This window comes from Kitasatospora sp. NPDC059599, assembly GCF_042735125.1.
Classification (GTDB): Bacteria; Actinomycetota; Actinomycetes; order Streptomycetales; family Streptomycetaceae; genus Kitasatospora.
This window is the reverse complement of the sequence record NZ_JBHWCL010000005.1, coordinates 83,237-134,742: the sequence shown is the minus strand read 5'-3', so window position 1 is coordinate 134,742 and position 51,506 is coordinate 83,237. Positions and strand designations below refer to the sequence as shown.

The window sequence follows — 51,506 nt, the reverse complement described above, 5'->3', positions numbered from 1 at the left end:
CGCGTGCAGCTGCCCTCCTGGAGAGTCGCCCTCCTGGAGAGTCGCCCTCTGACGAGCTGCCCTCGCCGAGAACGGTCGGACCGCGGAGCGGGTCCCTACGGGCCTTCGGCCCTGCGGTTCGCCGGGCGCTTCGCGCCCGGCGCCCAACGCTTCGCGTTGGGCGGGACCCGCTCCGCGTGTCCGCACCCGGGCTTCGCCCGGGTGGGCCCGGCGCTTCGCGCTCGGGCCGGCACCACTCCGCTTCGCTCCATGGTGCGGGTGGGCTGATGCTCGTTCACAAGGTTGAACTGGATTTTCGGCTGAACTTACGACGGGCTGACTGGGGGAAGGGCGGGCGCCGGGGGTGCGTGCGGGTCGGCTTCACTCCCACTGGATTGGTCTAGACCGTGGTCCAGGCCATGCTTTCGGCTCCACCCAGCGGACGGGGTGCGCTACCCTGACGGGACGAGCAACGGTCTCTGATGTATCAGTCTTATGGTGTCGTACGATCCCGCCGAAAGTGGGGTCCGGATCCGCCTCTTTCGAGTATTCGGCGGATTCCTTGGCCGTGGACTGATATCCTGCCGGAAAGTCGCTTCTATCGGGCTTGTATTCCGGTTGTCTGGATTCCTTGGCCGGGCTCGTTGAATGTATCAGTAGGGCGCTGTCAGCGTTTCCCGCGTGGTCCCTGGTGTGGGCTCGGGGATGGGTGAGGGAGACACGTTTTCGTGGACGTCGTGAAGCCCGGCCTGATGGCCGCTCAGGCAGCCGCCGGCATCTCGCTGCGCGGGCACCAGGAGGAGGCGTTGGAGGCCATCGTGCGGGGCTTGACGCCCCGTCCGGGACACCCGGCCCCGAACGGCCTGCGGGTGACGGTGCAGATGGCCACCGGGTCCGGGAAGTCGTACGTCGGAGCTGCGGCCGGCCAGAAGCTGGTGCCCCGCGGCGTGGTCCTGGTGGTCGTGCCGACGCTGGATCTGCTGGTGCAGATGATCGGCTCGTGGCAGGCCGCCGGCCGTTCCGGGGACATGCACGCGGTCTGCTCCCTCGTAGATTCCGAGCTGCCGTTCGGCGTAATGGCGACCACCAGCCCGCTGATGATCGGCATGTGGCTGTCCCAGGCGGCCAAGCACCGCCGGCCGACCACCGTCTTCGCCACCTACACCTCGGTCGGGGCCGTCGCCGATGCCTACGAGTACTGGGCCGCGAGCAAGGGCGAGCTGCTGCCCCCGCTCGGGCTGATGGTCTGCGACGAGGCGCATCGCTCCTCCGGCAGTGTCGAGAAGACCTGGACCGTGGTGCACCACCAGACCGCCATCCCGGCGGAGCGCCGGCTCTACATGACGGCGACGCCGCGGATCTGGGCACCGCCCAAGCGCCCCGTGAAGGGCCGCGAGGAGGCCTATCAGCCATTGCCGGAGGAGCTGGCGGTGTCCATGGACGACGTCCGGGTCTACGGGCCGCACGTGTACTCCCTGGGCCTGGCCGAAGCCATCGACCGCAAGCTGCTCGCGCCGTTCGAGATCGTGGTCCTGGAGCTGCGCGACCCGCTCGGCGACCGCCAGGGGGCCGAACGGCAGGGCGTGCCCTGGGGACCGGGCGTCGGCGAGGCCCAGGACGGCAGCGAGGACGACGTGCCAGCCGCGCACATCGCGGCCATCCAGGCCGGACTCGTCAAGACCATGGTCGAGCGCGGCCTGGAGCGCTGCATCACCTTCCACAACCGCACCATCGAGGCCCGCTACTTCGCCGAGACGATGAACCAGACCGTCGAGAAGCTTCACATCGATAACCCCCGGAAGTACCCGGAGGAATTCTGGGTCCAGTGGCTCTCCGGTGAGCACGACGTGGACTTCCGGAAAGAGGTCATCGCCGATTTCGGGAGCAGCGGTGAGAGCGACGGTCTGAGGCACCGGGTCGCCGCTCAATGCAAGGTGCTCGGCGAAGGGGTCGATATCCCAGACACAGATTCTGTTCTCCTGCAGGGCCGGGGAAGCATGGTGGATATCGTCCAGGCCATCGGCCGGGCCCTGCGGATGAAGCCCGGCGAAGGGAAGACGGCGTCGCTGATCGTGCCGGTATTCCTGAAGCCCGGGGAGGAACCCGGGGATATCCTGAAGTCGGATTCCTATGGTCCGCTTGTTCGAATTTTGACCGCTTTTAGGTCTCACGACGCACGTGTGGTGGAGGCACTGGCAGTGCCGCAGAAGTCCGGCAAGCGTACCAAGGGGCGCAGCGCTGAGGCTGCTGTTGGTCCTGGTGAGAGCGGTGTGGGTGCGGGTGGGTCGGGGGCGTTCACGCTGCCGGTGCGGTTCCAGACGCCGGTGGACGAGAACGTGCTCGCGCTGTTCATCGCCTCGCGGGTGCTGGTCGGGGAGACGCAGCTGTGGCGTGAGGGGATTGGTCACGCGCGGCGGTGGTTCGAGGAGACCGGCGGGCTTGACGTTCCTTATTCCGCGATGGTCGGGGAGAACGGAAACTACCCGCTTGGAAAGTGGCTGTCGGACCGGCGGGCTGAGAATGCGAATGGTGAACTGGCGTCATACCGGGTGGAGATGCTGGACGCGCTCGGGATGATCTGGTCGGTGTCGGATGCGCGGTTCGAGGCGGGGTTGGACTGGGCGCGGGTCTGGGCGAAAGGCCACGGCGGCTCTTTGGCGGCGCCGGCACGGGCCTCGGTCAGCGGGTACGCCATCGGCACCTGGCTCTCCGAGCTGCGGGCCGCCGCCCAGATCCCGGCTGGCGAGCAGGGCGCGCTGTCGCCGGAGCGGCGGGCCGCGCTGGAGGAGGTCGACCCTTGGTGGTGCCCGGCCTGGCCGATCACCTGGCAGCGCGCCTACGCCACCGCCCGGCAGTGGTGGCTGGCCTGCGACGGCCGGGTCGACTGGGCGCAGCTGCCGGTGGACACAGTGTTCGAGGGCGAACAGCTCGGCCGGTGGGTGAAGGCAGAGCGGGCCGACTGGCCGGGGCTGGAGGAGGAGCAGCGGGACCTGCTGGCGGCGATCGGGATCGAGGCCGATGCCGAGCTGGTGGCGGCGAAGGCCGCAGCGGAGGCCAAGCCGAAGGTGTCCCGCACGGACCGGTTCGCGCTTGGGATTGCCGCGCTCGCGGCGTTCGTCGAGCGGGAAGGCCACGCCCGGGTCCCGCGCACCCACAAGACCGATGAGGGGCTGTCCCTGGGCACCTGGCTGAACAACCAGAAGGCCCGCCGGGACAAACTGTCGGCCGAGCAGCTCGGGCAGTTGGAGGCCCTTGGGGTCGGCTGGTAGGGATGTCCCGGCTGGGGCCCGCTGGGCCTGGGGGACCGAGAACGGATAAGGGTGGGGAAGGGGCGAGGACGGGGCCCCACAGGCCGGGGAAGGGCCGGAAGAGGACTTCCACCGGCCCGGCCGGCACCCCGTCGAACGGCCCTCAGTGCAGACCCCAGCCTGGCCCCGGCACCACAGGGCGGTGGTGCCGGGACCGGGCGAGGTGCTGTCCGGGCAGTCCGGACGGCACGGTTCAAAAAGCGCGCCCTGGGGCCGGGTCAGCGTTCCTGGCCTGGCTCCTGTCCCGGGAACCGGCGCGTCGGCGAGGACGGCGCCGCCGGGGCCGGACGCGGGCCGCCGCGCGAGGCACGTTCAGCGGCCTCATTGCGCCGTTCTCCTGGCGTCATCGCCTCACGCGCGGCCTGCTCCGCACGCAGGCCGGTGATACGGGGCCGCAGCCGGGCACCGGTCGTCCGGAATCCCTCGGACGCCGCCCCAGCCTGGCGGATACGCCGGTCGTTGTCCGCGATGGCATGCGCCAGCACGGCTTCCCGGGTCCCGCCCAGCTCCTCCCAGCGGGACAAGGCCCGCTCACGGCCGGCGGGATCTCCGGCGAGCGCCTCATGGCGGGACCGGCGGGTGACGGCATCGTCAAGCCGCTGCTGCAGCGTCTCCAGTTCCCCGCCGAGGAAGCGGTGCCGCTGCTCGGCCTGTTCCCGGTCCGCTCCGCGCAAGGCCGGACGTCCCAGACGCCCTGTGGCCGCAAGTGCCTCCTCCAGGCCCCCGAACTCGGTCAGCGCCGTCGCACGGCCGGACTCCAGAGCACGAACCTCCGCAGTAGCCTTGTCCAGAGCAGCGATCGCCTGGACCCGGTCATGCAGTGCGTCCACGCGCTGCTCGACCAGCCCACCAGGGCGCGCTGCTGCCCGCAACGACTCGGCTGTATCGGCCGCGTTCCGGGCCTCCTGCTGAGCGGTCCTGGCAGACAGCAGAGTCTGCTGCAACGCCTGACGCAACTCGGTGTCACCAAGCCTGCCGTGATGCCGTTCACGCCACGACACAACCGGCGGCGCCGAAGCCTCGGCCGACGAATCCGGGACCGAGACGCCGCTCTCCTCGACGGACGAAACGGGTGACGCCTCAGCCTCAGCCGGCGAGACCGGTGCTGTTGCCTCGGCAGAGGAAGCCGGGACCGGCGCCGGCGTCGCCTCGGCCGGCGAAGCCTCGGCGGTGCGCAAAACCGCCCCGGACACACTCCCGGACACGTCCTCAGCCGCGGTCTGGGACACGCGCTCCACGGCAGTCTCGGGCGCGTTCCCGGGTGCCGGACGGGTCGACTGCCAGGCCGCCACAGCGGCCGTCGCGGCGTCGTAGTCCGCACGCTGCACCGCCTCGGCAGGCCGCTCACCAAGGCGCATCGGTATGCCGCGCGTGGAGCGACGGGATGCGGCGGGCTGCGGTTCAAGTCGCCGTTGCGGGGGCTACTCGACCCACGGCCTGCGGGGCTGTGCTCCTCCTGGCCGAGGTGCTCGGTCATCTCTACATGCGGGGCCGTACGCCCCACGTGACCTCCGGCTCGCCCTTGCCGGGACTACCCGGAGGCGTCGGCGCGGTATGTCAGCCGCCTGACGGTCCCGTCCGGCAGCGTCTTCCGCCGGTTGGACGACCGGCTTCTGCGTCCTGTCAGCTGTGGCGTCCGGCTGGCTGGATGACCGAGGCCGGGCCGCGGATCGGCCTGTCATATCGAGGATGTGCACGATCCTCCGCTTACGCTCTGTCGCTGGGGTGTCAGGTGGTCTGGAAGGAGCGTTTGGCGAAGCCGAGGAGGTAGCCGTCGATGGCGGTGGTGACGGGCCGTTCGGGGTCGCCGCCGGCGCCGAGGGTGATGAACAGCGGGGTGTAGTGGTCGGGGGTGGGGTGGGCGTGGGGCATGCCGGGTGCGCGGTCGCGCCAGGCGGCGAGTTCCTCGACGTCGCCGCGGGCGAGGGCGTCGGCGGCCGGGTCTGTAAAAAGAACGGTGTAACTCCCGATCAAGGAAGTAGCACCTAATGACAGACGTGACCGACTCGGTCGAGGCCGTGGAGGCCGTGCGGCCGGTGGAGTTGCAGCCGGCGAGCCAGGCGGCCTGACTGTCGTGGAGGTCGAGGCTTCACCGCCTGCAGCTCAGTCTCTGCATGTCACAGAGGCCGATCGAGGACGACAACTGCCATACACGGCCCGGGTGTGTTCATGACCGCGCCGACCCCACCCGAACGAGTGGAACCCGGGCGCGACACTTAAGTCGCACTACTGAACCACCGATACGTTGAGTTAAGCAGGCCAAGGCCCGCCAAATCGGACGCGACCCGGCGTGGGTGGAGGATCGAGAGGGGATGATCGTGGAATACCGTGATCTCGTCGTCGAAGGCGGCAAGCGCTACGCGAAGTCGGATGCAATGGGGCTTGCAGCATGCCCGGGAGTACCCGCACCCGCACCGAAGCCTTTCGGGCTAAATGGGTCAGATATCCGATGACGACGTCGATGCCACACTCGGTCGATCGCCGCCAGGCGCTGCGTCAGGGCGCCTTCTTCATTGCTGCTGTTGGGGCGCTGTCGCTCTCGGGTGAGGCACGTGCAGACGCGCAGGCCTCACCCATCCAGCAGTGCACACCGCCCACGAAGCTGCCGCTCCAGCCCGAGTTCCCCACCTCGCCGCCCGACGCATTGCCGGAGCCCGTGCGCAGGAACCTCGAGACAGCAATGCGCGCAGCGATCAAAGTGGTGTCGCCGGCACCGCGGTTCCGCGGATTCGGCGCCGTACTGGTCAACGTGGATGATGGTCGGATCGTCGCGGAGGCGAAGGGGGGCGACGGCCCCGGAACGAATCATGCGGAGCTCAATGTGCTCCGGAACTTCGGCCTCTTGCACCCCGATGGGGAGGCTCTGCATAAGACTGTTTTGGTGACGACGGCCGAGCCATGCCCTATGTGCGCGACGTGTGCCATCTTCTCGCGGGTGGCCGGCGTGGCGTACGGAACCTCGCTCGAGTTCCTCATCGGACATCCACCCACCCGCATGCCGATCCGGATCTCGATGCCTCAGGTCGTCGCGACGGGCCCCCTGCCGAACATGCCGGTGGTCGGGGGCGTGCTCCACGAAGAGACGGATCCGCTCTTTATGTGACCTTGCACCGGGCGCGCCCTGACCGACATCGGGGGCTGGCGGTGTCACTGAAGGATCTTCCGGACGGGCCTCCGGCTCGATCGAGAAGCCCGACGCGCCGCCCGCTGCATCGAAGTCGAGGTCCGGAGAGCGTCTTCTTCCCGGATTGGACAAACCTTTATCCGCACCACTTGGTTGACCGTTACGTGCCACTCGTCGTGGCACGTTCGTTGCACGACAGCCAGCCACAGATGAGTGCCTCAGGATCGAGTCCGGACTTGCGCCCCGCACCCCAGCATGGCGGGCATCGGGGCCGTGCCTGACCCCTGCAACGTCTTCCCGTTCTCCGGGCGTCCGAGCGATGGGGATGCAGAAAGGCTTAAAGGCTTTACTTCAGGCATCAGTCATAGTCGAGAATCGAGAGGGGATGATCATGGAATACCGTGATCTCGTCGTCGAGGGCGGCAAGCGCTGCGCGAAGTCGGATGCAATGGGACTTGCGGCATGTTCGGGAGCACCCACACCGCAGTCTTTTGGTCTATTTGGGTCAGATGTCCGATGACGACGTCGCTGCCACACTCGGTCGATCGCCGCCAGGCGCTGCGTCAAGGCGCGCTCTTCATTAGTGCCGTTGGGGCGCTGTCGCTCTCGGGTGAGGCGCGCGCAGACGCGCAGGCCTCACCCATCCAGCAGTGCACACCGCCCACGAAGCTGCCGCTCCAGCCCGAGTTCCCCACCTCGCCGCCCGACGCATTGCCGGAGCCCGTGCGCAGGAACCTCGACACAGCAATGCGCGCAGCGATCGACGTTGCGAAGGGGGCGGCTCATTCATTCGGCTACGGCGCCGTACTTGTCGACGTGGGCAATGGTGAGATCGTCTGGAGGGCGGCGAATACCGGCGGCGCCGACCCGTCGGCACATGCGGAGCTCAATGCGCTCCGGGGGTACAGCATCAACAAAGGCAGCTTTACTGCCGCCTCCACGACCGTCTTGGTGACGACGGCCGAGCCATGCCCTATGTGCGCGACGTGTGCTGTCTTTGCGCGCGTGGCCGGCGTGGCCTACGGGACCTCGCTTGAGTTCCTTATGGCACAACCAGGCAACACGGTGCCAAGGATCTCAATGCCTCAGGTCGTCGCGACGTTGCCGCCAGGGGATCCCAGGACCAGGATGCCGGTGGTCGGGGGCGTGCTCCACGAAGAGACGGATCCGCTCTTCAGCAGGAAGTAGCCTTTCACTGATCGACGCCCTCGCCGGTGTCCGGGTTGGGGCAACCTCAATGCCCGGAATCGACCCGGCACCGCGCGGGAGATATCGTCGCTCCGTTGACTCCTTACGCTGCTGCCCGTGGGCGTATAACGCGTGAGCAGGAGCACTCGGTGCTTCGAAGAGAAGTCGTGCCGGCCGAGGGCATTTGAGGCGCTGGTCGCAGAGCCCGCAAAGCGAGGTGTCGGCACTCCGCTGTACCGACGATGGCTCCGGTCCCGCGGCATCACCCCGCGCATCGCCCGCCGCGGGATCGAGACCTCCGAGCGCCTGGGACGCCACCGCTGGACCGTCGAGCGCACCGTCGCCTGGCTCGCCGGATGCCGGCGTCTCCACCGCCGATACGAACGCAAGGCCGAACACCTCCTCGACCAGCTGCCCGCCTCCGATCAGGATCCGCTGCTGGTCGACATCGTCGCGGCCCTCACCCCGACCGACCCTCTCCGAGCCGAACAACTGGCCCGCCGAATCACCGACGACACCATGCGCAAAAGCGCTCTGGTGAGGATCACGCTCTCAGTCGCCGAGAACGTCCAAGGTCACACCGGTGCGGTTGGAGCCACGTGAAACGACGAGCTGACGAGGGACGGCGCCCGAGGAGGGCCACCGACGGCGCGGGCGGCGGCCGGAGCACGGTGCTGCGGGTGCCGGCCCGTGCCGAACCCGGCCTGCGTCCCACGTGTCGGTGATCCGACGGTAGGCATCGGCAACGGGCCCCGGTCAGTGTCGGGACCACTGCAGTGGACACCACGACTAGGCGGAGCGCAGAGCTGATCCCGGACGGGTGCGTTCCTCGGCGAACCACTGGGCAACGCCTTCCAGCGGTTCCAGCACCGGCCTTCCCGCGAAGGCATCGTTGTACGCCTGACGGCCCTTCGGCGAGGCGTACTTCGGTTCCTCTGGCGGTAGCTGGTCTCCAGGGAGCCACAGGATCGAGACGGGCTGGATGGTGACCGGCAAGGTGATGGGCATGGTCAGCCCGCCGGTGGCACGTACCGTCAACGGCAGGGCGTGGGTTGTACGGTTGCGCAGCGACTGCAGGCCGCGGATCACCTGCCCTGTCGGCTGCTGGCGCGCTGCTGCGTACGCGGTGTCGGCGTTGGCCAACTGCTCGTCCAGGGTGCGGGCCCAGTAGGCGGTCTCCATCACGGGCACGGTGACGGCGTACAGGTTGGTGGTCTCGTCGAGAGTCCTGGCGAGGCGGACGCGGGCCTGGGTGAAGCCGTCGAGGGCTATGCCGACCAGGCCGATGGCGGGGGAGGTCATGCGTTTCACGCTAGGGCTCCCGGCGGATCGCGGGTACAGGTTTTTCCAGCGACGGTCAAAGCGCCCGCTGTCGAACGCAAGCGGCAAGCGCGCCCGAAGCACGGCCAAACGAGTCAAGGCGTCCCTGCGGCACGCCTACGAACGGGCGCTGGTTACGGGTACCGGAGGCACAGGCCGGTACGTGTACGACATGACCACTTGTCGCCGTCCATGGCGCCGCGCCGCGACCGTCCTGTTCGCCCTGTCCGCCGCCCTCGCGCCAGCCGTCGCCTCGCCCGCGCACGCCGCCCTCGCCCCGGCTGCGGCTGCGGCTGCGGCTGCGCACCGCGCGCTGCCCGAGCCGCCGCCGCTCTCCGTCGCCCGTGACGAACTGGCCGACCTGCCGGTCGCCGAGCCCCACTCCATGGAGGGCTACAGCCGCGCGAAGTTCCCGCACTGGGCCACCCAGTACGGCCAGTGCGACACGCGCGTTATCTGCACTCTTGGTCCCGGAGACTCGCAGGAAGCCGGTGGCAGAACAGAAATGTAGCCGAAGGTTGCCGCCTGACTGGGCGTTTCGTCCCTGGTTTCGGGGGTCAGATTCCGCGCCAGGTCGGGGTGGATTCTCCGGTGAGTCGGCGGGTCATGAGGCCGATCATCGCGACGTGGACCATGGCTTCGGAGCGGGCGGGTAGGGCCTCGTAGTCGCGGGCCAGTCGTCGGTGGTTCATCAACCAGCCGAAGGTCCGCTCGACGACCCAGCGACGGGGCTGGACGACGAATCCCCTGATCGCGGGGTCGCGGCGGACGATCTCGACGTCGATGCCCAGGGTGGCGCCGTGTTCGACGACGGCATTCTTGTAGCCCATGTCGGCCCAGGCCTTGCGTACGGTGGGGTGCTCGGCCGTCACCCGGGTCAGGAGCTGACGGCCGGCGGCGTTGTCCTGGACGCTTGCGGCGGTGACCAGCACGACGAGCAGGAGGCCGATCGTGTCGGTGACGATGTTGCGTTTCCTGCCCACGATCCGCTTCCCGACATCGGGGCCCTGGGTCGAGGCGGGGACGTTCGTGGAGGTCTTCACGCTCTGCGAGTCGACGATGCAGGCCGTGGGCTCCGGATCGCGGCCTTCTGTGGCGCGGACCAGGCGTCGTAGAAGGCCGTTGAGCTGTGCGAACACGCCGTCGCGCTGCCATTTGGCGAAGTAGGCGTAGACGGTTTCCCAGGGTGGGTAGTCGTGCGGGAGGTAGCGCCAGGGGATGCCGGTGCGGTCGACGTAGAGGATCGCGTCGAGGAGGTCGCGCAGGTCGTGTTCGGGCGGCCGGCCGAAGGCAAGGGCTCGTGCGGTGCGTGCCTGGCGCCAGGCGGTCAGGGTCGGCTCGATCAGGCCCAGCGGGCGTCGGACAGGTCGCTCGGATACGGTCGACGAACCGTCATGATGACGGCATACTGCGGGATCGTCGTCTTGGCCATGGTCCGCGCATCTGCGCGGACAGATGCCATCGAGGCCGGCCTTTTGGAATGAGACAGGACGGAGTGCGCATCTTCGGCGGGCTTTCGTGGGCAGGTGCCACGCCGGTCACTTCTGCCTCGGGAGTCGCGCCAAGGGCTCCGACCGGACGGCTCGAAAACCCGCATCAACCAGCGCTTTCATGGGTGAAACGCCCAGTGAGACTGCGTTTGAGATCTGCGATGAGCCGGGTTGGGCGTGCATCCGTTCTGTCGTGGTCGGCGCGTAGGGTGCGGCCATGACTGTGCCTGATCTGGTTCTCATTCGGCATGAGCCGGACTACCGAACGTCCACCATCGGGCAGTGGGACGGCGGCCAGTTCTTCGCCCACGTCAGCGGTGTCTTCGCAGGCCGGGACGGCGATGGCCGGGTTCTGCGGCGGTGGTACTCCGTGCTGCACGAGTTCGACGCTGCCGGTCAACACCTGGGCTCCCGTATCAGGTCGGCGGGAACGGTCGCCGACGGGCCGGCGAGGGAACCGATGGTGGAAGCCGCGCAGGGACTCATGGCCGAGTGGCTGGACTCGCTGCCCGGCCGGCGGTTCGCCAACATCGCGATTGCCCCGTTCTGCGTGGAGGTAGACGGCACGCTATTCGGCCTGGTCCGTGAGTGCCACGGGGAGTATCCAGAGGGGGAGGAGCGGGACGACTGGGCCGAGTTCTACCCGAACCGGCTCGGCTTCAACGCACCGTGGGACGGCTCGTACGACACCTGAGAAATGGAGGGCGCCGTCAGCCAGTAACGCGTGAGAGCGGCTGCGGACCTCGGCGGGTTGCCGGGAGACGTCGGGTGAGTCGGCGGACCATGATGCCGATCATCGCCCAGCGGATCATGCTTTCGGAGTGGGCCGGTTTGGTCTCGTAGTCGCGGGCGAGGCGCCGGTGGGCGGTGAGCCACGAGAAGGTGCGCTCGACCGCCCACCGCTTGGGCTGGACCTGGAAGCCGCGCTGGTCAGGGCTCTTCCGGGCGATCTCCAGGTCGCGGCCGAGGATCTGCGCGGTCCACTCGACCAGGCGGCCGGCGAAGCCCTGGTCGGCCCAGACCTTCTCGACGCCGGGGTGATCGAGCCTGGTCCACAGCAGGGGCCGTTTCGCGCCGTCACGGTCCTGGATGCTCGCCGCGACGACGTGGACGGCCAGGAGCAGGCCGAGGGTGTCGGTGACGATGAACCTCTTGCGGCCCTTGACCTTCTTGCCAGCGTCGAAACCCCTGGTCGTGGTGGGGACGGTGTCGGCGGTGCGGACGGACTGCGAGTCGATCAGCCCGGCGCTCGGCTCCGCGTCGGGGCCGTCGGCTTCACGGACCTTGCCGCGCACGGCGTCGTGGATGCGCTCGACGGTGCCGTCGTCGTGCCACCAGGTGAAGTACCAGTACACCGTCGGCCAAAGCGCGAAGTCCTTCGGCAACTGCCGCCAGGCACACCCCGTCCGCACCACGTAGAAGATCGCATCAACGATCCGCCGCCGCGGATGCTTCTCCCGCCGGCCACCCTTCGGACCCACCCGCGCCGGCGGCAGCAACGGCTCCACCAGCACCCACTGCTCATCCGTCAGGTCAGACGGATACCCACCCCCACCACCGCTCACACAGGCCTCAACGACCGCTGCAGCCCCAGGACACGGCAGATCTCAAACACAGTCTCAGCAATTCCTGTCAGATCCAGGGTCCGGCCTGGGGCATTTCAAGGGGAGAACTTTTCTGTGAGCATGGAGACTTCCTGGCAGAAGATCAGGAGCACGCGGAGATCACGCTTCGCCACGGCCAGGTAGAGACACTGGAGATTACTGAAGATTCGGGCTGATCTGCGCCGGTTTCGCGAGGTGGCTCGTCGGCGTTCTATGACCTGCACGCAATCGGACTGTGATCTGGATCACCTGATGGGGTGTCAGAATGGACTCTCCCGACGACAGCTAGCGAGGAGAGCGCATGACTGGATCTTCCGGAGCTTCACCTGATGGACCTGGCACCGGCGGTGCAAAGGGCCAGGGCAGCAACGGCGCTAGGAGGTCTGGCAGCCGGGGTCAGCGACCTGGAGCCCAGCGGCGAAGCGGTACGCGAGCAACCGGCCCGGCACCACGGCCGGAATCCAGCTCCTCTCAAGCGGCTGATGGCGGGCGTATCCGGGTCGGGGCATCGCCCCAGGGGGGGGTTCCAAGCTGACGTTCCAAACCAGCCGGAGACGCGTACGTGGGCGCTGAAGCTCGCTGGCGTGATTGGGTTCGTGGTGATCACGGCTGCTGCCATCAAGGGCCTGCCAGCCATCCTCAACGCGTGGTCTGAGCACAAGCCATCCTCCACTGCGCAGGCCCCGCCGCCAGCCACGACTGGTGGCTCCCCAAGCGTGGCTGGAGCGCCTGACAAGCCGTCTTCCGCTGCGTCCTCGTCTCCGGAGCACGCAAGTTCGCCCCCGCCGCCGGCCGCTGCGTCACCCGCTGGGGTTCAGTCGCCTCCTCGGCCTCAGCCCACGGAGGAACCAGCTCGGCCGATGAAGCTGGCCCCGCCACCGTGCGGGGTGTATTTGAGCCTCCGCATCGATTTTGACTCTGATCGGCTGGTACAGCGTATTGATACGGATTCGCAGACTCTAAACAGTGCTGAGGAAAAGGCCTTCGATGTCATCTACGAGGGCTGTTTCACTGGACATATGACAACGGCCAGCGGACGGGTCGGGGGTGTCCTTCGAAAGGGCTCTCCAGCCACGCTGGAGGCGTGCCGGTCAGCCGCGAACGGCGGTGGCCTTGAAAGCATTAGCTGGGACAGTGGGAGAGCACTAGCAGATCTTGGAATCGAACCCGGCGCTGCGCTGTGTTTCATCACAGACCAGAACCGGGTGGCGTTGGCAAAGATCAACAGCATGACCAAGGTAAACGGCAGTATCCCTGCCGTTGATTTCACTGTGACTAGCTGGCACTGACCTCGGTAGGAGACCTCCCGTGCGTCGGGTCAGAGCTCTGGGCCCTCCCCGTTGTCTCTCCTCCACTTGGGCCACCGCTCGGCGTGGAGGAGCCGGACGGCCCACCAAGGGTCGTCGTCCGTGGGCGGGCCGTGCTTGGCCGCGCGCTTGAGGACGCGTGCGGTGGGCAGGTCGAGCAGGATCGCCCGGCGCTTGGCTCGGCGGCGCTCTGTGTGGCAGGCCGGGCATTCCAGGCGGTCCGGTTCGGCCGGCTCGCGGCGGGAGTCGTGAGCGCCGCCGAGCGGGCCCGCGGCAGGTGTAGCAGGGGTGCATGGCGTCGTTGTGGGCGCGGGCAGCGAGCAGCTGCTCGCGCTGCTCGACGGCGGCCGCTTCCTCGCGGGCCTGCTGCTCGGCCTGGAGGTCGTCTTCTTGCTGTTGCTTGCGAGTGTTGCGGCGCTGGTGGATCAGGTCCAAGAGGGGCTCTCGTGCACGGCCTGGCGTTGTGTCGGGGCAGGGTTGCGCCGGCCGGGCTGCGGGTGGTCGTCCCTGCCCCGGAACCCAGCAAGCTCACTTGATGGGCGGACATGCCCGCTGGCTCGCGGCCTTGGCTACTTGACAGACCTGGCGCCTCTTCCTGAGGCGGGGTATCCCCCCAGCCGGAGCCCCTGCAAAGTAGGGGCTCTACACCGTACGATGCCCTTCCGCGAGCTCGTGGGGGGATGAGTCGTGAGCGACGAGAGCAACAACGAAGGCAGCTTCGAGAAGAAGGTGACGATCTGGCTCGGCATCGCGGCGTCAGTAATCGGAGTTCTGGGATTCTTTGGCATTTCCAGCTGGAACGATCTCCGAAATGCTGTCAATCCAGCCGACATTGCATGCCATCAGGCTCTAGACGCCGTAAACGATGCCAATAAGAGCAAATTGGCGCCAGCAGAACGGCATCAGATCCTCTACCAGCAGCTCTTGAAGGCTGCGGAGGCTACAGAAGATCTCACGCTGCAGAGGCTGATCGAAGCATACGCCGAGAAGGGGGGCCAGGAAGAGCTGGATGGCTGGTGGGAATACTGCAAGAAGGAGGGGGTTCTCTAATTCTTCAAGCCACTTAATTCAAGTGACCAGTCCCCATCGCTCGCATGTTCAGACCTGTTTCATTTCAAGATGTTTCTCAGGTTTTCTCACCCTTGGTTTCTTTCGGCTTTCTCGGGCCAAAAACTGTGCGGAGGAAGGAGGCGTTCTCGGCGATCTGGACGCGCTCGCTGTGGGCCTGGGCGGCTGCGGTGATCTGCTGGGCCGCTTCGGTCTGCGCGGCCTGGTCGGCCTTCTGCTGGCAGAAGCGGCAGAGCTTCTCGCCGTCGGAGGCGTAGCGGGGGTTCTTGTACTTGTCAGCGGTGCGGTGGCAGTGGGGGCAGGCGGTGGCAAGGAGTTCGCGTTCCTTGCGGCGGCGTTCGGCGTCGGCCTGGTCGGCCTGCTGCTGGACGCGCCGGGCGTTCTGGTGCTGGGCGTGCGCCTCGGGTCCGTCGAGGGCGGCGTGGAGGGGCTGGATGGGGCCGTCGCAGCCGGCACGGCGCCAGACGGCTGCGAGGGGGCCGCGTTCGATCAGCATCTCCAGGTTGGTGAACAGGATCGGGATGGCTTCGCTGCGGTCGTAGTAGCCGTCGCCGAGGTGGCGGCCTTGCCAGTGGCGGCGGGTCATCTCGGTGAGGGCGACTACGCGCTGGCGCATGGCGCGCTCGCCGAGGTGGCCGAGGACGATGGCCACGGGTGGGTAGCCGGGGCGGCCGGTGGCGGGGTAGGTGCGGCGCCAGTGCGGCTCGGTCTTCTTCCACTCCAGGTAGCCGATGGTGCCGCGGGAGTGGGGGTTGGGCAGGGGGTGGCGGCGGAGCTGGCGCCGGCCTTGCGGGCGATGCCGCCCATGTCCCGGCCGTTAGGGAACAGCGCGTTCGCCGCGTCGCGGCCGGCAGTGGTCATCCCCCAGATGTCCCGACCGTCCTCGCCGGTGCGGTGCTTGACGGTAAGTCGCTTCTTCTCCAGGTCGTTCAGCGTGGCGCGGGCGAACTTGTTCTCCAGGGCGTTCGGGCGCAGCAGTCGCCAGAGCTGGTGGCCGGTGAGGATCTTCAGGACGGCGATGGCGCGCTGGACGTCGGCGCGGACCTTGTTGTTGGAGCCGTCCGGGTTGGTCTTGGAGGCCTTGCGGACGCGTTTTGCGCGGGGCGGGGACGGCGGCCGGGCCGTCGGGGTGGTCGGGTGTGTCCGGGTCGGGCTGGCGGCTGCTCACGGCGTTCCCTCTGTCTGCGGTGCGGCTGCTGACTGCTGACTGCTGACTGCTCTGCATACCGCACGGCGCCGACAAGTCGATCACGCCCGCCCCGGCCCGCCCGCAGCACCGGCACTCCAGGCCGGCCGCCCGGCCACCGCCCAGCCCGCCGGCCCGGCCGCCCCGCAGCAACCGAAACGCCTGACTGCCCGGCCGCGGCGCGAGCCCCAGGCACCGCCCCTGGGGGCCGGGGCACGGGGGTTGGGCGAAGGGTCGGAGTGGCCCAGAGCGAGACCCCGATGGAGCCGCGCTAGGCGACAGAGGGTAGTCGGCGTTTCCGGGCGGCCTGAACAAAAGGTCTGACCTGCGATGATGCACCGTCAAGGTGGGGGATGACCGGAAGCGGTATCGGAAGCATGCCGAGGGCCCGGGACAACCCAGGACAGGGGATGTGGGGGGGGAGTCTGACCGGCCTTCGAGCGGTCGTCCCGGGAGTGGGCGGCGCTGGTCCGGTAGTACTCCCGGCGGTTGTCACGGCTGGCGCCCGTCTGGTCGCCCGATGCGCGGCGGGACGCGGTGTTGTGTCGGCCGGGTGGGGGACGGTTTCATAGCGGTTCTGCAGGGCGGGCTATGTGGGGGGCGTAGATGCTGGCGAGGGAGTATGGATACCGGGTGTCACCACGGTCGGCGGCCGACATGACTCCCGAGGTGCAGCAGCGCCTGTACCAAGCCGCCGAGCAGCGGGTGGCGGCACTCCGCAAGTCCCCAGGGCGGACGGGCTGGTTTGTCGGCATATGCGGTGCGCTGGGATGGCTGATAGACAACCCACCTGCAGGAATGTTCCCGGCGGGTCTTGCGGTCGGCCTCCTTGCATACGGAATCGCGTGGCTGGGGACCCAGGCCGGTCTCAGGAAACCACAGCCCTGGCGGGAGATATTGGGAGCCCATCCCTGGCAGGTGTGGCCGTGCCGCATGGAACAGGCCCCGGGTGAGACGGGCAAGCGGCTCCTGCTGCTCGCCCCGGATGGCGCTGTGGCGGCGGCTTTCCGGGGTGAGGTACCGGATCAGGTCTGGCGGGGGATGACGGATGGCCGGGGCATCGTATGGATCGCCGGTGATCTCCGTTTTGACGGCTTCGCCGCGCTTCCCGGCGGAGACCCGTGCTGGTACATCCAACCCGTCCCGACGGTGTCTGGGGGCAACGGCGGGTTGTCGGAAGAGATCCAGCAGCAACTGGTGCGTACTGCCATGACCTTTGCCTTCGACCAGTGGATCAATTGATCCGTGACGGGCTAATCCACGAGGGCCTGGGCGAGGTGGCGCGCGGACTCCGGAGCGGCGGCAGGGGTGCGGACGTGGCGCAGCGCGGCGATGGTGTCGACGGCTTGCTCGGCGGGCCGCTGGGGCGGGCTGCGGGGCGTCCGGGCGGGCCGGTGGGTCCGGGACGGCGGCCGGGCCCGTCCAGGGCGGCTGCTGGCGGCCCTGGAGGCGTTGGGGGTGCTGGGGGCCGAGGGCTCGGGCGGCGCCGGGGCCGAGGGCGCGCCGGGCGGACGACGGGTTGCTTACGGGGCGTTCAACGAGTCCGGTCCGGCCCGGTGGCGGGCGGCGGCCCTGGACGACGCGGCCGGCACCGCCGGACGCACCACAACCGACAGCCCCCGGCAGGGCCGAAGCCCTGCCGTCCGGACCGTCACCCAAACCGCACCCACCACACCACCAGCAACCAGGGAGAGGGACAGACAGAGGGGGTTTTCTGAATTTCCGGCACCCCGAAAACCGGCTCTGAACTGCTGAAACGTCGGATCGGCGTGGGAAGGGGCGGGGTACCTGCGGTGGTACCTGCGCGAGCACCTGCGGTGGCATCTGCGGGAGAACCTGCGGTGCTGCCTACGTGGAACCTGGCGCGTCGCGGACGTGGCACCTTTCGGAGTGGCCGAGGAACGGCACAGGGGTGCCTTGACGGCCCGTCGGCGCCGGGATCGACCTCGGGACTGTCCCCCGGCGGGAGGGCTGCTGCGCGGCTTCTGCGGCCTCGCACGGGTGCCGGCGGCTTGCTCAGGGGGTCGCGGCGGCGTCGCCCTGTGATTGGGCACTGACTTCGCGCTGGCGGCGGTGGAAGTAGGCCTGCACCTCGCGGGCGGCTGGCTCCGGGACGTTGTGGAGCAGAGGCTGCTGGAAGCGGGGGTCGGTGAGGTAGGTGCCGCCGTAGATGGCGGCCCAGTGCGGTTGGCCGGCGATGCCGCGTTCGATCCAGCCCGCGGCGAGCTTGTGGATGCAGACGTAGTAGACGTCCGGGTGTCCGGGCCAGCCGGCGAGGGTCCAGCCGGGTCCGAGGTCGTCGGTGAGGTCGATGGTGGTGGTGGCTGGGCCGAAGCGGTCGCGGGGGATCGGCGGTACGGGCACCGGGCGCTGGGTGCGGGCGGGCAAGGGGATGGTGGCCGGCAGGTCAGCCGGAGTTTCGTGGCGGGTCGTCACGAAAGCGGGCCGGTCGGGGTCGGTCAGCGTGACCGGGATCCGTTCGGCGGCCTCGCGGGCCTCCCGGACGGCCAGGGCTGCCGGGGCCAAGGGCCTCGCGGCGGGCGGCGGTGGCCTGGTCGAGGAGGCGCTTGGTGAAGACGGGCACGAGGCGGCGCAGCGTGGTGAGTGCCTGGGGCGGGGTGCGGAAGTGCGTAGCGCGGCGGCCGGATGTGCGGAGCCGTCGTCCGGCGTACGGTCGGAGGGAACACGTCGTGCGCACATTCGCGATGAGAGCGGCCGCTTCCCACCCTGTTGGCGTCGTTGCCGCTAATCGCGGGGTCTCCCTGTCCGGTGGGGTCGGCGTGGATCCCCGTTGGCCATTCGTCCGACAGATCCGCCATATAGCAATCTGTCACAAGTTTAAAGCGCTTGATGGGAAAGTTTCGTGGAAAGAATATGGATGCCGAGATACGTGGTCGACGTCACGAGCAGCAGTGGGTCATCAACGGTCTCATTCCCGCAGCTTCTTGATTTGGCAACCCGGGAGGACGCGTCCGTCCCTGACGTCTGGCTGGCGGGTAAGGACGGGACGCTTTGGCGTTACGGCGGCGGGTCTTTCCCTCCTCGATTTGCAGGCCAAGAGCCTGGCCCCGGCAGTGTCACCGGATTAGCCGTAGCGCTCGACGACGGACTGTGGGTCGTAACGGACCAGAGGGCCCTCTGGCGACGTGGAACGGACGGGAAGTGGAGCAGACTACCGGTCCCGAATGGAATTGAACCGTTGGTGGACGTCACGGTTCATAAGTCGGCCGTATGGATCGTGCGCGACGACGGGGCAATGTGGCGGACGGCTGACGGCCAAACGTTCCAAGAGACGACCAATTTGGTTCCGTTCAAGCGTCTGGCAGGCCGAAATTCAGCTGACTTGTGGGGACTTAGCCTTCATCCAACAAAGAACCTTTTTCATCAGACCTCCGACGGAGTTTGGCGGCCTACCCAAGGCGGCGATGAAAAGTCATGGGTTGATATCTCTGTCAGTGTTGAAGGGACGGTCTGGCCGGTTGAGCGGGATGGAACGGTATGGACCACGACCGACGGAATCGGATTTCTGAAAGTTGTCGGCGACGGGTTCACCCGGATCTCGGCTGCTCGATTTGAGGCACCCTGGGCAGTCAAGGAGGATGGCACTCTGTGGATCTGGCAGCCGAAGCCCACGAGCCCGCCGCCAGCACCACCACCGCCCCCAGGGCCGCCACCGGCCCCGCTACCCCTACCGCCACCAGCCACGGTCCGACCTCACCTGGATGTGTCGAAGAGCGGTTCCGGAGAGAGCAGTGTCTTCCACATAACGGGGTCTGACTTTATTGCCGGTGAGCCGGTAACGATCCGGGGAGCGCGCATCGCCGACGGCGCGATCTTCAATTTCTACTGGCCCACCACAGCGTCCGCTCAAAGGTCGATAGCTGTTGACCTTCCCATTCCGTGTCTTTCCGGTCTCAACATCAGCTTCTCGGCCAACGATGGCCGTCGCGATCCGCACGACATCACTGACCGCTTCTGGAGCAACACAGTCACGACCTCATGTCCCTGATCTCATGACAGCCTGTACCGCGGCCACAGTCACACGGCTACCGGGGGCACCGTGCGAAACCGGAGACGAGACGGTGGCCGAAGCCATGAACGCCGCTGGAGGATAAAACAGAAACGGCCGGGATTTCAGCCCCAGAAGAGGCGCCTTTCCCGGCGCCAGTTCGGGGCTGCGGAGCCTTTCTCCGGTACTGAATCTGCGCTTGTCATAGCAGTCCCAGCATTCGATGGCTCCGCATGCGCCTGCTCCCGGGCCGGACGACGGTGAAGGCGTCGGGCGAGCGCGTCGGGAGGCAGCCGTGGCAGAGGACGTCGGGACCGAAGAGCCTGACGAGGCGCACCGCCGGCCGCCCGGGGTGGACGACGCGACCATCGAGGCGCCGGGGATGCTGACGAAGGCGCTGGAGTACACCGAGCGGGCCCGCGGCCACCTGTACGCGGTGCACCACATGACCGGCGGCGCCGACCGGATGCTCGCCGAGGCGGTGCGGATGCTGCGCCAGGCCGGGCACGAGGAGCAGGCCGGCCTGGTCGAGCGGGAGCTCCTGGGCCGGGACGTCGTCCCGGGTATGTGGACCTACCAGCTGATCGAGGCGTACAACGAGACCTACTACCGGACGTTCACCGCAGTTGAGCAACAGGTCCGCCAAGACCTCGCCGCCGGCCGTCGGCACCTGGCCGAGGCCGAGATGCAGCACGCCGCACGCTCCCGACTCCGCAGACACACCGCCCCGTAGACCCGCGCCTCCCGTCCGAGCGTCCGGAACGGGGCGCAGCCCGGCCGGGTCCCAGGGGAGCAGGGGGTGTTCCGCGGGGCCCGGCCGGTGGGAGGCCAGCAGCGCCGGGGTGGCGCGGCTGCTCTGCTCGGCGGCCCGGTGATGCTGTGGTGGGGCCGCCGTGCCGCGCGGGCCGTCGTCCGCGGCATCCTGCACCTTCTGGACGCCCTGCCGGCGTTCGCCGGCTTCGTCCGCCCCACGTACGGCGCCAGACCTGGGCCGACAGCATCAGCCGCAGCGTCGTCGTGCGGCAGGACCTGATCGACCGGATCGCCGTACCCCGCCAGCAGCAGTAGCTGGCGGCCCGCCGCTGCCGAAGCGGCTCCTCTCGGCCGCAGTGTCAGCGGTGCGGGCCGATCAGCAGCACGGTGACAACCCCGCCGTCCCGGCCTTCCTGGTCCTGGTCGCCGTTGTCGGCCGGAACCACCAGGGCGCCGGAGCGACGCACGGGAGCTGGAACAACCGCTCACCATCGGGGGCGGAGCTGTGCTGCTCGTTCCTAAATTTCCTCCGCTGCGTTCCGAGAATTCGGTGAACTGGTTCAAGAAAATCCCCGGTCGCCCTTTTCGAGCGGCCGGGAATGGCTTTTCCGGCGACACGGAGTCGCCACGGGCGGTCAGCGGCGTGTCGGTCGGGCCCTGCAACCCAGGTTCCACGGTCGGCCGGTGCAGCCGAGTGCGGCGCACCGCCGTGCGGTACCGACCTCGTCGGCGAACAGGACCCGTCTTCGTCCAGACGGTTCGCCCGACCGCACCCGGCCCACGGCGCCGTGCTGCGGCCGACGACGACGGCCCAGTGCTGGACGCTGGCGCGGTCACCGACTGCAGGCGCGTACAAGCGCTGACCATCGACCAGGTACAGGGAGCCGAACTCCACCTCCTGGGCGCGGGGCCGGCCGGACGCAAGCGGCGTCCGGCCGCGAAAGCTACAGCTCAACGTCCATCCAGGCAACGTCGTTGAGCTCGACGTCGAGGCCGCAGGAGGCGGAGGCCGCCGTCCTTGACGTACTCGTCGCGCGAGGCCTCGGCGAGGATCGTCTCCTGCTGCGCCTGGGCGGCCTCACGGCCGCCCGCCGCCGGGCCCGCCCATCCTCCGCGGTGGCGCCGATCCGGCGGCGGCATCGTTGACCCGCGCTCTGGACTGCCTGGTGATGCAGAATCAGCTCTTCAGCACGTGGCTGATCTCGTTCGGATTCTGCAGGGCGAGGCCCACCAGGGAATCGAGCAGGCCGACCCACGGCCGGTCCATCCCCTTGGGGTGGTCCACCGAGATCCGGGCGCCGGCCGCCGTGGACCGGTCCATGGGGTCGTCGGAATCGCCGAGACACTCGTAGGCGGTCTCCACGAGGTAGAGCATCTTGCGTCGCTCCTCACGGTGACGCTCCAGGTCCTCCCCCTTCCGGTTGAGGAGCCCGTCGACCGGAACGGCGGCCGCGCGCTCGAACTCGGCCAGGGTCGGCTCGGCGCACAACCGCTCGACCACCTCCTCGGGCAGCGGCGGGCCGCTGGCCGCCAGCCGCTCAAGCACGCTGATCCCGAGCACCGCGGCTGCGCTGGCGTACCGCCACACGAGCGTTTCCAGCTCGTCTGCGCACTGGAATGCCACCCGGCCCAGTCCGCTGAACGCCTCGACCTCGAACGCGAACCGTGCCTCCTCGGTGCGGCGCTCGGCATTGTCCTCCAGCCTCCGGGCCCGGTCTTCGGCCGCCAGCGCCGTACTGAGCTCGACGTGCAGCGTGCTCACCGCCTCCCACAGCGACGCCAGCGCCTCGTATTCCGCCGCACCGAGCCCCGCCAGAGCCTTCCGCGTCGGGAACTCCACCCCGCCCACCTCCCCTTCTCGCTGAGTCGCCCCCCAACGTAACCAACCCGCCACAGCCCCGCAGCCAAACCCGGCTCTTCGACAGGCCGTGCACGGTCGCTCGCGTGGCGGCTGCGATAACCACAAGAACCGTTGATCCACAGGGCGCCTCCGATCGACGCGAATATCACCAAAACTCGGCTTTCACAACGATTTCAAACCCTGCAACGCGGGTAGCGCATTCTAAATCTTCACAGATATTGAAATCCGCCACTAAATCAGCAGGGGTCCAATCGTAAAATAAACGACAGTTAACGTGGACGGGACGTCCAACGCAGGACCCGAAATGCTCCATAATTCACTTACCAGAATCACCGGCACGTCTGCTTCCATTTCAAGTACCGACACAGAAGGGAGGTCATCAGCCACAGGATGTCGTTGATATTCCAGCAATCAACTACACGCCCAAGGAGTGATCGCCATGACCACCCACAATCACTACGACGCAGACGGAAACTTCGCAGGAAGCTCCCAGCACAAGGGAGACCGGATCGAGAACTTCGATGAGCTCGGGCGACAGGTAAGCACCTCCTGGCTCCTCGAAGGACGCATCGAAACCAACGAGGTCGGCGGCGGCCTCGTCAGCACCGGCTGGGAAGTGAGCGACCAGGAAACCGAGGTGCGCGGGCCGACCGGAGAGTACCTCGGCAAGTCGTGGGACAGCGGCACGCACGCGGACCACTACGACGCCGACGGCGACTACGACGGCTCCAGCTGGTAAAGGAGAACTGAAATGCCTCGACCCCCTCGTATCCCCGGAAGCGGGGGAGGACGCTACCGAAGCATCTTTGGTGGTCCTTTCCGCACCCGCAGTGCCATCTTCGATGACCCCAGGTCGCTCCGAGGAACGGTCCATACCCCGGGTGACCGGTACGGCAGTAGTCCTACCCGGCTCGTGGACGGCATCGGAGCACCCGTCTCCCTACCCAGCCGACGCGGCGGCCCTATTCGCAGGCCGTCGACCCCGCCACTCTTCAAGAACCAGACAAGCCCGCGCGAGCGCGTCGCAAGGAAGATCTCTTTCAAGCTCAGCGAACGCGAGCATTACAACTGGGACACTCTCGGCTCCGAGAAGAAGGAGGAGGCCCGCAGCGCGGCCTTTCGAACCGCTCTGGCCGTTTATGAGGAAGCCGGGCACTACCCCCCTGGCCGCGACGCCACAGCTGCGGAGCAGGAGGCAGACCGGGAGGTGTACAGCCGCGCCTACCGTGCCGCTCGGGACTCGTTCCGAAAGGCCCTGCGCTGAAATCTCACCAACGTGACGTCGGCGGCGGGGCAACAGTCCCCCCGCCGACTCGCGGCAGAGATCGCAACCAAGCCACGTCGCGTCAACCTTGGCTGGCCTGCCAGCCTCAGAACACGGAGGTACAGCTGAACTACTGCGGCCAGGCGCAGGCCGACTGCGGGCACTGCCCCCAGACGGCGGCGCTGGCCGCTGGTCGCTGCCGACGCCGGGCCTCCCGCAGGCGGCCGGACGGCCTGAGGGCCGGCCAGGTCCTCCAGCTGGCCGCAAGCGGAGACCGGGGTGAACTCACTTCAGCGCCGCCCGGAGTGGTTCTACAGCTCGATGTCCATCCAGGCGACGTCATTGAGCTCGACGTCGAGGCCGCGGGCGCGGCGGCCGCCGTCCTTGAAGTACTCGTCGCGTAGGGCCTCGGCGAGGATCGCTTCCTGCTGGACCTGGGTGGCTCCGGCGTCGCGGGCCTCGTACAGCCGCTGGGCGACCGAGCCGGGCATCTTCTGGGTGATCATCCGGGGGCGGGGGTCGTCGGTGGAGCCGCCGGCCGCGCTGTAGCCGAAGGTCGCCTGGATGTGGAGCATGAAGCCACGTTGCTCGGCGTCGCGGCGAACCCGCTTCTTCACCCGCGGCTGCCAGGCCGCCCGTACCGCCCGCTCGACCTTCGCCACGTTGGCCTTCGTCATGGGGATGTCGCCAGCCGGCTCACCTTCGGCGAGGGCGGTCAAGGCGTGGGCCCAGCGCTGAGCGGTGCGCACCGAGACGCCGGCGGCCTGGGCGAGGCGCTTGGTGTCGTTCTTGGCGACCTTCTCCCACAGGAACTTGACCCGGGTGTTCAGGTGGACCGGGATGGGGCGGGTGCGTTCGGCGCGCTCCAGGCCCTCGTCGATCTCCCGGCTCATGGGGCATCAGGTCCTTCCTCGCCCCACCCAGGGCGAACTCAAGAAATAGGGGGCGGCCCGCCGGTCGGCACCGGCGGACTACTCGTCGGCGGAGACGACGCCGCCGGTCTTGATGTGCCGGGCGGGCCGGGTCGGCTCGGCGCCTCGCAGCGCGAAGGCTGCGGTGCGGGTGCGCTCCAGCCAGCTCATGGCCTGGCGCAGCGTGGCGGGGTCGACGTGGCGGGTGAGGTCGCGGACGGGCCGGTGGTCGTCGTCGGTCAGCGGGTGGAGGCCGACGCGGTCGAGGGCGGTGTAGAGGGGCTGGGCGGCGGTGCCGGCGAGGCGGCGGTGGGCGACGTCGGTGATCTGGCGGGCGCGGTCGGCGACGTCCTGGCGGTGGCGCTCACGGCGCAGCGCGTGCTGGAGGACGGTGTCGTGGTCGGGGTCGTAGCGCCCGACACCGGTTTTCGGCGGTGTGGTCGCGTACGCGCTGCCACTTGGCGCGGACGGTGGCTGCGGTGGCGTGGGCGGTCTCGTCTCCGGCGTCGGCGTACCGGTCGGCGGCGCGCTCGTCCTCCAAGCGCCGCGCTCCTCCACCCGATCGCGCGGCCGGCACCAGCCGGACGCGAGAGAAGCCCGCCGCAGGCGCAGCGAGCCCTCAACGCCACCGCCCCACCCAACCAGCCAACCACCACCCACAAAGCCAAGGACAGGAAGGGGAAGGAGAGGGTTGTCGGGGTGGCGAGTTTCGCCTTGATGGCCGCTAACCATGGCCTCTGACCTGGACTGATGGTCGGAATCCGGGCGCCGTGGGCGGGAGGGGTGGGGACCGGTTGGCCCACCGGTTCGTAGTCCCGGGTGGCGCACCGGTTAGCGAACCCGTTATCGGATCGTGAAAGGAGGCGCTGGAGGCCGGCGCGGAGCTGGCCTGTCTCAGCACCGAGGCCACCGTCGCGTTCCAGGCGCTCTCCCACACGTCGGCGGGGGTTGACTCGCCTAGGTCAGCCGGTGACGGTCTCGGCGTGCCGGTGGAGCGCGTCCAGGAGCGCGGTCTGCTGCTGGGTCAACTTGCCGTCGGTGCGGGCCCTGTCCTGCTTGCGCAGCCACGTGCCGGGCCGGAACGCCGGGGCTGCCTCGCGGCCCACCGCGTCTCGCACTCCCGACGTCCGCAGGCTTGCCCGCCCATGGCGGGCAACGGTATCCATGGACCCACGAGGGGGTGGGGGCCATGGGTTCCGCGGACGCGGCTCAGAAGGTCGGCGAGGTCCACAACACGGTCAACGGAGGGATCTTCTTATCCGCGGTCGTCCAGGGCCGTGACATCACCGTGCGGCTGCCGCCGCGGATCACCCCGGCCCTGTCCGGCCTGCCGGCCCCTTCTCCGGCCTTCACCGGCCGCGACGCCCAGGTCGGCGCGCTGCTGGAGGACCTGGCTCCGGGCGGGGGCGATCCGGGTGGGCGAAGGGCGGTGCTCGTCACCTCCGTCTCCGGTCTGGCCGGGATCGGCAAGACCGAACTGGTCGTCCAGACCGCGGTCCGCGCCCTGAAGGAGCCGGGCTGGTTCCCCGGCGGCGTGCTGTTCACGGACCTCTTCGGCTACGACCCCGAACTGCGGCTGTCCCCGGAGCGGGCCCTGGAAGGCCTGCTGCGCGCGCTCGGCATCCCCGGCGAACACGTCCCCGGCGGCCTTCAGGACCGGCAGCGGCTGTACCGCAGCGTGCTGGCCGCCTTCGCCACACAGGGGCAGCGGATCCTGGTCATCCTCGACAACGCCTCCACCATCGAGCAGGCGCGCCCACTCCTTCCGACCGACGGGATCACCGCGGCCCTGGTCACGTCCCGCCACACCCTCGACGGCCTCGACGCCCGCCTGCGGGATCTCGGTGTCCTCGACGAGCGGTCTTCGTTCGACCTCCTCGACGGGGCCCTGCGGCACGCCCGCGACGACGACACCCGGGTCGTCGACGATCCGGACGCGGCCGCCGCCGTCGGCCGGTTGTGCGCGGGCCTGCCGCTGGCGCTGCGCATTGCCTCCGCGATCCTGGCCGCCCGGCCGACCCGCTCGGCGGCCGCCCTGGCCGCCGACCTGAGCGCGGAGCACTCCCGTCTGGACCGACTGCGGCGCCCCGACCGGGCCGTTCGTGCCGCCTTCGAGCTGTCCCACCGGCTGCTCGACAGCCGTCAGGCCGGGATCTTCGGGCTTATGGCGCTCAACCCCGGCCCCGACCTGTCCACCGACGCCGCTGCCCGTCTGGCTGGCATCGACCCCGATACGGCCGACGGTCTGCTGTGCCTGCTGGCTGAGGCCCACCTGATCGAGGAGCAGGTCCCGGCCCGGTGGCGGATGCACGATCTGGTCCGCCTGTACGCGGGCGAGCGGGCTTGCGCCGAACGGAGCGCCGGCGAACGGGAGGCCGCCCGCGAGCGGCTGTTCACCTTCTACCGCGACACCGCCTCCGCGGCGGCCACCCACCTGGAGCCGCCACCTGCCACCGTCTCGCCGCGATTTCCGGGGCGTGCGGAGGCCCTGACCTGGCTGGAGGCCGAACACACCAACCTGGTCGCCTCCTGCGAAAGCGCGGCCGTGCTCGGTGACTCGGAGACCAGTACCGGTCTGGCCTTCGCCCTGGGCCAGTTCCTCGACCTCCGCCGGTACTTCGACGACTGGCTCACCGTCACGGCTACGGCCTGCGCCCTGTTCCGGCAGGCGGGGGACCGACGTGGCGAAGGCACCGCGTTGAACAACCGCGGCCTCGCCCTGCGCCAGCTGCGGCGGTTCGACGAAGCCATCGCCGCCCATTCCCGGGCCGCGGACGCCCTCGGGGAGGCCGGAGATCTTCACGGCGAAGGCCAGGCTCTGGGCAATCTGGGATCGGCCCTGCGCGAGGTGCGGCGGTTCGACGAAGCCACGGCGGCGCACTCCCGGGCCGTGACCGTGTTCCGGCAGACGGGAGACCGCCGCGGCCAGGCCGTGGAGCTCAACAACGGCGGCCTCACCCTGCGGCAGCTGCAGCGGTTCGGCGAAGCCGCGGGAGCGCACACCGAAGCCTTCACGATCTTCGCGGCGATCGGCGACCTGCGGGGCCAGGGGCAGGCGTTGGCCAACCTGGGCTCGGCCCTGAACGCGATGGGGCGTTACGGCGAGGCGATCTCCGCTCACCGGCGGGCCGTGGAGATCCACGAGGCGATCGGCGACCTCCACGGCCAGGGCCGTGCCGTGAACAACCTGGGCTCGGCACTCACCGGCGCGGGACGCTACGGCGAGGCGGTCTTCTCCCACCGCCGGGCCATAGAGATCTACGAGGCGACAGGAGACCTCCACAGCCAGGCCCAGGCGCTGACCTGTCTGGGAGTGGCCTTCAACCACACCTGGCGCTTCGACGAGGCCCACACGGCCCACTCCCGTGCGGTGGCCGTGTTCCACCAGCTCGGCGACCGGCACGGTGAGGGCGCTGCCCGAAACAACCTCGCCATCGCCCTGATGGGGCTGAAGCGCTTCGACGAGGCACGCCGTTGTCTGCACCGGGCCGTCGAATTGTTGACGGCGTGCGGCGACGATCATGCGGCCGCGAAGCCCCGACGGTTGCTCGACGAACTGTCGAACTTCCTCCGGCAGGAGGCAGCGCGGGACCCCGACGGGACGGCCTCAGCTTGACTCTGTCTCTCTGTGGAACGACGGCCTTCGAGCGTCGGCCGGACCGTAGCGACCCCGGTCAGCCTCGTGACCGCTCTCGCCGCCCGCACAGCACGGGCTCCGCCAGCGGCAGTACCTGGGGCAGCACGCCCGTACCCACGAAGCGGAGCACCGGCGGGTCGGGCAGCACCGCCAGGTCGAGGCCGAGCTACTCGAGTAGTTCCCGGCGCAGCACCTCGGTGGGGTCTTCGTCGTCCTCGGCCACGCCGCCGGGGAAGGAGAGCTGGTCTCCGGCCGGACGCCGGCGGCGGATCAGACACACCCGGCCGTCGTGGACCAGCACCGCGAACACCCGTACGCGGACCGGCCTGCTTCCCGCTCCGCTGCTCGTCATGGCCGGTACGGGGCCGCCGAGGTGGGCGCTTCGTCGGCGCCGGGCGGCAGCGTCGGCGAGGCGGCGGTGGGCGGCGTCGGTGGTCTGCCGGGCCTGGTGGTCTGCCTCGCGGGCGCATTCGGCGACGTCGCGTCGGTGGCGCTCACGGCGCAGCGCGTGCTGGAGAGCGGCGTCGTGGTCGGGGTCGTAGCGCCCGACACCGGTTTCGGCGATGTGGTCGCGCACGCGCTGCCACCCGGCGCACACGGTGGCCGCGGTGGCGTGGGCACTCTCGTCTCCAGCGTCGGCGTACCGGTCGGCGGCACGATCGTCCCCCGGGCCCGGTGCAAGGCCTGCTGGATGGTCTCCAGGGTCATCCCGGCCGCCCGGCGGCGGATGCCGCCGAGCAACCTGTCCTCCTGGTCGTCGTCCTCGTCCGGGGCGCGGTCGGGGTGGTGGGGGTACTGGGCGAGGGCGACGTGCAGCGTCGCGCCGGCCTCCCACGCCTCAACATGCACGACCGGCTCCGGAACGCCGGCGCCCGGGCGGAACCCCAAGGACGACCCGGCCCTCGACCAGGGCCACCCAGCCGTCCAGGCCGTCGACGTCCTTCTCGGTCCAGCCGCGGCCCAGGTCGGCGCCATGGTGGAGGCTGCGGATGCCGTCGTGGCCACTCCAGCGCAGCCACATTGCGCCGCGCACCAGCGGGGAATCCAGGATCGGGCGGCCCAGGTCCCGGTCGGCGGGGGCGGGCCGGCTGCTCTGCGGGGCCAGCTCCAGCCGCCCGGGGGTAGCGGCGGGGTCGGGGCGGGTGGTGTCGGTCATCGCGCGGTGCCTCCACGGGGGTACGGACAGCCGTCCCGGCCTGGGTGGGCCGGGACGGCGGGGTCTTGCCGGGCGGTTCAGCCGGTGACGGTCTCGGCGTGCCGGGTGAGCGCGTCCAGGAACGCGGCCTGGTGGTCGGTCAGCTTGCCCTCGGTGCGTGCCTTGTCCTGCTTACGCAGCCAGGTACCGGGCCGGAACGCCGGATCGTCGCCGAGGCCGGGGCTGAAACGCCCAGTGAGCAGCGGCGACGGAATTCCGCAGAAGCAGGCCGGTGTTGGGCGTTCCTCTCGACCCCGCATCGCCAAGCCAGAATCCTCAACCGTTACCAACCAGTGCATGATTTCCACTCCTATAGTTACTGTCATGCAATTGGATTTGAATCTGCTCACCGCTCTGGACGCGCTGTTGGAAGAGGGCAGCGTGGCCGGAGCCGCGGACCGGCTTCACGTCACCGCGCCGGCGATGAGCCGCTCGCTGGGCCGTATCCGCAAAGCCACCGGCGACCAGATCCTGGTCCGCACCGGACGCCATATGACGCCCACGCCCCGCGCGCTGGCCATGCGCACCGAGGTCCACGCCCTGGTGCAGCAGGCTCACCAGTTGCTGTCCGCCCGTACGGACCTCGACCTGGCGAGCCTGGAGCGGGTGTTCACCGTCCGCCTGCACGACGCCCTCACCACCGCCTGCGGGACCGCCCTCGTCGCCGCGGTGCACCGCCAGGCCCCGGGGGTGAAGATGCGTCTGACGGTCGAGCCCGGCCACGACACCCCTGAGCTGCGTCGCGGTGAGGTCGATGTGGCCTCCAGCGCCGGACCGCCGTCTCAGCCCGACATCCATCACCGCCTCATCGGCCAGGACAGGATCATCCTCGCTGTCCGGGCGGGCCATCCGCTCACCGAAGGACCGGTGACCGTCGAGCGGTACGCGGCGGCCGACCACGTGACCGTCTCCCGGCGTGGAAGCCTGCGCGACCCGGTCGACGATGTCGTCACCGCCCTCGGCCACGAGCGCCGTGTCATCGTCTCCGCCCCCGCGACGGACACCGCCCTGCAGCTCGCCCGTGACACCGACGTCGTGGTCACCCTCCCCGACGCGGTCACCCGCTCCGCCCGCGAGCAGCTGGGCCTGGCCACGCTGCCGCTGCCGTTCGACCTGCCGCCCGTACCCCTCTATCTGCTCTGGCACAAGCGTTACGACGACGACCCCGCCCATGCCTGGCTGCTCAACCTGGCGACCCAGACCCTGCAGGACCTGTTCACCACTCCGGAGGCCTCTGGCCAGTAGCGTTCCGTCGGGGCAGTGGGCCCGACGGTGCCGAATCCCGGACGGTCCGGACCGGCGGCGGTGAGCGCCAGGCGCAGGCGCTGGTCGATCGCGGTGCCGAGGGTGCCGGCCTCGGTCCCAACCCCTTCGGGCGGCATCAGGACGGGGGTGGCGGCGTACCGGGCGCGGAAGTTCTCCCGCAGCGACTTGGGACCGGCGGACATCTCCCGATCCAGAAAGCGGCGCAGCGGCGTGCGGGGGCAGCTGAGACCGGAGGTCAGACTCATGCCGTCCACCGCCCCTCTGCGGCTCTGCTGCGAACCGGGCCGGCGGGCAGCACAGGGGTGCCGGGACGCGGTCGGGGAGGTGGTGCACAGGTGGTTCGTCATACCGAGGACGCCAGGAACGTCCTCTGACAGGTTGTAGGACGAACGGAGCAGCCGGGTCGCCCGGCCGGGGACGTCTTCACCCGACCGGGCGGACCCGCTTTGCGCGTCAGGCCGGGTCCTTCGGCGGGAAGTGCCGCTCGAGGATCTCGGCCCACGTCGGCACGGTGACGAAGCGGCCGGTGTCGTCGGCCTGGGCGGGGCTCTGACGGGTGCTCACGGACGTCTCCCGGTGGTCGTGGTCGGCTGGCTGACTCTGAGGGTATCCGGCGCTCCCGACTGGGGATCTGCGTGAACACCGGGAACGAGGAGGGCTCGCTGCGCTACCGCTGCCCGATGCCGGGTGAGACCATCGGCCCTAAGCCGGAGCCGATTTCGCGGGCGGCCGACAGAGCGGGGAGTTGCACGAAGTCGACGCTGCCCTGGCCTTCTTGTGACCTGGGGGACACCGTGACCGACACGCGAAGTGAAATGTCAGTTCAGGTCGTCCGCGGCCAGATGGGCCGTGAGCGGAGTCACCTGGCCCAGCGGAGCGCACTTCACCTCGGCCGGCAGGGGGGAGGTGGTGCACCACTGCGCGGTCGTCAGATCGGTTCCCTCCGGCACGAACTGCCAGAAGTACTTGTAGTACGGCATGTTCGCCTCCATCTTCCCGAGCGCCTCGGGGGTGCGGCCGCTCTTCGTCCCCTCCAGGAGGTCACTCTCCGGCACGTTGGGCGAGGCGTTCTCGGTCCACATACAGTTGTTGCAGCCAGGGAACTTGATCGCCAGCGACTGGTGGTTCGGGACGATGCTCGTCCGGTCCGCCGGATCGGACCCGAGCTTCACCCTGATCAGCACCGCCGTCTTGCCCACCGGAACCGGAACCCCCGGCAGCGCGGTGCTCGTGTTCGCGCTGATCAGCTGCGCCTGGAAGCCGTAGTCCCCCGCAGTGTGCATGATGCCGTGCAGGACCGGGCCGCTCGCGACGGGCAGCGACGGCCTGGACGGGGACGCCATGACAGACGCCGGTGGCGGCACCGGCACCTGCTGGTCTCCGCTCCTGGCCGCCCCCGAACTGCCACACCCGGTAGCCGACACCACGGCCGCTCCGATCCCTGCCGCCGTGATAAACAGCCTGCCGACGCGCATGACCTCTCCTTGTTCCCCGTGCTCCACGGTCCCCCGGGCACGAGGAATCACGTGCCCGGCCAGCCACTGACCGGCCCAGTCTGCCGGAGCGTCGAATGCTCCGGCGGTCCCCGCCTCGGACACCTGCCAGGACGCGGGCAGCGCATCTGCGAGCCCGTCAGTTCCGGGAGCCGGCCACGGATCAGGCGGGCCGGTCTGCGGACACCGGGCGATCCCGGACCTTCCCGAGCGGGGACCGTCGTCCAGGACGGTCATTCGATTCATCACCGCGCCACGACAGGGCCTGCGGCAGGCGACCGAACCGGTTATCCGGCGCCTTCGGTGCTGATGCCGCTGACGTCAGCTGTGGGTCGGCAGCACGTAGTAGCAGTAGCTTGCGTACGCCCCGAAGCCGGTGTCCCAGTTGTAGCTCTGCCGGATCGACTCGTCGAGCTGCTGCCACAGCACCGTGCCGGTGTCCGGGCCGACCACACCGTCGGGTTCCAGGTTGAAGTCGCGCTGCAGCTGCTGGAGTGCCGCCAGCGTGGCCGGGCCGAACTTGCCGTCCGACGAGATGAGCTCGGCGCTGGTCCGCCGGTTGAGATGTGCGTCGTCGATGGCCTCCTGCACACAGTAGGCCGCCAGTCCGCTCGCGCCGTAGCGGACGTACGGCACTCCCGGCTTGGCACTGGCCGTACCGGCCGTGACCGCCAGCACCGCGGCAGAAACCGCGGCCACCGTACTGACCGACCGAGCACGCTTGCGTATCGACATGTGTTCCCCCTTGGAATGATTGCCAGCGGACAGACCTCGCCCGTGAGCTACCGAGGCGATCCCCCGTGACGGAAACGGCCTTCCCCCGTACGGCAACCCGCACCGTCTCGTCTCGTGACGTACCGTCTCGTCTCGCCTCGCGGGAACCATGTTCCCCGCGCAGGACGATCACGTCAAGACGGCACGTGACGTCTCGTGGAATACTCCGGACCATGCCGCCAGCCCCGAATCCGGACCTCCGCAACCAGCGCGCCCACCGCGCCATCCTCGACGCCGCCCTCGACATCGCCGTCCGCGACGGCTACGCCCGGGTCACCATCGAGGGCATCGCCCACACCGCCGGGGTCGGGAAACAGACCATCTACCGCTGGTGGCCCAGCAAGGCCGCCGTCGTCCTCGAAGCCCTCAACGACCGCACCGGGCCCTTCTCCGGCGTCCCGGACACCGGCGACATCACCGCCGACATCACCGCCGCCGCACAAGGAGTCATCCGGGCCCTCGGCGCCGACCTCGGAATCATCTGGCGCGGCCTGGTCGCCGACGCCCAGAGCGACCCCCGACTCGCCGAAGACCTCCGCACCGACTTCCTCGAACCCCGCAACAAGGCCTGGCAGGACCGCCTCGACCAGGCCGTCACAGCCGGCGAACTGCGCACCGACGTCCCGACCCGAACCATGGTCGAACTCCTCTTCGGACCCGTCTACTACCGCCTCCTGCTCGGAACCGGCCCACTCGACCCGGACGACACCGCCGCCCGCATCGACTACCTCCTCAACGGCCTCAAACGACGCTGACCACGGGAACAGGCGGGCGCGCAGCGAATCCTGCACCACCAGCGGCGCGCCTCAGCCGGCCACCTGCCGAGGATCTGCCTTTCCACTCCCGAGCAGCACCGACACACCCCGCCGTTTGATGAGGACCCGAAAAATTGGTCGAGACCAGCTGGTATCGACCACCTGGTATCCGCACCTGCGACACGTTGAATATCAATCTGAGCAGTTCACGCCGTCGGCGGCATGCTGATGACAGCTGTGGAGCGGCCTCCTGGTTCAGGCCGAGAGCTTCGCGATAAGGTGCCGATCCTGTTGCTGTTCGCCACCTCTGGAAATGAAGTACAGGATGCACATCCTGGACGATCCCTCCGAACTGTCGGAGCGGGCACAGGATCTCCTTCGCCGTACGGGCCGCCGTGAGAGGTCGGTCAGGTTCGAAGTCCCGATCGAGATGTGGCGAGTGCGGGACCGCACGGGCCGTCTCGTCCCAGCCCCCATGGAACTCATCATCCGATGCGAGGGCTTCGAGCAGCGATTCGGCGGCCTGCGCTACCAGGTGCGACACAGCTGGACCCTGGACGGGGCGCGGTACGAGACGGCCCGTAGCTGGGAATTCGACCACTTCGGCGTGAAGACAGGGGCCTGGCAGGATCCCGTGCGAGGCGGGTGGTACTTCGAGTGGCTCGGAGAACGCGTGTCGAAGCCGTGCCGGGACTTGCTTCACACCGATGGAGGTGTCGGCACTGACGTGGACGGCGGCAGTCCTTACCTCCCCGTCGCTCCCTCGGTCACGCACCTGATCGAGTCCCATGCCCTGACGGACGCCGTCTCCGTCTGGAGGCCCTGGCCTGTCGCCGGTTCTGCTGCAGTTTCGGCCGCCGAGGCTCTCGGCGGACTCGTCGAGGTGCCGGAGGCTTCCTGGGAAACCTCACGATGGCGGCTTTCGGACTCGGTCGCAGTATTCGACAGCGAAAGCTGGGACCGGGAGAATCCGAGTCGTCGTGTGCGGATCTGGTCTCGGAACGAGGTGGGCCACCGTGAGGTCCGGGTGAGCGAGACTCCGACTTCGCGGGGTACGAATACTCAACGCTCAGTCGGTCTCGAACTGGGCCAGCCGTCTGCGTAGCAGGAGGTTCTCACCTTGGGCAACTTCCAGACCCCTTTCGGTGACGGGGACCCCGACAACCCGCCCTTCTGACCGCCCCAACCTCTACCGGCCCGGCCCGTATCCTCCATCCCGGGCGGCACCGCCGCCGGAGAGCACCTGCACACCCCTGCGGGCCCCTCGCCGTTCCCGGGTCAATTGGTTGTCAGCGAGTTGGCGGGCAACGCGGCGAGGACGGGGTGCCGGCGGAAGATGACGGTCGCCGTCGAGCGGATCACCGGCCGGTGCGTGCGGATCAGCGTTCGCGACGGCTCCCGCGCCTAACCCTGCCTGATCGACGCGGGCCTCGCCGCCGTGTCAGGCCGCGGCATGGCCCTGGTCCACCATCTCACCGGCGGGCACTGGGGCGTGACCCTGGAGCCGCGCGGCAAGACCGTCCACGCGGATCTGCGCACCCGCTCTCCCAACCCCGCGTAGGCCCACCAGTGCCCCGGTGCGCCGGGGCGCACCTCTACTCCTCCCGGGCACCGGGAGGGCACCATCACAGCGACGGCAAGGAGGTCGGTATGGACATCGACGGAGGCCACGGTGGGGGAGGCTCGGGCGGCGACGGGGGTGGCGGGGGCGACGGGCACCCGGGCACCCCGTGGACGCCGCCGTCCGATCCGCCGTCCCCTGACGGCAGCACCCCGCCCGGAGACGGGGGACACCGCAAGTGACGCTCGCACCCGAGCAGGAGGAGCGCCCCGCGCCGGGGCGGTCCTTCCCCGTCGCCGACGCGTGGGTGCCGGCCTTCGACGCCGTCCCGCACGAGCTGTTCCTGCCGGCCTTGATCTGGGCGCACGACATGGCCACCGGGAAGAGTCGGCCCCTGGCGCGGACTGAGGACGAGCAGGGCTGGCTGGCGGTGGCCGCCGCGGACATCCCGATCGTCACCCAGTGGGACGACGGCGAGCACCAGGGCGCCGAGCCCGGCACGGTGCCCACCAGCTCCGCCTCGATGCCGTCGCTGGTCGCCTCGATGCTGGACGACCTCCAGGTCGAGCCGGGGATGCGGGTGCTGGAGCAGGGCACCGGCACCGGCTGGAACGCCGCGCTGCTGAGTCACCGGCTCGGCGACGCGAACGTGACCACGGTCGAGTTTGACCCGCAAGTCTCGGCGCAGGCCCGCGCCGCGCTCGGGCGGGCCGGCTACCGACCGACCGTCGCCTGCGGGGACGGCGTGCTCGGCCACCTGGCCGGAGCCCCGTACGACCGGATCACCGCCACCTACGGACTGCGCGAGATCCCACACGCGTGGATCGAGCAGATGCGCCCCGGCGGGCTGATCCTGGCCCCGTTCGGCACCCACTACTCCAACGCCGACGCCCTGGTCCGCCTCACCGTGGCCGGCGACGGCACCGCGTCCGGGCCGTTCCTCCAGCCGGTGGAGTTCATGAAGATGCGCTCCCAACGCCTGCGATGGCCGCAGAACCCCGCCGACGGCGGCGCCCTTGCCGAGACCGCGACCACCGCGACGCTGCCCGCGCACGGCAAGTTCGACCCGTTCCCGCTCGCCTCCGGCCTGCGCCTGCGCGATGTCGTCCACGCGATCCAGCGGCACGACGATGGCGCCCGCACCCTGTGGCTCTACTCCCTCACCACCCCGGCCTGGTCGGCGACGACTTTCCGGGACGGCGAGGACGAGCACCTGGTCCGCCAGTACGGCGGCCGCCGCCTGTGGCCGGACTTCGAGAGCACCCTCGCCTGGTGGCACGAGGCAGGCGAGCCCGGCATCGAGCGCCTCGGACTCACCGTCACCCCGCGGCTGGCACGCCTGGCTGGACGACCCCACCCAGCCGATCTGACCGCCTGGTCCGGCGCCGAGAGCCTGCCTCGCGGCGCCGGACCCGCCACCGACTACCGCCCGCCCCGGCGGGCCCACGCGGGAAGAGGAAGCGTATGGAACGCCAGCCGATGGACACGACCACCTACAGCGAGCAGGTCCAGCACGGGCCCTGCTTCATCTGCCGCCTGGTCGAAGGCGACCCGGCTTACGCGCACGAGATCGTCCACGAGACCGAGCAGCACCTGGCCTTCCTCGACAAGTGGCCGGTCCTGCCCGGCAAGCTCCTGGTCGTCCCCAAGCAGCACCTCGAGCACGTCGTCACCGACCTCACCGAGCAGGACTACCTCGCCATCATGCGCACCGTGCGCCTGGTCGCCCTGGCCGCCGAGGACGTCCTCGGCGGCGAACGCACCTACCTGTTCTCCCTCGGCTCCCAGGCCGGCAACAGCCACCTCCACTGGCACATCGCCCGCCTCCCGCACGGCGTCCCCTACGAGCAGCAGCAGTTCGAGGCCCTGGCCTTCGGCAACGGCGTCCTTGCCTACACCCCCGCCGAGCACGCAGCCCTCGCCGACCGGCTGCGCCAGGCCATCGCCGCCCGCGCCACCACGGCCGGCTGACCTGCCGTTGCCCAACCGGGCGCCCGCTCGTTGAACCCGCTGAGCGCCCCTACCAGGGCGCGCGGCTGCGCCTGCTCCGCACCGCCCGGCACGAACACCCCCACGGGCCGGGCGCCGCACGGTGAAGCCCCCGGGCGGCCGGGCCCGTACACAGCCCGGCCGCCCGTCCGCTGCGTCGAGGCCGGATCACTCCGAGGTGTCCTCCGGTTGGCCGACGCCCGGTGAGGGCCGGGCGGTCGTTGACCGGCCATGGGACGACGCAGGGCCAACAAGCCCAAGCCCCGCCGCACCAGCGAAAGGCGTGGACAGTGTCGGTGAGGAGGCGTAGACGCAACGCTCTACACCAGGATCGCCGAGAACCTGCGACACCAGCTGGAGCGCTGACCCTCCGACAATCCGTTTCTCACCACGGCGAAGGCCCGTGTCCTGGCCAGCCATTGCCGGGAGCCGGGCCGCCGAAATTCCCCCACCCGCACTCGTCCGTCTTCGTAGGGTCTGAGCATGGACGACGACGTCACCGCGCACCTGCGCGCCACCGTGCAGACCCTCGACAACTTCCTGTTCCAGTACGAGCCGCTGCGGGAGATGCACTGGAGAGTGCCCCCGGGCAGCTCCCTCGCCGGTGACGACGCCAGGACCGACCCCTACCAGGTCTCCCACAGCGCCCAGCACGCCATCCAGGCAGCGGTGGACCACCTCCACTGCCTGCGGTCTTCCCTGACCCAGTACGAGGACACCGAGCGGATGACCCTGCTCCTGTACTCCTACGGCTCCTCCACGCTCCTGCGCGGGGCCCTGGAGAACAGCGCCCGCGCGGTGTGGCTGCTGGCTCCCACCTCGCGTTACGAGCGGATACGTCGACGCCTGGCCCTGCAGAACGACGACAACCGCAACCACCACAACCTCCGCCAACTGGCGGCCGACGCCAACACCCTGCGCCCGACGGCCACCGGCGCCGCACTGCCCGAGCCAAGAAGCGAGCAGGACCTGTACCAGGACCTCGTTGACCGGCTCCTGGCAGCAGGCGGCCCTCACAACGACCCCAGGGAGCTGAAGAAGGCGCTGCGGTTTCCCGGCTACGCGGAAGTCGTCCGTGAAGCCGGCCGCCATCTACCAGGGCGCATCCGCAACAGCGCCGGCGCAAGCGTCGACACCAGCAGCTACCTGGAATGGGTCCGGAGGGCCTGTAGCGCCCTCGCCCACGGCGACCTCAAGGGTTCCCTCGCTCAGCTGAACCGCGAGGTCCAGGCCATCGACGGCGACTTGACGTCCCTACGCCTGACTGGCTCTCCCGGCGAGCTGCACACGAGAACGGAGCTGACCTGGCGGGCCGTCAGTACGGCGACTGCCTTGTACGCACAGCGCTCCCAGCCACCGCACTGAGTTGGGCGGCAGCGGTCGAGGCGCGGGGGGCCGCCGGCCGGGCGGCGCTCGCCCGGGTGCTGGCTACCGCGTAGACCCGGGGCCGGGCACCCCGGAGACCGCCCGGTGTCGCGCGCGGTAGGAGCGCGGTGTGGTGCCGGTCAGCCGGGCGAAGTGCTGCCGAAGGCTGGCGGCCGAGGCGAATCCGGTCAGCGCCGCCACCCGTTCCACCGGTTCGTCGGTCTGCGTGAGCAGTTCGCGGGCCCGATCCAGCCGCAGGCGCAGCAGGTACTGCGGTGGGCTGACGCCGGCCTGGGCGCGGAAGCGGCGGTTGAGGCTGCTGACACTGATCCCGGCGTGCTCGGCGAGGTCCGCGGGGGTCAGCGGGAGGTGGAGACGGGCCTTCAGCCAGCGCAGGGTCGGTTCGAGGCCCGCGCTGTCGGCCAGCTCGCGGTCGATGCACTCCTGGACGCGGTCGGCGTGCCGCAGTAGGGGCGTGAGGAGTTCCCGGGAGGTCTCGCCGGCCGTCCGCTCGCCGTGGTCCTCGGCCAGCAGGTGCAGGCACACGTCCATCCCGCCGAAGATCCCGGCGGAGGTCAGGAAGGGGCCGTCGGCGACGGCCGCACCGACCGGGTCGACCTCGATCCGGGGGTACCGCCGGGCCAGCTCCTCGGTGTGGCGCCAGCCGGTGGTGGCGCGCCGGCCGTCGAGCAGGCCGGTGGCGGCGAGGGTGAACACCCCGGCGCCGATCGCGCCGATCCGGCTGCCCCGGGCCGCGGCGGCTCTCAGTGCGTCCAGGACCACGGGCGGAGGCTCCAGCGGAACACCGTCGCGGCCGGGCACCAGCACGATGTCGGCGTCGGCGAGGCCTTCGAGGCCGTGCGGCACGGCGATGGCCAGCGGCGCCGGCAGGCCGATGCCCAGCGGGCCGGGAGCGGCGCAGAGCCGCACGTCGTAGGCCACGCCAGGGTGCTCTCGCGCCGCGGTACCGAACACCAGCCCCGGGGTGGTGAGGTGGTGTCCGGGCAGCCCGTCGGGCACGAGGACGGCGATGACCGACATACCCGGAAGATACCCGAAACCGGACAGGCGAGCGGTGCCCCGGTGGCGCCGGGGCACCGCCGGCGGGCATCAGCCGTACTGGTGGATCGTCTTCCAGATCCAATCCGTGTACGCCGGGACGCTGGTGTAGAGGCCCGGGCCCGTCGAGCAGGTCGGGTCCGTGTCCCCGTCGCCCGAGGTGGTCCCGACGAGCTCCCAGCGGCCGCCCCGGCCCTTCTGGAGCTGCGGGCCGCCGGAGTCCCCGAAGCACGCCATGGCGCCCGGCACCTGGCTGACCGTGCAGAGGCGAAGCCACCCCGCCCGGCCGGGGGCGCACTCGTCGACGGCTCCCCGGCGGGTCTCCAACTGCTGGAGCCGGCTCGCGAACTCGGCCTGCTGCGGGTTGTCAACGTTGGCGACGCTGCCGAAGCCGAGCAGGCGGGTCGGCGTACCGGGCCGGGCCGCCCGGTCGGCGATCCGGATGGGCTCCTCGCTCACCGGGCGGTCCAGCCGGATCAGTGCGAGATCGTCCTGGTTGGCGCCGCCGCCGCCGGTGCCGATGCCGTAGCCGGGGTGGGTGATCGTCTTCTGGATGGTGCGTACGGTGCCGCCGGACTTGCGCCGGTCCGAGCCGATCCGGACGGTGCCGTCCAGGACCACGCCGATCTCGGGGTCGAGGCAGTGGCCCGCCGTCAGTACCCACTGCGGGTGGATCAGGGTCGCGCCGCAGACACCGTCGGCCAGGCCCTGCGTCGGAGCCGACAACGGGATCGAGGCCATGTACGGGTAGCGCGCCGTGGCGTCCGTCCCGTTGACGATGGCTCCGGCGCTGCCGGTCATGGCGGTGGCGCACACCGTCGCGGCCAGGGCGACGGTGGCGACGCGCGCCGCTCGGCGCGCCAGGGAACTGATGGGCATGGAAGGTCCTTCCTTCGGGGTGGGCGCAAGCACGCCTTGGCAGATGCGGATGTGCGACCGTGAGACGGGTGCACCGGCGGTACGGGCACCGCAGCCGGGCGTCCCCTCACCTCGGGTGCCGCGTACCGCCCATCCTCCGCACCGGCCCGCGCCCGCAACAGCGGCCCCGATGTCACCCTGGGCTAAATTCTGGACATGTCAGTCATCGCTGTTCTCGCCCTCGACGGCGTACCGGGCCACCAGCTCACCGCGCCGGGAGTCGCCTTCGGCAGCGCCGCACGCCATCACCCGCACGTCGGGTACGAGGTGCGGTACTGCGCGGGGCCCGGCTTCCGTACGACGGGCGGGCCGGCGCCGTTCCGGCTCGACACGCGCTGGGGGTTGGAGGGGCTGGAGGACGCGGACACGGTACTGCTCCCCGGTCACGACGGCTTCCGCGCGGACCCGCCGCCCGGAGTTGCCGAGGCACTGCGGGCCGCGGCGGCCCGGGGCAGCCGGATCGGCGCGATCGGGACGGGGACGTTCACCCTCGCCGCCACCGGGCTGCTGGACGGTCGCCGGGCCGCGACCGGCCGCCGGTATGCCGCAGAACTGGCCGGGCGCCACCCCCGGATCACGGTCGATCCGGAGGGCTCGGTCACGGAGGCGGCCCCGTTCCACAGCGCGGCGGGGGTGCTCGGCGGTGTCGACCTGTGCCTGTGGCTGATCACGCTGGACCACGGCGATCCGGTTGCTGTCGAGACGGAACGGCAGGTCTTCCTGGAGCTCCACGAACGCGGCGAACCGGCCGGGCCCACCCGGGCCGCCCACCAGCCCGGCCCGGCAGGCTCCCGCCTCGGACCCACGCTCCGGTGGCTGGAGGCGCACCTGGACAGCCCGCTGACGCTGAACGACCTCGCCGACCACGCCGGACTCACCGTTCGGGGCCTGACCAGGCGCTTCCGGACCGAGACCGGGCTGCCGCCGCTTCAGTACCTGCTCCGCGCGCGCATCCAGCTGGCGCAGCGCCTGCTGGAACGGGGCGACGAGCCGGTCGAACGCATCGCCGCCCGCACGGGGCTCGGCACACCCGCCAACCTGCGCCACCACTTCCAGCACCACACGGGCACAAGCCCACGGACCTACCGGACGGCCTTCCGTTCCCTCGTCTCCACCCTGACCTGGGCCGACGGCCGTCCGGGCGCCCCCGCCCAGGGTGCGCCGACCGACTCCCCCGCGGTGGACCGGGCGGACCTGCCCGGCTGAGGCCCGGCCGCCGCCGCGCGGCGGGCCGCATCCGGCGCGGGGAGTCCCGGCCGCCCGTGCCTTGGAACGGTTCCTGGTACGACGAGCCCCCGTTCTGAAGCCGCGGGGATCACCGGCCGGCCCGCCCCACCTCTGGCCGGCCGAACCCTCCACAGGGCATGGAGGGCCACCGGCTCGGGCACGACTACGGTGCGCTCTCGTAGGCGACTTCGGTGTCGATGCAGTCCTGGGCGATGCGGGCCAGGGCGTCTTGCTCCCTCTGGTCGGCGGCCAGGTTCCAACGGGTTTGGTGGACACCCATTCGGAGGCGTAGCGGCAGTGGACGGGGCCGGCGAGTGGGGGGAGCCAGTCGGCGGGGTCCTTGTCGCCCTTGGCGCGGTTGGACTTGGCGGTGACGGCGACGAGGGTCAAAGGTGATCCCTGGTCGTTGGCGTAGGCCTCGCGGCGTTCGGGGGTCCAGGCGTAGCCGCCGGAGTCGTGGACTTCGGCGAGCGGGACGATGTGTTATCCGTACCTGTTTCTCGGTGTCATCGACATCGTCCACAGAGCAATCCGGACCCGTGTCCTTCCTGTCAGCGTCGCGCTATCCGGTACAGCGGCGTGTGTCGCGGCTCGCCACCGTCGCGTCGGCTGCCCGGCCGTCACGCGCGCTCGATGGCTCCCCGGACCTGGCGATAGCCGAAGTCGTCACGGGACCAAATGCGCACGCGCCGACCTGGGCTCTCCCGGTCCCAGCATTCACTGTCGAAGACTGCGACGGAGTCCGAAAGCCGCCATCGTGAGGTTTCCCGGGAGGCTTCCGGCACCTCGACGAGTCCGTCGAGAACCCCAGCGGCCACAGCGGCACCGGCGATAGGCCAGGGCCTCCAGACGGAGACGGCGTCCGTCAGGGCGTGGGACTCGATCAGGTGCGTGACCGAGGGAGCGATGGGGAGGTAGGGACTTCCGCCGTCCACGTCGGTGCCGACACCTGGAGGAGACGGAGAACGGTGACTCGGTCGCCGCCTTCAAGGAGCTGTCCCTACGGCTGCCCTCCTACAGCCACCGCATCGTCGTCAGCGCCCAGGAGATCCGGGACAAGGCCCGCTGGCCCGACCTCACCGAACGCGAGCGCGTTGACCGCCGCATGCGCGAGCGGCTCGACGTCTGAGGCGACGACACCGCCGGCCGACGACGACCAGAACGACGAGCAGGACGACAGTTCCGCCCTGCGAGGCGAATCCCCGGCCCCCGGCGACGACCGCGAGGAGCAGCCCGTCCTCGCGGTGCCGGCCGCCGCCGAGCCGGAGCACCCGCCCGCCGCCGCGCCGGTCGTGCTGCCCCGCCAACAGGCCGGCGCCCCGCGGCGGGAGGTACGTCTGCTGCACGAGACTCTGCCCGCCGTGGAAGCTCGGAGCGCTCGATGGAGGTGGGCTGTGAGGTTTGTCGTCCGAAGCGCGTGGAACCGCAGGTCAGACCGCACATCGCCCTGTCCGACCCCGGCCTTCAGCAACAAGCTTCAGCGCCGCACCCAGGGCATCGACAGCGCTCAGGTGGGATCGTTCCACGACTCGACGAACCACGACGCGACGCCCCACTGCTCGCCCTACCGCGTGCGGTCCCAGTCGTAGGCGGGCGTCCACAGCGGGCGCCGCCGAGCGGGCCCCCAATCCTCCGGGTCCGGGATCACCCGCAGTTCGTCCTCGTGGGTGTAGCCGCCGGTGAGGACGGTCGCCACGAACTGCGCGAAGCCACCGTCGTAGAGGTCGAGTTTGCCGTCCAGGCCACCACAGTCGAAGATCGCCACCGGCCATTGCTCCGGGTTCGGCCCGGTGGTCAGCCAGCAACAATAGGCGTGGTTGCTGTTGCTGCCCAGGGCAGCAGCCCGCCAGGGTCAGGGAAGATCGGGTTGTACTCCTGGTCCCAGAACTCGTCCTCGCACCGGACCTGTTCGCGGAACTCGCCGTCGGTCTCGGTCCGCCAGAGCACGAACCCGCCCGGCAGGCCGGAGTCGATGGCCTGCGCCGGGGAGGAGGCGCTTGTCGACGTTGAGCCACTCCAGTGCCTGGGCGGCCTCCCCGGTGACAGGTGAGTGGGGGGTGAGGAACTTGGCGTCCTTGTCCCACTGCTCGATCAGCACCTCCACCGCGTGGGCGTAGACCTCGCGCCGCTCGCGGGGGATGGTCTTCCCGAGTCCCATGGAGGCCAGGACGGTCAACAGCAGCGGGTTGCCGGCCAGCTCCGCCACCGCCCGCACTCCCCGCACCGCACCCAGCAGACGCTGGGTGAGCTGGGATGCCAGATGAGGGTTCTCCGGATGTGCTGCGGTGTACCAGCGACGGATGAACTGCTCGACCTGCCCGTGCTCCAGGTCCTGGAGCATCACCTGCGTGAACCCCGCCGCGGTGAACTCACCCGCCCGGTAGCCGTACTCCCGCGACGTCACCACCACCCGAACGCCCGCGTGATCGGCAGCGAAAGCGGTGATCCGCCGAGCGGTCTGCGCACGCACAGCCGGGTCGAACACCTCATCCAGACCGTCGAAGAACACCAGGACACGCCCCTGCGCGAGCAGACCCTCCAGCACGGGCCGGGTCAGACACATCCGGTCCTGCCGGTCCACATGCTCCAGGAAGTCCTCGATCGTCCGATCACGCCACTGCGCCTGCGCGTACTGCCGCAGCTCCACCACCACCGGCACCAACCCGTCAAGCCCGGCGAGTTCGGCCGGCAAATCCTCCAACGCACCGGCCAGCGCCAGCGCCGTGTACTTCGCCAGCGTCGACTTCCCCGCACCGGGATCACCCAACACCACTACCCGCCGACCCGCCTCGCCCGCCAATACCTCCAGCACCGGCCGGGTCGGCTGCGCCCGGTAGCTCTCCTGCAGAGCTCGGACAGTCTTGGCCTCCATCCCCGGTGGCAGGTCGGTGTCCGCCAACTCGCCCGCTGCCAGCAGCCGACGCACCTCACCCGGCACGTTGGCCACGTGCGGGCGACACGACTGCGGCATGAACACCTGACGCACCTCGATCTTCGGCTGCTCACCGGCGCTGCCGGAAGCGCCCAGAACATCGAGGTTCAGCCGCCAATGCACCTCCCGCACCCGTCGCCGGTACGCCTCCAGGGCTGCGGCCCACTCAGCGGCACGCACCTGGCCCTGCGCGGCGGCATCGCCGCCAGCGGCCATGCGGGCAGCCTCACGCTCTGCTCGGGCCCCGTCCAGCAGCCGCTCCCACCGGGCACGCTCCGCGCGCAGCCACCGCTCCTCCACCCGGCCATCAGCCGCCAGCGAGGGGTCCCCGGCCCACGCAGACCACACTGCTACCACCGCCAGCAGAACCTCGGCGTCCTGCGGAATCTGCGCCTCGCCTGCACGACCGGCCGGCGGCACCCATGAACTGATCCGCTTCCCGGCGAACCTCTCCGTCCCGGCCCGCCCGGTGCGCCGTACTGCCTTCTCCAACTCCAGCTGCCCGCACAGGGCCTGCTGAGCCTTGCGCTCCTGCTCGGCCCGCTCCTTCAGCTCCAACAGCACACCGTGCAGCGCTCGCCGCCTCGGACCCAGCTCCAACTCGTTCTCCGGCATCGCCCGCCGCCCCGCCTCTCGCCCGCGCGTGCCCGTCCCGCCCGCAACCGGGCCGCCGGGCACCCGTGACCCACCACCGCTGACCAGCAGCGTAGTGCTCACCATGCCCTCTCCGCCCGCAACTTGGGACACCCCGGACGCCCAGATGCCACATTCGAGACCGACGCCGGGCCCGGCATCCCAACACCACCGACCACCGACAAGGACACCCGCCATGAACGACGACGTCACCCGCAAGTCCGAGCCCGCCGACGCCTACGCCTACGCCTACGCCGACGCCGAGGCCGAGGCCGAGGCCGACACGGCAACGGACGCCGTACCCGCCCCTGCTGGAACCTCGATCCTCCACGAGATCGGGCGTACCGCCCTGCTCTCCCTGGCTGCCACCCCCGCCCCAGTCCTGGTCGCCGTCGCCGACTGGTGGCTGAAGACCCACTGACGCCTGGCCCCGATGGGCATGACGGCCGCGTAGCACGAGCCGGCCACGCCCATCAGAGGCCCAGTAGCCCCACTCGTGCCGCGCTACGCCCACTCCACCCCGTGCTCGGCCAGTTGCGCGTCCGCGGCTGCCCGCCTGACGGAGCTCCACTCGGAGTGGAGCCGCTCTTTTGGATCACGGACAGCCTGTTTGGCGCAGCCGTGGCAGCGCGGGACGCCCCCGGCAGTCAGGGGCGGCCCACTGCTCGGCGAACGCCACGAGGCCTACCCGTCGAAGCGCTGCCACTCGACGCCGAGTTCGCGCAGTGGCTGCAGTGCGTTGCGGTGGAGGGCGCCGATCCAGACGTCGACCTCGTCCTCGTTCTGCCAGGTTGGCGTGATGAGGGCAACGACGCCCGGCCCGACGAGGAACTCGGTTGGAGCGATGGGGGACATGAACGTTCGCAGCGGCACGCGCTGTAGGCGGCTCTCCACGCTGGGCAGCAACCGCTTGGGGAAGTTTCGGGGGAAGGCCTTGTAGGAGGCGGTCATCGCTGCCTCGTAGAGCGAGAACTGCAAGAGGAATCTGCTCAGTGGTTCTTGCTCCGGGACCGGCCTGTCCGTCTCGTTGATCCACACCGCCGGGTCGGTGTTCGAGGCGTCGACATCCCACGGAATCGACCACTCCCACCCGCCCTGGTTCTCAACGGCGAAGACCAGGTAGCCGGCACTGCTGTCGGGACGCACGGTGTCGACCGGCTCGATCCGGTTCTGGCCACCCAGGATGGCCGGGCGCCTCTCCGCAAGGCGATAGAAGTCGGCCAGGGCCGGGGGAATGGAGCGGGGTATCTCTGCGACTGCCGGCGGCTCGCCTGACTCTGGGTACCAGCCTGTGATGAAGAGTTCCAGGGCCTTACCCGGCTCCGAGACCGAATGGTCGAGCCAATCAAGGCTCGGCAGGCTGGGTGATGTGGCCGACGGACGGACCGTGCCGAGCAACTCGCGGCTCAACGGCGGGTCGATTCGCAGGTGGCAGCTGTAGAGCTCGCCATCGACCCAACTGCTGCGCGAATGGCGGACGGGGCCGACATAGGCACAGAGCTCGGCCACCCGGACGAAGAGGTACACCGGCAGATCCCGATCCGGCTCGGTCCCCGCGAAAGGCTGCCGCCCGGTCAGCCTGGAGGCGGCGAGCGCAGGCACGGAACCCCGCAAGCGCAGTTCCTGGTCATTCCACACGCCGCCGGCCAGCGGATCGTCCACGGCCTCCGCGATGATCACAGTTGCCACGGTTCCGACCGCGACCGTTGCCCTGCCCACGGGGAACACCTGCAGCTCCGAGCCCACGAGGTCGAGCGCCAATCTCACATCGACCATGTCCGAACGCGTCAGAGGCACTCACGGAGTGTATCTGGGAAACGATCAACCCCAGGGTGGGAATCGATCTCCGGCCAGACCTGAACGCCACTGGCAGAACCGACTCGTGAACTCCCCCTGGCTGGCCCCTGCATTCCTCAGCTTGACAGCCCTCCACCCCAGGGGTCGTCGGGCACCGCTGTGGGGGTGTTCGACGTGAGCATTTCGTCGATGCAGCTGCGCAGGGCGAAACCGGGAGCGTCGCACCAGGTGAGCCACGGCACCGGCTGGAGCAGGTCGTCGTACCGGCGAATGGCGGGGTCGGTGAGGAGGGTGCGGAGCTCGTCAGGGGCAGGGTCGGTGACCAGGCACAGCCAGGCCAGGCCGGCGCCGATGCGGACCTCGGGCGGTCGTCCCGGGTCCGACCAGAGGTCCCGGGCCCACCCGGGAGCGCGGTCGTCCTGGTGTTCGCGGGCGAGCTGGGCGATCGCCAGGATCAGGCTCACCCGGACCATCGCGTCGTCTTCGTTCGCCAGCCTGAACCGCAGGGCCGAGGAGACGCGTGGGATCTCGTCGGTCGCCGCCGCCAGGACGTAGGCGCTCATGGAACGGACTTCGGGGGCGGGGCCGTCGAGAAGCGGGAGCAGGAGGTGCAGGTCGTCCGTGACCGCCAGACGGGCGGCCTGGATCGTCCAGTCCACCGGGCACATCGTGCTGCCCTCGACCATCAGCGGCTCCTCGGCGACTTGGAGCAGGCCTTTGCGCGATCCGTTCCCGATGTGCTGGCACCGGCCGATCTCGGCGACCAGGTGAAGCGTTTGCGCGCGGAGCCCGGGATGCCCGGTCGTCGCGGTCCGGAGCAGGAACGGCACCGCCAGTGCTCCCACCGCGATCGTGCCGCCCTGGTGGTGAAGATTCGTCCAAAGCTGCCGCAGGGCCCCGTCAGCGGCTTCGGCATCCCCGGACGCGAGCGTGGCGAGCAGGCCGGGGATCTCCTCGCCCGGGCCGTAGAAGTGTCGGAATCGCCGCCAGGGGACCTCGTCGTACCTGAACTCGTCCTTGACCTCCGGTGCGATCGCGCCCACGGCCGTCCGCACGTCGCAGTCCGTGCCGGCCCACCGTTCTGGCCAGCCTGCCCAAGAGCCGTCGTCCATGACTTGGCCTTCCCGTCCACCGGCAGCATCCGAACCCCGGAGTCTAACGACTGGTGATCGAGAGGCGGACGCTTCTGGCCTACTCCGAAATGTCACTTTCGAACAAGTGTTTGTGTAGGAGGTGGAGTGTGGCTGACGACCTGTTCGCGTCGACCGACGCGCTGCTCGCGCGGCCGCGCTCGGTGGACGACCTGCCGGTCCCGGCCGAGCGGGAGCGGCTGCGCAAGCTGGGCGAATACACCCAGGAGGAGCTGGCCGCGGCGCTGGAGACCCAGCGGGAGACGATCGTGCGCTGGGAGGCCGGGACGGCGCAGCCCCGGCCGCCCAAGCGCGAGATCTACATCCGGTTCCTCGCGACGCTGGCGCTCCAGCACGGCACCGTGGAGCCCACCGAGTGGCTGCTGCGCCGCGCCCAGGCCGCCGGCCTCGTGCGCACCGACGCTGCGCCCGATCCGGAGCCCGCCGTCCGGGCCGCGGTGCCGGAGGCCTTCACGGCCGCTCCGGTGGCCGGGCAGCCGGCGCCGGTGGCGCAGCCGGTGATGCTGGACCAGAACCCGGACGGATCGCTGCTGATGGCCGCGCCCGCGCCGTGTGTGCGATGTGGCCGTGCGACGCTGTACCGCTCGCAGGGCCGCCCGGTCCACGTGGGCGGCTGGTGCACCCACGCTCCGGCCGGGCTGGCAGCAGCCGCCGTCCCGGTCACGGAGGAGCCCGGTGTGGCAGCGCCCGTCGAACCGGTGGCTCCGGTCGCTGCTCCCCGCCAGACCGCCCCCGCGACCGGTTCAGCGGTTGCGCCGCGCCGTACCAGGTCGTCGCGTCCGGCGGCGCCGTCGGGGGCCCGGAAGGCTCCGGCGAAGAAGCCCGCCGTAGCGGAGGGGCCGTCCGACTGGGAGGCCGCGGCCGCCGCCCAGTTCCCGTCCGGGCCGCTTGCGGCGGTGGACGCCGCCTCGTCCGGCCGGGGTCTGGTGGCCTACCTCGCCGACGGCACCCAGGAACCGACCGCGCCTGCCGGGCGCACGCTCGCGGACGTGGTCGAGTGGGCGCTGGAGGTGAAGCTCGGCTCGGCGCGGTTGCATCGGCACGGCAAGGACGGCGACGCCTTGGTCGTCCTTGCCGACACGACTCTCGCGGAGCTTCGCCTGCCGCCGCTCGGCCGGGACGAGAAGAAGGACTTCGTCTCGCGCCTCGGCCGGCTGCCGAAGACAGACAGGGCCGTCAAGGCGCTGGAGAAGGCCGGCTGGCTTCTCACCCAGCGCGGCCTCGGGCAGTGGGCCAGGGTCTACCGCACGCCGGAGGACGGCAAGCGCCAGTGCGTGCAGCTGTGCGTTCCCGCCTGGGGAGCGCTCGCCTCCGGTGGCTGGCAGATCCCGGGCGGCCTCGCTGCCCCGAAACTGGCCCGTCTGCTGGGCACCTACGCCACCCGCGTCCTCACCCCGCGCGGCTCTACCGCCGTCTCCGGCCTGGAGCTGGTGACCTTGGGGCAGCTGAGGATCGACGCTTGGCACCATTCGGTCAGTCAGATCACTGACCTGTCACCGGGAGCGCAAGGCTTTGACGATGTAGGTGGTTGCGTCGCGGACTGTCCTCAGGTCCCGGGCGTCGGAGTCCGGAATCCTGATGCCGAAGCGCTCTTCGGCAACGACGACGGCCTCGACCATGGACAACGAGTCGACGTCCAAGTCGCCGCTGAAGGTTTGGTCCGGCTGGACATCCTTGACCGGAATGCCGGCAATCTCGTTGATGATCCCGGCGATGGCGGCGAGGACTTCTTTCTGTGCGGCGGACGTGGAAGTCGAGGTGCGCTCGCCTGCTGACGCTGCGGTCTGGGGCGCGGGGTTGCGAGGTCTGCGGTGTTGCGGGCTGAACAACCGGGCCCACCAGGGACGGCGGCCTGGAACTTCCGGAACTGGCTCAGGTTGCGGGGGTTCGGGTGCAGGGGGCTGGGACACGTCGGACTGGCCTAGTAGTTCCTGGCATTCGGCCATGTTGGGGCGTCCGCCAGGCTCCAGGGCGGTCATGCGGACCAGCAGCGCGTGGAGGCGGGGCGCGAGTGCGGCCTGGTCGGTAGCGGGAAGCTGCGCAGCAGGACCGCGCTTGCCGGTGATCTTCTCGGTGAGGACCAGGCCGAGGGCGTAGACATCGGAGGCGGCAGAAGCAGGAGCACCGGCAAGTTGTTCGGGGGCCATATAGACGAGAGTCCCCGGTGAACCGGTGGCGGTGACTGTGGTGAGAGTGGAGAATTCCCGAGCTATACCCAGGTCCATCAGTACTGCCTGACCATCCACGCAGATCATGATGTTCGCCGGCTTGATGTCTCCGTGAACGATTTCCATCTCGTGCATGTGCGCGAGCGCCCCTGCGAGGCTCGCTCCCGTCCGGACAGCCGCTTCCACGGAGGTACGCTGCAGCCAGGTCGAGCCGTTCAGCAGTTCCATCACCAGGTACGGCACAACGTGGCCGTTGTCGACAAGTGTTCCGGCGTCGTGGACGGTGACGATGCCGCGGTGATGCAGACGCGCGAGTTTACGGGCTTCAGCAGCGAAGCGGGCAACCGCCCTCGGATCATCGGTAATGGAGGTAGCGAACTTGACGCCCAGCTGCTATCGGAGGACGACGCTTACGTCCCCCTCGTCGAAGATCTCGAGGATCACGTCAAGCAAGGTGACGTCGCCATCCGCGGTGGACAGCCGCTCCGTCAACTGCGTTCTGGCCTCAGCCGAGTAATCCCAGAGAAGGGTGAACGGAGTGGCAGCACCCCAGCCGCCCCGCAAGCAGTCGATCACGGCGTCAAGGTTCCAGCCGAAGTATCCGCCGGGCCCATTGATGGCTTCGCCGAGCGCGCAGTAGAAGCTGTCCCTGTCGACGATGTGCCGACCGTCCAGTGTGAACTCCTGCCCGGAAGGACGATCGGGCTTCCCCCGACGTTGGTACTCCCGGGACCAAAGGGCCACCGACAGCCACGCTCGTCTGTCCTCGGGACCGAGTTCATGCCACAAGCCGGCGCGGCTCAGCCGCCCCTTGCGGATCAGGTCCCATACTGCGTCCGCGCCAGCCAGGGCGTTGTCGCACCAGAGCGTCACCGTGAGGTCAACGAGGCCCGCTCCGCGGGCGGACGGCCTGGTGTCGACAACGGTGACCTCTCCTACGAAGTAGGACCCCATGGTGACACCGTCGGCGTCGATGAGGTCGAGCCAGGCGTTCCCTGCCGAGGCCCTCCGGCTGCCGATGTGGCTGGCGCTCTTCAACAGGCCACCCTGCGGGTGACAGCCCACGAGGTGCACTCGGCGCGCTCCCTCGTCTTCTGGCAGCGGAGTGAAGAGCCCCTCGGCTTCGTGGGCGAAGCCCCAGAAGTCGGCGTCGTCTTCGTCCGAGGTCAGCGCGTACTGCTGCCCCTCGCTTCCCTGTCGCTGTGTTCGCGTCA

41 protein-coding genes and 5 pseudogenes (1 of these 46 cut by a window edge) are annotated in these 51,506 nt (G+C 69.7%); 21 read left to right on the top strand and 25 right to left on the bottom strand.

What is annotated here, in order from left to right; all coding sequences use genetic code 11:
• Positions 1–707 precede the first annotated feature (707 nt).
• Positions 708–3,248: a Helicase associated domain protein gene (locus ACFV04_RS03430; protein WP_380526551.1), complete on the top strand. Its 2,541-nt coding sequence runs from the start codon at positions 708–710 to the stop codon at positions 3,246–3,248.
• Positions 3,249–3,505: 257 nt separating this feature from the next.
• Here the strand turns inward: ACFV04_RS03430 and ACFV04_RS03425 are convergent, their stop codons facing one another.
• Together ACFV04_RS03425 and ACFV04_RS03420 are read right to left on the bottom strand one after the other, a co-directional pair.
• On the bottom strand, positions 3,506–4,516 hold the full coding sequence (locus ACFV04_RS03425) for a hypothetical protein (RefSeq protein WP_380526549.1): 1,011 nt from the start codon (positions 4,514–4,516) through the stop codon (positions 3,506–3,508).
• Positions 4,517–5,015: 499 nt separating this feature from the next.
• A complete protein-coding gene (locus ACFV04_RS03420; protein WP_380526547.1) occupies positions 5,016–5,159 on the bottom strand; it encodes a hypothetical protein in 144 nt (47 codons plus the stop codon).
• A 577-nt stretch (positions 5,160–5,736) separates the two neighbouring features.
• Between ACFV04_RS03420 and ACFV04_RS03415 the strand changes: the two genes are divergently transcribed.
• The 3 genes and pseudogenes from ACFV04_RS03415 to ACFV04_RS03405 all read left to right on the top strand — a co-directional run.
• Positions 5,737–6,390, top strand: a complete 654-nt coding sequence (locus tag ACFV04_RS03415; protein ID WP_181799580.1) for a nucleoside deaminase — start codon at positions 5,737–5,739, stop codon at positions 6,388–6,390.
• Positions 6,391–6,927: 537 nt separating this feature from the next.
• Positions 6,928–7,599, top strand: a complete 672-nt coding sequence (locus tag ACFV04_RS03410; RefSeq protein ID WP_380526545.1) for a deaminase — start codon at positions 6,928–6,930, stop codon at positions 7,597–7,599.
• A 237-nt stretch (positions 7,600–7,836) separates the two neighbouring features.
• Positions 7,837–7,995: pseudogene (locus ACFV04_RS03405) on the top strand (IS5/IS1182 family transposase); the annotation flags it as partial.
• A gap of 393 nt (positions 7,996–8,388) precedes the next feature.
• Here the strand turns inward: ACFV04_RS03405 and ACFV04_RS03400 are convergent.
• The gene (locus ACFV04_RS03400) at positions 8,389–8,901 is read right to left on the bottom strand and encodes a hypothetical protein (RefSeq protein WP_380526543.1); all 513 of its coding nucleotides are present in this window, start codon (positions 8,899–8,901) and stop codon (positions 8,389–8,391) included.
• Positions 8,902–9,091: 190 nt separating this feature from the next.
• On the opposite strand from ACFV04_RS03400, the gene ACFV04_RS03395 reads away from it, so the two are divergent.
• The gene (locus ACFV04_RS03395; RefSeq protein WP_380526541.1) at positions 9,092–9,430 is read left to right on the top strand and encodes a hypothetical protein; all 339 of its coding nucleotides are present in this window, start codon (positions 9,092–9,094) and stop codon (positions 9,428–9,430) included.
• A gap of 46 nt (positions 9,431–9,476) precedes the next feature.
• Here the strand turns inward: ACFV04_RS03395 and ACFV04_RS03390 are convergent.
• A pseudogene (locus ACFV04_RS03390) lies at positions 9,477–10,315 on the bottom strand (IS5 family transposase).
• Between the two features lie 311 nt (positions 10,316–10,626).
• Here ACFV04_RS03390 and ACFV04_RS03385 point away from each other — a divergent pair.
• Positions 10,627–11,103 carry a hypothetical protein gene (locus ACFV04_RS03385; protein WP_380526539.1) on the top strand — a complete coding sequence of 159 codons (477 nt, stop codon included), beginning with the start codon at positions 10,627–10,629 and terminating at the stop codon, positions 11,101–11,103.
• 16 nt (positions 11,104–11,119) lie between these two features.
• Here the strand turns inward: ACFV04_RS03385 and ACFV04_RS03380 are convergent, their stop codons facing one another.
• Positions 11,120–11,974 (bottom strand): IS5 family transposase, encoded by an 855-nt coding sequence (locus ACFV04_RS03380; protein WP_380526537.1) that lies wholly within the window; start codon positions 11,972–11,974, stop codon positions 11,120–11,122.
• An 899-nt stretch (positions 11,975–12,873) separates the two neighbouring features.
• Here ACFV04_RS03380 and ACFV04_RS03375 point away from each other — a divergent pair.
• Positions 12,874–13,302: a hypothetical protein gene (locus tag ACFV04_RS03375; RefSeq protein WP_380526535.1), complete on the top strand. Its 429-nt coding sequence runs from the start codon at positions 12,874–12,876 to the stop codon at positions 13,300–13,302.
• A gap of 705 nt (positions 13,303–14,007) precedes the next feature.
• Positions 14,008–14,370, top strand: coding sequence for a hypothetical protein (locus ACFV04_RS03370; protein ID WP_380526534.1), 363 nt, complete (start codon positions 14,008–14,010; stop codon positions 14,368–14,370).
• Between the two features lie 76 nt (positions 14,371–14,446).
• Here the strand turns inward: ACFV04_RS03370 and ACFV04_RS03365 are convergent, their stop codons facing one another.
• Positions 14,447–15,040, bottom strand: coding sequence for a hypothetical protein (locus tag ACFV04_RS03365; protein WP_380526532.1), 594 nt, complete (start codon positions 15,038–15,040; stop codon positions 14,447–14,449).
• A gap of 1,203 nt (positions 15,041–16,243) precedes the next feature.
• On the opposite strand from ACFV04_RS03365, the gene ACFV04_RS03360 reads away from it, so the two are divergent.
• On the top strand, positions 16,244–16,816 hold the full coding sequence (locus ACFV04_RS03360; protein ID WP_380526530.1) for a hypothetical protein: 573 nt from the start codon (positions 16,244–16,246) through the stop codon (positions 16,814–16,816).
• Positions 16,817–17,590: 774 nt separating this feature from the next.
• On the opposite strand, the gene ACFV04_RS03355 is transcribed toward ACFV04_RS03360, so the two are convergent.
• A complete protein-coding gene (locus tag ACFV04_RS03355; RefSeq protein WP_380526528.1) occupies positions 17,591–18,100 on the bottom strand; it encodes a hypothetical protein in 510 nt (169 codons plus the stop codon).
• Between the two features lie 1,778 nt (positions 18,101–19,878).
• On the opposite strand from ACFV04_RS03355, the gene ACFV04_RS03350 reads away from it, so the two are divergent.
• Positions 19,879–20,316: a hypothetical protein gene (locus ACFV04_RS03350; RefSeq protein WP_380526526.1), complete on the top strand. Its 438-nt coding sequence runs from the start codon at positions 19,879–19,881 to the stop codon at positions 20,314–20,316.
• A 1,197-nt stretch (positions 20,317–21,513) separates the two neighbouring features.
• Here ACFV04_RS03350 and ACFV04_RS03345 read toward each other — a convergent pair.
• The gene (locus ACFV04_RS03345) at positions 21,514–22,176 is read right to left on the bottom strand and encodes a hypothetical protein (protein WP_380526525.1); all 663 of its coding nucleotides are present in this window, start codon (positions 22,174–22,176) and stop codon (positions 21,514–21,516) included.
• Positions 22,177–22,636: 460 nt separating this feature from the next.
• Here ACFV04_RS03345 and ACFV04_RS03340 point away from each other — a divergent pair, with 460 nt between their 5' ends.
• Positions 22,637–22,936: a hypothetical protein gene (locus tag ACFV04_RS03340; RefSeq protein WP_380526523.1), complete on the top strand. Its 300-nt coding sequence runs from the start codon at positions 22,637–22,639 to the stop codon at positions 22,934–22,936.
• A gap of 836 nt (positions 22,937–23,772) precedes the next feature.
• Here the strand turns inward: ACFV04_RS03340 and tpg are convergent.
• From tpg to ACFV04_RS03325, 3 genes are all read right to left on the bottom strand, one after another.
• Positions 23,773–24,354 carry a telomere-protecting terminal protein Tpg gene (gene tpg / locus ACFV04_RS03335; RefSeq protein ID WP_380526521.1) on the bottom strand — a complete coding sequence of 194 codons (582 nt, stop codon included), beginning with the start codon at positions 24,352–24,354 and terminating at the stop codon, positions 23,773–23,775.
• 78 nt (positions 24,355–24,432) lie between these two features.
• Positions 24,433–24,930 carry a hypothetical protein gene (locus tag ACFV04_RS03330; protein ID WP_380526519.1) on the bottom strand — a complete coding sequence of 166 codons (498 nt, stop codon included), beginning with the start codon at positions 24,928–24,930 and terminating at the stop codon, positions 24,433–24,435.
• Positions 24,931–25,334: 404 nt separating this feature from the next.
• A complete protein-coding gene (locus ACFV04_RS03325; protein WP_380526517.1) occupies positions 25,335–25,490 on the bottom strand; it encodes a hypothetical protein in 156 nt (51 codons plus the stop codon).
• Positions 25,491–25,561: 71 nt separating this feature from the next.
• Between ACFV04_RS03325 and ACFV04_RS03320 the strand changes: the two genes are divergently transcribed.
• Positions 25,562–27,988, top strand: coding sequence for a tetratricopeptide repeat protein (locus tag ACFV04_RS03320; protein WP_380526515.1), 2,427 nt, complete (start codon positions 25,562–25,564; stop codon positions 27,986–27,988).
• A gap of 187 nt (positions 27,989–28,175) precedes the next feature.
• Here the strand turns inward: ACFV04_RS03320 and ACFV04_RS03315 are convergent, their stop codons facing one another.
• The 3 genes from ACFV04_RS03315 to ACFV04_RS03305 all read right to left on the bottom strand — a co-directional run bounded on the left by ACFV04_RS03315 (position 28,176) and on the right by ACFV04_RS03305 (position 29,464).
• Positions 28,176–28,586, bottom strand: coding sequence for an NUDIX domain-containing protein (locus ACFV04_RS03315; protein ID WP_380526514.1), 411 nt, complete (start codon positions 28,584–28,586; stop codon positions 28,176–28,178).
• Between the two features lie 261 nt (positions 28,587–28,847).
• Complete coding sequence (locus tag ACFV04_RS03310; RefSeq protein ID WP_380526513.1) at positions 28,848–29,165, bottom strand: hypothetical protein; 318 nt, start codon at positions 29,163–29,165, stop codon at positions 28,848–28,850.
• A gap of 77 nt (positions 29,166–29,242) precedes the next feature.
• Positions 29,243–29,464 (bottom strand): hypothetical protein, encoded by a 222-nt coding sequence (locus ACFV04_RS03305; protein WP_380526511.1) that lies wholly within the window; start codon positions 29,462–29,464, stop codon positions 29,243–29,245.
• Positions 29,465–29,528: 64 nt separating this feature from the next.
• Between ACFV04_RS03305 and ACFV04_RS03300 the strand changes: the two genes are divergently transcribed.
• On the top strand, positions 29,529–30,449 hold the full coding sequence (locus ACFV04_RS03300) for a LysR family transcriptional regulator (protein ID WP_380526510.1): 921 nt from the start codon (positions 29,529–29,531) through the stop codon (positions 30,447–30,449).
• Positions 30,450–31,288: 839 nt separating this feature from the next.
• Here the strand turns inward: ACFV04_RS03300 and ACFV04_RS03295 are convergent.
• From ACFV04_RS03295 to ACFV04_RS03285, 3 genes and pseudogenes are all read right to left on the bottom strand, one after another.
• Positions 31,289–31,813, bottom strand: coding sequence for a hypothetical protein (locus ACFV04_RS03295; protein WP_380526569.1), 525 nt, complete (start codon positions 31,811–31,813; stop codon positions 31,289–31,291).
• Between the two features lie 249 nt (positions 31,814–32,062).
• Positions 32,063–32,200: pseudogene (locus ACFV04_RS03290) on the bottom strand (chloramphenicol phosphotransferase); the annotation flags it as partial.
• Positions 32,201–32,284: 84 nt separating this feature from the next.
• Positions 32,285–32,698: a peptidoglycan-binding protein gene (locus ACFV04_RS03285; RefSeq protein WP_380526508.1), complete on the bottom strand. Its 414-nt coding sequence runs from the start codon at positions 32,696–32,698 to the stop codon at positions 32,285–32,287.
• Between the two features lie 212 nt (positions 32,699–32,910).
• On the opposite strand from ACFV04_RS03285, the gene ACFV04_RS03280 reads away from it, so the two are divergent.
• The 5 genes and pseudogenes from ACFV04_RS03280 to ACFV04_RS03260 all read left to right on the top strand — a co-directional run bounded on the left by ACFV04_RS03280 (position 32,911) and on the right by ACFV04_RS03260 (position 38,407).
• Complete coding sequence (locus ACFV04_RS03280) at positions 32,911–33,492, top strand: TetR/AcrR family transcriptional regulator (protein ID WP_380526506.1); 582 nt, start codon at positions 32,911–32,913, stop codon at positions 33,490–33,492.
• 313 nt (positions 33,493–33,805) lie between these two features.
• Positions 33,806–34,597 carry a hypothetical protein gene (locus tag ACFV04_RS03275; RefSeq protein ID WP_380526504.1) on the top strand — a complete coding sequence of 264 codons (792 nt, stop codon included), beginning with the start codon at positions 33,806–33,808 and terminating at the stop codon, positions 34,595–34,597.
• An 826-nt stretch (positions 34,598–35,423) separates the two neighbouring features.
• A pseudogene (locus ACFV04_RS03270) lies at positions 35,424–35,960 on the top strand (methyltransferase domain-containing protein); the annotation flags it as partial.
• 572 nt (positions 35,961–36,532) lie between these two features.
• On the top strand, positions 36,533–37,024 hold the full coding sequence (locus ACFV04_RS03265) for an HIT family protein (protein WP_380346124.1): 492 nt from the start codon (positions 36,533–36,535) through the stop codon (positions 37,022–37,024).
• A gap of 501 nt (positions 37,025–37,525) precedes the next feature.
• Positions 37,526–38,407, top strand: coding sequence for a hypothetical protein (locus tag ACFV04_RS03260; RefSeq protein WP_380526502.1), 882 nt, complete (start codon positions 37,526–37,528; stop codon positions 38,405–38,407).
• Between the two features lie 63 nt (positions 38,408–38,470).
• Here ACFV04_RS03260 and ACFV04_RS03255 read toward each other — a convergent pair whose 3' ends face one another.
• Both ACFV04_RS03255 and ACFV04_RS03250 read right to left on the bottom strand, forming a co-directional pair.
• Positions 38,471–39,448, bottom strand: coding sequence for a GlxA family transcriptional regulator (locus tag ACFV04_RS03255; RefSeq protein WP_380526500.1), 978 nt, complete (start codon positions 39,446–39,448; stop codon positions 38,471–38,473).
• A 69-nt stretch (positions 39,449–39,517) separates the two neighbouring features.
• On the bottom strand, positions 39,518–40,345 hold the full coding sequence (locus tag ACFV04_RS03250) for a S1 family peptidase (protein WP_380346130.1): 828 nt from the start codon (positions 40,343–40,345) through the stop codon (positions 39,518–39,520).
• Positions 40,346–40,540: 195 nt separating this feature from the next.
• On the opposite strand from ACFV04_RS03250, the gene ACFV04_RS03245 reads away from it, so the two are divergent.
• The gene (locus ACFV04_RS03245) at positions 40,541–41,590 is read left to right on the top strand and encodes a GlxA family transcriptional regulator (protein ID WP_380346132.1); all 1,050 of its coding nucleotides are present in this window, start codon (positions 40,541–40,543) and stop codon (positions 41,588–41,590) included.
• A gap of 1,585 nt (positions 41,591–43,175) precedes the next feature.
• Here ACFV04_RS03245 and ACFV04_RS03240 read toward each other — a convergent pair.
• Positions 43,176–43,376 (bottom strand): hypothetical protein, encoded by a 201-nt coding sequence (locus ACFV04_RS03240; RefSeq protein WP_380526498.1) that lies wholly within the window; start codon positions 43,374–43,376, stop codon positions 43,176–43,178.
• Between the two features lie 87 nt (positions 43,377–43,463).
• Positions 43,464–45,263 carry an NACHT domain-containing protein gene (locus ACFV04_RS03235; RefSeq protein ID WP_380526496.1) on the bottom strand — a complete coding sequence of 600 codons (1,800 nt, stop codon included), beginning with the start codon at positions 45,261–45,263 and terminating at the stop codon, positions 43,464–43,466.
• A gap of 109 nt (positions 45,264–45,372) precedes the next feature.
• Between ACFV04_RS03235 and ACFV04_RS03230 the strand changes: the two genes are divergently transcribed.
• Positions 45,373–45,597, top strand: a complete 225-nt coding sequence (locus tag ACFV04_RS03230) for a hypothetical protein (RefSeq protein WP_380526494.1) — start codon at positions 45,373–45,375, stop codon at positions 45,595–45,597.
• Positions 45,598–45,860: 263 nt separating this feature from the next.
• Here ACFV04_RS03230 and ACFV04_RS03225 read toward each other — a convergent pair whose 3' ends face one another.
• Together ACFV04_RS03225 and ACFV04_RS03220 are read right to left on the bottom strand one after the other, a co-directional pair.
• Positions 45,861–46,973 carry a hypothetical protein gene (locus ACFV04_RS03225; RefSeq protein ID WP_380526492.1) on the bottom strand — a complete coding sequence of 371 codons (1,113 nt, stop codon included), beginning with the start codon at positions 46,971–46,973 and terminating at the stop codon, positions 45,861–45,863.
• 116 nt (positions 46,974–47,089) lie between these two features.
• A complete protein-coding gene (locus tag ACFV04_RS03220; protein ID WP_380526490.1) occupies positions 47,090–48,028 on the bottom strand; it encodes a hypothetical protein in 939 nt (312 codons plus the stop codon).
• 146 nt (positions 48,029–48,174) lie between these two features.
• Here ACFV04_RS03220 and ACFV04_RS03215 point away from each other — a divergent pair.
• A pseudogene (locus ACFV04_RS03215) lies at positions 48,175–48,396 on the top strand (helix-turn-helix domain-containing protein); the annotation flags it as partial.
• A 1,221-nt stretch (positions 48,397–49,617) separates the two neighbouring features.
• Here ACFV04_RS03215 and ACFV04_RS03210 read toward each other — a convergent pair.
• Both ACFV04_RS03210 and ACFV04_RS03205 read right to left on the bottom strand, forming a co-directional pair.
• Positions 49,618–50,658, bottom strand: coding sequence for an acyl carrier protein (locus ACFV04_RS03210; RefSeq protein ID WP_380526565.1), 1,041 nt, complete (start codon positions 50,656–50,658; stop codon positions 49,618–49,620).
• Between the two features lie 27 nt (positions 50,659–50,685).
• Positions 50,686–51,506, bottom strand: the 3' portion of a protein-coding gene (locus tag ACFV04_RS03205; RefSeq protein WP_380526489.1) for a barstar family protein. Its footprint extends 10 nt past the window's final position; the window shows 821 of its 831 coding nt (coding positions 11–831); its start codon lies beyond the right edge, outside the window — the gene reads right to left on this strand; its stop codon occupies positions 50,686–50,688.

Excerpts from the sequence above, each read along its gene's own strand:
- ACFV04_RS03420 (WP_380526547.1), bottom strand. The coding sequence starts at position 5,159 with ATGCCCCACGCCCACCCCACCCCCGACCACTACACCCCGCTGTTCATC.
- ACFV04_RS03415 (WP_181799580.1), top strand. The coding sequence starts at position 5,737 with ATGACGACGTCGATGCCACACTCGGTCGATCGCCGCCAGGCGCTGCGT.
- ACFV04_RS03410 (WP_380526545.1), top strand. The coding sequence starts at position 6,928 with ATGACGACGTCGCTGCCACACTCGGTCGATCGCCGCCAGGCGCTGCGT.
- ACFV04_RS03400 (WP_380526543.1), bottom strand. The coding sequence starts at position 8,901 with ATGACCTCCCCCGCCATCGGCCTGGTCGGCATAGCCCTCGACGGCTTC.
- ACFV04_RS03395 (WP_380526541.1), top strand. The coding sequence starts at position 9,092 with ATGACCACTTGTCGCCGTCCATGGCGCCGCGCCGCGACCGTCCTGTTC.
- ACFV04_RS03385 (WP_380526539.1), top strand. The coding sequence starts at position 10,627 with ATGACTGTGCCTGATCTGGTTCTCATTCGGCATGAGCCGGACTACCGA.
- ACFV04_RS03375 (WP_380526535.1), top strand. The coding sequence starts at position 12,874 with ATGAAGCTGGCCCCGCCACCGTGCGGGGTGTATTTGAGCCTCCGCATC.
- ACFV04_RS03340 (WP_380526523.1), top strand. The coding sequence starts at position 22,637 with ATGACCACCCACAATCACTACGACGCAGACGGAAACTTCGCAGGAAGC.
- tpg (WP_380526521.1), bottom strand. The coding sequence starts at position 24,354 with ATGAGCCGGGAGATCGACGAGGGCCTGGAGCGCGCCGAACGCACCCGC.
- ACFV04_RS03320 (WP_380526515.1), top strand. The coding sequence starts at position 25,562 with ATGGGTTCCGCGGACGCGGCTCAGAAGGTCGGCGAGGTCCACAACACG.
- ACFV04_RS03310 (WP_380526513.1), bottom strand. The coding sequence starts at position 29,165 with ATGACCGACACCACCCGCCCCGACCCCGCCGCTACCCCCGGGCGGCTG.
- ACFV04_RS03305 (WP_380526511.1), bottom strand. The coding sequence starts at position 29,464 with ATGCGGGGTCGAGAGGAACGCCCAACACCGGCCTGCTTCTGCGGAATT.
- ACFV04_RS03300 (WP_380526510.1), top strand. The coding sequence starts at position 29,529 with ATGCAATTGGATTTGAATCTGCTCACCGCTCTGGACGCGCTGTTGGAA.
- ACFV04_RS03295 (WP_380526569.1), bottom strand. The coding sequence starts at position 31,813 with ATGGCGTCCCCGTCCAGGCCGTCGCTGCCCGTCGCGAGCGGCCCGGTC.
- ACFV04_RS03285 (WP_380526508.1), bottom strand. The coding sequence starts at position 32,698 with ATGTCGATACGCAAGCGTGCTCGGTCGGTCAGTACGGTGGCCGCGGTT.
- ACFV04_RS03280 (WP_380526506.1), top strand. The coding sequence starts at position 32,911 with ATGCCGCCAGCCCCGAATCCGGACCTCCGCAACCAGCGCGCCCACCGC.
- ACFV04_RS03275 (WP_380526504.1), top strand. The coding sequence starts at position 33,806 with ATGAAGTACAGGATGCACATCCTGGACGATCCCTCCGAACTGTCGGAG.
- ACFV04_RS03265 (WP_380346124.1), top strand. The coding sequence starts at position 36,533 with ATGGACACGACCACCTACAGCGAGCAGGTCCAGCACGGGCCCTGCTTC.
- ACFV04_RS03260 (WP_380526502.1), top strand. The coding sequence starts at position 37,526 with ATGGACGACGACGTCACCGCGCACCTGCGCGCCACCGTGCAGACCCTC.
- ACFV04_RS03255 (WP_380526500.1), bottom strand. The coding sequence starts at position 39,448 with ATGTCGGTCATCGCCGTCCTCGTGCCCGACGGGCTGCCCGGACACCAC.
- ACFV04_RS03250 (WP_380346130.1), bottom strand. The coding sequence starts at position 40,345 with ATGCCCATCAGTTCCCTGGCGCGCCGAGCGGCGCGCGTCGCCACCGTC.
- ACFV04_RS03245 (WP_380346132.1), top strand. The coding sequence starts at position 40,541 with ATGTCAGTCATCGCTGTTCTCGCCCTCGACGGCGTACCGGGCCACCAG.
- ACFV04_RS03235 (WP_380526496.1), bottom strand. The coding sequence starts at position 45,263 with ATGGTGAGCACTACGCTGCTGGTCAGCGGTGGTGGGTCACGGGTGCCC.
- ACFV04_RS03230 (WP_380526494.1), top strand. The coding sequence starts at position 45,373 with ATGAACGACGACGTCACCCGCAAGTCCGAGCCCGCCGACGCCTACGCC.